A 57,416-nucleotide genomic window follows, 5' to 3' on the forward strand; every position below is an offset into this window, starting at 1 on the left:
GACAATATAAATGAGAAGAGATTAAAAGAAATTGGTGATGAAGGAGTATTAGCAATGATCTGTGACTCTACTAATGTTTTTAGTGCCGGCAAGTCTGGATCTGAACTTGATGTCAGAAAAAATATGTTAAATGTGATGTCAAGATTGAAAAAGAGAATTATAATTACTTCATTTGCATCAAATGTAGCAAGAATGGAGACAGCATTTTATTGTGCTGAGCAAACAGGAAGACAAATTTCACTAGTTGGAAGATCGATGCATCGTATTTACAAAGCTGCACGTCAATGTGGATATTTAAAAAATACAATTGAACCAATTGACCCTCGTGAAGCTAAAAATTTCTCAAGAGAAAAAATAGTTTATCTTTGTACAGGTAGCCAAGGAGAACCAATGGGAGCGATGATGAGAATTTCTAGTTATGTACACCCTGATGTTTTTATTGAAAAAGGTGATGCAGTAATATTTTCATCAAAAATTATACCTGGAAATGAAAAAAAACTTTATAAATTGCACAATCAACTTGTTAAAGATGGTATAGAAGTGATATCTGAAGAAACTGAATTTGTTCATGTTTCTGGTCATCCAAATAGAGAAGATTTAAAAGAAATGTATCAATGGGTAAAACCTAAATGTGTAATACCTGTACATGGTGAACATAGGCACATGATAGAACACATAAATTTTGCAAAAGAAATGCAAGTTCCATATCCTGTACAAGTAGAAAACGGTGATATAGTTAAGTTATATCCTGGTAATCAGCCTGAAGTTTACGACAAGGCTCCAAGTGGTCGATTATATTTAGATGGTAATGTAAGTGTTGATCCAGATTCACAGTCAATAAAAGATAGAAAAAATTTGAGTGCTAATGGATATCTTGAAGTAACTTTAATGATAACCCCTAAAGGAAATATTCATAACAATCCTGTGCTTTCTTTTCGTGGTTTGCCAGTAGATGATAGAGAAGAATTTGTTTATGGGTTAGAAGAAGAAATAGAAAAAACTTCTAGAACTTTTAAAATTGGAAGCAAGCAACAAGAACATAATTTAATTGATGCATTGAAAATTGCCTGTAGAAAATTTTCTAAGGAAAGAACGGGTAAAAAACCTTTCACTAATATTAATTTAGTGAGAATTTAATGAGTGTAACTGGTTTAGCAATTATCTATGTAATTATATGGTGGATAGTTTTCTTTGCTATACTTCCTATTGATGTAAACAGAGCAAAAACAGTAAAAATTGATGGTGAAGATCCAGGGTCACCTGAAAATCCAAAAATGTTGAAAAAATTCTTATATTGCACTGGTATAACTACTGTAATTTTTATCATTATTTATTTACTAATAAAATTTGAATATTTAAATTTAAGAAATATGATCAGTTAAGATGCTTTTATCAAATTCATTTATTCCGATATTAAAAAATAATCCTTCTGAAGCAAAAATTAAATCTCATCAATTAATGTTGAGAGTTGGTATGATAAAGCAAGCTTCCGCAGGAATATACTCATGGTTACCTTTAGGCTTTAAGGTAATGAAAAAAATAGAACAAATTGTTAGAGAAGAGCAAAACAAAATTGGAGCTCAAGAAATATTAATGCCAACAATTCAATCTAGTGAGATATGGAAAGAAAGTGGTCGATATGATGATTATGGTGAGGAGATGCTTAGAATAACTGATCGTCAAAATAGAGAAATGCTTTATGGACCTACCAATGAAGAGCAAGTAACAGAAATTTTTAGATCTTCAATTAAATCTTATAAATCATTACCTCAACTTATGTACCACATACAATGGAAATTTAGAGACGAAATAAGACCTAGATTTGGAATAATGAGGGGGAGAGAGTTTTACATGAAAGATGCCTACTCATTCGATGTATCAGATGAAGAAGCTTTTTTTTCTTATAATAAATTTTTTCTTTCATATTTAAAAACTTTTAAAAGATTAGATCTAACTGCAATACCTATGGCTGCTGACACAGGCCCAATTGGAGGAAATTTATCTCATGAATTTATTATCCTAGCAGACACGGGAGAAAGTAAAATTTTTACTGATAAAAGAATTTTTGATTTAAATAGTGACGATACTCAATTAGAAAAATCTTCGTTACAAGAAATGAGAAAAAAATATGAGCAATTTTATGCTGTGACAGATGAAAAGTTTAACAAAGATGAATTTGAAAAAATAGTTTCTAAAGAAAATCAATTAATCACAAAAGGTATTGAGGTAGGCCATATATTTTATTTTGGAGACAAATATTCAAAACCTATGAATGCATCAGTAGATTTACCAGGTGGAAAAAAAGATTTTGTTAAAATGGGTTCTTATGGAATTGGTGTATCAAGGTTAGTTGGGGCAATAATAGAGGCAAAATATGATGAAAAAAATGAAATCATGAAATGGCCATTGTCTGTTGCTCCATATGATATTGCTTTGATACCGATGATAAATAAAAACGATAATTCAGCACTTGTTAAAGCCAATAATATTAACAGTGAGTTATTAAAAAATAATATTGATGCTCTTATTGATGATACTGATGAAAATTTTTCATCCAAAATTAAAAAAACGAATTTAATTGGGGCTCCGTATCAAATTATCATTGGAAAGAAGAGTGATGGTGATTTATTAGAGTTCAAAGAAAAAGGTGGTGAAACTCAAAACTTACCTTTAAGCAAAATTATAGAAATTATAAATAAACAAAAAAATTCAATTTGATTTCTACTTTAGAAAAAGAAATTACTTTAAGATTTTTAAAAGCTAGAAAAAAGGATGGCTTTTTAAATGTTATTTCAATATTTTCTTTCATCGGAATAAGTCTAGGTGTTGCTGTTCTAATTATTGTTATGTCGGTAATGAATGGTTTTAGAACTGAATTAATTAACAAAATTGTAGGATTTAATTCACATATTACTGTTAAACCTTATTCAAATTTAATAGATGAAGATAAAATAAATAATAAACTAAAGTTAATCTCTAAGAATATTATTTTTAGTAATTCAGGAGAGGCAATTATTCTAAAAAACAATAATACTAAAGGAATAGTGTTACGAGGCTATAAATACAATGATCTTTTAAATTTAGAGGTATTAACAAATGAAAAATTTAAAGGTGAATTAAATCAATTTGATAAAAATTTTATATCAATTGGAAGTGAACTGAGTTTTTCTCTAGATCTTGAAATAGGAGATGAATTGACTTTAATGTCACCGTCTGGTGTTCAAACAATAATTGGCAGTATGCCAAAACAAAAAACTTTTATAGTTAATTCAATTTTTAACAGTGGTTTAGCAGAGTTTGATAACAATATTGCATTTATTGAACTTAATATTTTAGAAGAGTTCTTTGGATATGATCCCAACGAAAGAAATTTAGAAATTTATCTGAAAAATCCAAATAATATTGAATCCCAAAAATTAATAGTAAAACAAGTTTTTGATGATGAGTTTGTTTTTAGTTGGGCAGATATGAATAGTTCATTATTTTCAGCTTTAAAAGTTGAAAGGAATGTTATGTTTATTATTTTGTCATTAATAATAATTGTTGCTGCATTTAATATTATTTCAGGATTAACTATTTTAGTGAAAAACAAAACAAGGGATATTGCTATCTTAAAATCAATAGGAGTATTAAATAAATCAATAATTAAAATATTTTTTTTAGTTGGAGTAATAATAGGTACTTCCGCAACAATTTTTGGTTTTTTTTTAGGTGTAACTTTTTCTATTTACATTGAAAATTTTAGACAATTTTTAAGTTCAGTTTTCAATATAAGTTTATTTCCTGAAGAAATATATTTTTTAAGCAAAATGCCTTCTGAAATTAATCTGACATCAATTATTCTAATTTCAGTTTGCTCAATAATTATAACTATTTTAGTATCAATTTTTCCAGCTTTTAAAGCAGCTAGATTAGATCCAATCAAATCTTTAAAATATGAGTAAGTATTTAGAATTAAAAAGTATATCTAAAAGCTTTGAGACTGAAAAAAAGATTAAAGTCTTAAAAGGTTTGTCACAAAATTTTGAAAAAGGTAAAATTTATTCGCTCATGGGCCCATCTGGCTCAGGAAAATCAACTTTGTTAAATTTAATTTCCTTAATAGACAGACCTTCATCAGGTCAAATTATTTTTAATCAAAATCAAATTAATTTTAATGACACAGAAGAAAATGATATTTTTAGGTCAAAAAAAATTGGTATTGTTTATCAACAAAATAATCTTCTTCCAGATTTCACTGCTTTAGAAAATATTTACTTAGCATCACTTGCTAACAATAATGATAAAGAATTAGCAAGTACAAAGGCTAAAAAATTATTAAAAAAAATTGGTCTTTCAAATAGATCAAATCATTTTCCTTCTCAACTTTCAGGTGGTGAGGCTCAAAGAGTGGCTATAGCTAGAGCTATCGTAAATGATCCTGAAATAATCTTAGCGGATGAGCCAACAGGTAGTTTGGATATGAATACAGCAAAAGAAGTTTTTAAACTTTTATATAATCAAAAAAAATCAGATAGATTAATAATATTTGCAACTCACAATAGATTTTTTGCTAATAAGGCAGATTGCCTATTGGAGATGAGAGATGGTATTATAAAATCATCTAATGTCTGAGTCATTAAATCAAAACTTTAATCATCTAAAAGTCCATACACAATATTCTATATGTGAAGGCGCGGCCAAGATTGATGATTTACAAGAATATTGCAAATCAAACAAAATTAAATGTTTAGGAATAAGTGACACTTCTAATTTATGTGGAGCTTTAGAGTTTGCAGAAAAAATTTCTAAATCAGGAACTCAGCCAATAATAGGCACTCAAATAAATTTTAAGCTAAATGATACAATCGGATTGTTACCTTTATTTGCTTTGAACGAAACAGGCTATAAAAATATTATTGAATTGTCCTCCAATTCATATTTAGAAAATGATGAATTAAGTGACCCTCATGTAAATTTTGATGAATTATTAAAAAGTTCTGATGGTGTTTCAGTTTTTTCAGGTACTGTTTTAGGTCTTTTTGGAAAATTATTTGATAAAGGAAAATTTACGGAAATAAACGAAATTTATTCAAAAATTAAAGAAGTTTTTGGAGATAGGTTTTATTTAGAAATTCAACGACACAACGACACTAATGAAAATGGGTTTGAAAAATTTAATCTAAAAAAGTCTATAGAACTAGAAATACCAATAATTGCTACTAACGAAGTTTTTTATTTATCAAAAGATATGCATGAAGCACATGATGCTTTGATTTGTATTGGTAACAAAACCTATATTAATGAAAAAAATAGATTAAAATTAAGCGATCAACATTATTTAAAAACTAACTCTGAAATGACAGAGTTATTTGCTGATATACCAGAGGCATTAGAAAACAATTATAACTTTCCTTTAAGATGTAATTTTAGACCATTATTCTCTAATCCTATATTGCCAAACATTAGTACTGATAAAGATGGTAATGCAGATGATCTTTTAACTAAATATTCTTTAGAAGGACTGCGAGATAAATTTTTAAAAGTTTTTAATGTTAAAGATAGCGAACTTGAAAATGATAAAAATTTTCTTCTTTATAAAGAACGACTAGATCATGAACTTTCAATAATTATCAAAATGAAATATTCGAGTTATTTTTTAATTGTATCTGATTATATAAAATGGGCTAAAGAAAATGATATACCAGTTGGTCCTGGTAGAGGTTCAGGTGCTGGATCATTGGTTGCTTGGTGTATATCAATTACTGATGTTGACCCAATTAAGTTTAATTTAATTTTTGAGAGATTTTTAAATCCAGACCGAATTTCTATGCCTGATTTTGATATAGATTTTTGTGAGGATAAAAGAGACCTTGTTTTTGAATACTTAACAAAAAAATACAAAGATAGTGTAGCTCACATAATTACATTTGGTAAACTTAAAGCAAGGATGGTGATCAGAGACGTTGGTAGAGTTATGGGATTACCTTATGGGTTTATTGACAGCATATCAAAAATGATACCTTTTGATCCTTCCAGACCTCAAAATCTAACCCAATGTATAGCTGGAGAACCAAGATTACAAAAACTAATTAATGAAGATACTAGAGTAAAAAAATTAACAGAATTATCATTAAAATTAGAAGGTCTTAATAGAAACGTCGCTACTCATGCAGCAGGAGTTGTGATTGCAGATAAAAAATTAACAGAAGTAGTTCCTTTATATAAAGATACTTCTGCAGATTTACTTTTACCTTCAACACAATTTGATATGTATTCAGCTGAAAATGCTGGTTTAATTAAATTTGATTTTTTAGGGTTAAAGACATTAACAGTAATAAATAACACTCAAAAATTAGTTAGAAAAAAAGATAAAAAATTTAATATTGAAGAAATAGATTTTGATGATCAAAAAGTTTTTGATCTATTATCATCTGGTAAAACAGTAGGCTTATTTCAAATTGAAAGTGCTGGAATGAGAGAAGCTTTGCTTCATATGAAGCCGAATCATATTGAAGATATTATTGCACTAGTAGCATTATATAGACCAGGCCCAATGAGTAATATACCAACCTATAACGACTGTAAACATGGAAAGCAAAAACCTGATTACTTACACCCATTATTGGAAGATATTTTAAAACCCACATATGGGGTAATTATTTATCAAGAGCAAGTAATGCAGATTGCTCAAAAACTCTCAGGATTTACTGCGGGTCAAGCCGATCTTTTAAGAAGAGCAATGGGAAAAAAGAAGAGAGCAGAACTAGAGAAACAAAAACAAGGTTTTATTGCTGGAGCAGTTAAAAACGGTATTGCCAAAGATGTTGCAGCTGGAATATTTTTAAAAATCGAACCTTTTGCAGAATATGGTTTTAACAAAAGTCATGCTGCAGCTTATGCAATAATTTCTTATCAAACTGCATACTTAAAAACTTATTATCCTAAAGAATTTATTGCTGCATCAATGACTATGGATATTTCTAATCAAAATAAATTAAGTGAGTTTTATGAAGAATTAAAAAGACTTAATGTTGAAACAATTAGACCTGATATTAATGAATGTTTTGCTGATTTTAGAACTATTGATGGAAAATTTTATTATGCCTTAGGTGGAATTAAAGCTGTAGGTTATGAGGCAATTTCTAATATTGTTGAAGAAAGAGAGTTAAATGGAAAATTTAAATCTATTAACGACTTTATAAATAGAGTTAATCCCAAAGATATAAATAAATTACAATTAGAGGGATTAGTAAAAGCAGGAGCTTTTGATAATTTAAACTCAAATAGACAAGCAATCTTTACCTCAATACCTAATTTAATTTTAAAAAATAAAAATATTTCTGAAAATAAGCTAGCCAATCAAATAGATTTATTTTCTGATAACATTGAAACAGAGGAAGACATTATCGTTAAAATAGAAGATTGGAAATTTGAAGAGCGATTATCAAAAGAATTTGAAGCAGTAGGATTTTTTATATCTGATCACCCATTAAATCAATTTACAGAAATTTTTGAAGACTATAAAATTAATGATTATGCAAAATTTATATCAGATGATAATTCAGAAAATGTTAATGTAGCTGCAACATTACTTAAAGTTCAAGAGAGAAAAACTGCTAAAGGAAATGCGTATGCTGTTTTAAAGTTAACAGATTTAAAGAGTGTTTTTGAAATATTTATTTTTTCAGATTTGTTAGAATTAAATAGAGAAATCCTAAAAGAAGGCAACTCATTAATTTTGACTTTGGTTAAGAATATTTCTAATGATGAAAATCGTTTTAAAAGAATTAATGTTCAAAAAATAGCTTCTTTAAAAGATTTATTTAATAGTCCAATTAATGAAATATCCTTTAACGTTAAATCTATTAAACAAATCCAAGAGATTTCAAAATTCTTAAATCAAGAGGGTAAAACCCAAGTAAAATTTAATCTCTCAACAGAAGATCAAATTTTAAATTTTCAATTAAAAAAACCAATGAATCTTGATAGAAAATCTTTAAATCTTTTAAGAAAACAGCAAATTCAAGCAGAAATTAGTTAAATAAAACTTGTCAATTTTAACAAATATTTGTAAATAACCATTAAATTAAATTAACACGCACACAGTTGTTGGTTTTATACCTCCGGTCCTTAATTGGAAATTACTGTGGTGGCTTAACCGGGAATAAATATGAAAATACCTAACGTTACAATTCAACAATTATTAGAAGCTGGTGTTCATCTTGGACACAAAACTTTGAGATGGAATCCAAAAATGAAGAAATACATTTTTGGAAAAAGAGACTCAATTCATATTATAGACTTAACTCAAACACTTGAATTAACTAAAGTAGCTTTAGAAAAAGTATATAATACAATAGCAAATAATGGAAAAATTTTATTTGTTTCAACTAAAAAACAAGCATCAGAAGCTATTGCAGAAGTTGCTAAAGATACAGATCAGTATTTTGTAAACTATAGATGGTTAGGTGGGATGCTAACTAATTGGGGAACAATATCTAATTCAATTAAAAAATTAAAAAAGTTAGAAATTGATTTAGCTGCAGAAAATAGAGGTTTTACTAAAAAAGAACTTCTTAAGATGAGTGTAAAAAAAGACAAACTTCAAAGATCATTGGGCGGAATTGCAGAAATGAAAAAAGTTCCAGAATTAGTTTTTGTAATTGATACTAATTATGAGTCATTAGCTATTGCTGAGTCATCAAAATTAGGTATTCCTATAATTGCTATTCTAGATAGTAATTCTAACCCAGATCATATTGATTATCCAATTCCAGGTAATGATGATGCAAGAAGAGCTATAGATCTATACTGCAACTTAATTAAAGAAACGATCAATAATGCAAAAAGTTCAATTCAATCCTCTGAGCCTAAACAAGAAAAAACTAAAGCAGATAATAATGATGAGAAAAACAAAACAATTCAAGAAATTGATAGAGAAAAATTAGAAAAAAAATTCTCTAACGAAGATAAAGGAAAGTTAAATTAAAATGAGTGATATAGAAAAAGTAAAAAAATTAAGAGAAGCAACAGGTGCTGGGTTTAAAGATTGTAATTTAGCAATCAAAGAGTCTGGTGGTGATTTAGATAAAGCAATTGAAATTCTTAGGGTTAAAGGAATATCAAAAGCTTCAAAAAAAATGTCAAGAGATGCTAAAGAGGGTGTTGTCGTAGTCTCAGGTGATGATAATAAAACTTCCGTAATAGAAGTAAATTGTGAAACTGACTTTGTTGCAAAAAATGATGACTTTATTAGCTTTGTTAAAGAATTAAGTGAATTAAACAACCATCACAGCTCTAATCAAGATGAATTAAAAAAAGCTGTTATGAAAAATGGGCAAAGTGTAGATGATAATTTGGTAGCGCTAATTGCTAAAATTGGTGAAAAAATCACTATAGGAAAGTCAAAAACTATCGAAAACACAAGTGGTATAAATAATCACTACTTACATACAGTTGTAAAAGATAATGTAGCGAAATTGGCAGTATTAGTATCTCTTGATACAAGTGAAAAATCGGATACAGTTAAATCATTTGGTAAACAACTTTCTATGCATATTGCAGCTTCAAATCCATTAGCATTAGAATCAAATTTAATAGATCAATCAGTAATTGATAAAGAACAGGAGTTAGTCGCTGAAGAATTGAAGAACTCAGGTAAACCTGAGGAAATAGCTAAAAAAATAAGCTTGGGTAAAATGAATAAGTTTAAGGAAGAAAATGCACTTTTAACTCAAGCTTGGGTGATGGAGCCTAAGAAAAAAGTTCAAGATATTGTTAAAGAACTATCTATAGCTGATCTAAAAATTAAGGAATTCTTTAGAATAAAAATAGGAGAATAAATGTTTGATGAAAAATCATATGGTGTAAAAATGGATAAAGCCATAGATGTATTTTCTAAAGAATTATCCTCTTTAAGAACAGGTAGAGCTAATGCAGCTATGTTAGACCTTGTTAAAGTAGATGTTTACGGTCAACAAATGCCAATCAATCAAATTGGCAGCATAACCACACCTGAACCTAGAATGATTAATATTCAAGTATGGGATGCAAATAACGTCCCTCTTTTAGATGCTGCGATAAAAAAATCTGATTTAGGACTTAATCCTCAAATAGATGGCCAATTAATTAGACTTCCGGTGCCAGAATTGAATGAAGAGAGAAGATCTGAGTTAAAAAAATTAATAAAATCAATCGGTGAAAAATGTAAAGTTTCAATTAGAAATATTAGAAGAGAAGCTAATGAAGATTTAAAAAAAATGTTAAAATCAAAAGAAATTGGTGAAGATGATGAAAAATCAAAAGAAAAAATAATTCAATCTATAACTGACGATCATATAAAATCTGTTGATGAAAAAGTTTCTTTAAAAGAAAAAGAAATAATGACAATATGAACCCACTAGATCATGTAGCCATTATAATGGATGGCAACGGTAGATGGGGTCTTAAGAATAAAAAATCTAGAAATGCAGGCCATAAAGCGGGTCTAAATGTTGTTGAAAAAATAATCCAGGAAACAATCAAGCATGAAATAAAATATATAACTCTTTACACCTTCTCAACTGAAAACTGGAAAAGACCTAAGAAAGAAATATTATATTTATTTAAATTGTTAGAGAATTTTTTAACATTAAAATTATTAAAAATTCATGAACAAAATATAAAAATAAAAGTTCTAGGTAAAAAAAGTTTCTCTAAGAGACTTAACTCTCAATTAAAAAAGGCTGAAAAATTAACATCTAAAAATACCAAATTACAAATTAATCTTGCACTTAATTATGGTTCAAAAACTGAAATATTAAATGCAATAAAGAGACTGAAAAAAAGTAATAAAAAAATTAATTTAGAAAATTTTAATAATTTTTTATTTACAAAAAATATTCCAGACCCTGATTTATTAATTAGAACAGGTAATACTATGAGACTAAGTAATTTTTTACTATGGCAATTAGCCTATTCAGAAATTTTTTTTATTAAGAAACTATGGCCTGATTTTAATACAAAAGATTATGTTAAAGTAATTAATAAATTTAAAAATATAAAAAGGAATTTTGGAAAAATTTAATGAAAAGTGAATTTTTAAGAAGATTATTTAGCTCTATTTTACTAATACCTATAATAATATTTATAATCATGAAAGGATCAATTTATTTTAATTTTTTTTTAATTATATGCTTTATGTTAGCCTGTTTTGAATGGTATAAAATGTCAAAAAAAAAATTATATCAATATATTGGTATTCTTTTTTTAATTTTTTCATTCAGTTCTGTTTTTCTTTTAAGGAATAATTTGAATGATGAATATGATTTTTTCTTATTTGTAATTTTCATTTGTATATCAACCGATGTTGGTGGTTATGTAATTGGAAAATTATTCAAAGGACCAAAATTAACAAAATTAAGCCCAAACAAAACCTATTCTGGAGCTATTGGTAGTTATTTATTTTCATTTTTATTTCTTTATGTTTCAGTTATTTTGAATTTTTTTGATTTTCTAAATAACAATTCATTGTTTAATATTAGTTTATTTATTTTATTTATCTCATCTATAAGTCAAATTGGTGATATCACGGTTTCATATTTTAAAAGAAAATCAAAAATTAAAAATTCAGGTAAAATTATTCCTGGACATGGAGGAATTTTGGACAGAATTGATGGTATGATTTTTGTTTTTCCATTTTCCTATGTAATTCAAATTTTATCAATTATCAAATTATGAAAATAGCAGTTCTCGGATCAACAGGTTCTATAGGTAATTCCTTACTGAACATTATTAATAAAAACCCAAAAAAAATAAATATAATTCTTCTAACGGCAAATAAAAATCATAAAAAATTATTTAAATATGCCAAAAAATTCAATGTTAAAAATTTAATAATAACCAACCCTCAAAGTTATAAAATTTTAAAAAGCAAAACCAAAAATTTAAAAATAAATGTTTTTAATAATTATGAATGTTTAAATAAAATTTTTAAAAGTAAAGTTGATTATGTAATGAGTTCAATTGTTGGTTTGAGCGGACTTGAACCAACATTAAAAATTATTAAGTTTACAAAAAAAATTGCTATTGCGAATAAAGAATCTATAATTTGTGGATGGAACTTAATTAAAAAAGAGTTAATAAAATATAATACTGAGTTTATCCCAGTTGACTCTGAGCATTTTTCAATTTGGTATGGCTTAAAAAACTCTGAAAAAAATAAATTAGAGTGTATTTATTTAACCGCTTCTGGTGGATCAATACAAAAAACTCCTATAGAAAAAATTAATAAACTTAAAATAAAAGATTTATTGAGTCACCCTAATTGGAGTATGGGGCAAAAAATAACTATAGATTCAGCCACTATGATGAACAAATTATTTGAAATAATTGAAGCTAGAAATATATTTAACATTGAATATAAAAATATTATTGTAGTTATTCATCCATCTTCTTACATACATGCTATTTTAAAATATAACGATGGTATGATTAAAATAATTGCTCACGATACAACAATGGAAATTCCTATTTTTAATTCTATTTTTGGTGACAAAAATAAAAAATTTAATTCAAAAAAGATCAATTATAAAATTATGAATAATTTAAATTTTAAAAAAGTTGATAAAAAAAAATATCCTGCAATTAAATTACTTAAAAATTTACCAACAAAATTTTCTTTATTTGACACTATCATTGTTTCTGCAAATGATTTTCTTGTTGAAATGTTTTTAAATAAAATAATTTCATTTAATGATATATATAAAAAAATAAAATATGTTATTAATCTAGAAGAACTGCAAAAATTTCGAAATCTCAAACCAAAAAATGTAAATGAAATAATTAATTTAAATCGATATGTTCATTTCAAACTTAGAGAAAAATGTGTATAAACTTGAAAATGAAAAAAATTAGTATCAGGAGCTATTTGTTGAGTATATTTTTATACTTAATCTTTGTTACAAATAGCTTTAGTCAAAATTTAGAAAAAGTTAATATTATTGGAAATCAAAGAATTGCGGATGAAACTATATTGATGTTTTCAGATGTATCTATAAATCAAGAAATTGATGAAATAGATCTAAACAAAATTATTAAAAATCTATATGAAACGAGTTATTTTAAATTAATTAACACTAAAATAGACAATAGAATTTTAATTATTGAGGTTGTCGAAAACCCTATTATTGGGAACATTAATTATGAAGGTGTCAAAGCTCAAAAAATAATAGATTTCATAAAAGATAACAGTAAATTGAAAAGAAGATCATCTTATACAGAATTTAATTTATTAAGAGACAAAGAAATTATCCAAAATAGTTTAAGAACTTTAGGTTATTATTTTTCAAATATTGATGCAATTGTAGAGGATAAAGGAAATAATATTGTTGATATTACCTATACTATTGAAATAGGAAAAAAAGCAAAAATAAAAAAAATCAAATTCACAGGAAATAAAATTTATAAAAACTCAGAATTAAAAAGAATTATTGTTAGTGAAGAATATAAACCATGGAAATTTATTTCTGGTAAAAAATATCTTAATGAAGATTTAATTAAGCTTGACAACAGGTTATTAAAAAATTTTTTCCTAAATAACGGTTTTTATAATATTAGTATAAATTCATCATATGCTAAATTGTTATCTGATAATGAATTTGAGCTAGTTTTTAATATAAATCCAGGTGAAAAATTTTATTTTAATGATTTGAAATTAAAATTACCTATTGATTTTAATGATAAAAATTATAGCGAAATATACGATTTATTTTCAAAGATAAAGGGGAAACCATATTCTATAAATATTATTGAAAATATACTAGATGAAATTGACAAGGTTTCGATTGGTGAACAATTTGTATCAACAAAAGCATCTGTTATTGAGAATATTAATGATAATAATATAAATTTAGATTTTATAATTGAAGAAACAAAAAAAATCATTGTTGAAAAAATCAATATTTATGGAAACTTTGTAACTAATGAAAATGTTATCAGGAATCAATTTGAATTAGATGAAGGTGACCCTTTTAATGACATATTATTAAATAAAACTACAAATAACCTAAAAAGTTTAAATTTTTTTAATGAAGTAAGTGCTAAAGTTTCTGAAGGAAAAGAAAAAAATTCAAAAATTATAAATATTGAACTAAAAGAAAAGCCCACAGGAGAAATAACAGCTGGAGCAGGATTTGGAACTTCTGGTGGGTCTATAGGTTTTGGTGTTAGAGAAAATAATTATTTAGGTAAAGGGATTAGATTAGATGCAAATCTGACATTAAGAGAAGATTCTGTTAAAGGTCTATTTTCTGTAAATAATCCAAATTTTAAAAATTCAGATAAATCTGTATATACAACTATACAATCTAGTGAGCTAAATAAATTAACTGATTTTGGATATAAGTCGAATAAAACTGGTTTAAAATTTGGAACTAAATTTGAATATTTGAGTGATTTAGAGCTAGGTTTTGGATTAAGTTCGTTTTATGAGAAAATAGAGACTGATTCATCTGCATCTGCAAGACAAAAGAAACAAGAAGGAGATTATTTTGATAATCATCTAAGTTTAATTTTTGATTATGACAAACGAGATCAAAAGTTTAAAACCACTGATGGTATTAAATCTTATTTATCGATTGATACACCAATAATAAGTGAGACAAATAGTTTTTCTAATACATTTATACTTGATAATTATAGCAAGTTATTTTCTTCAAATATAATAAAATCCTCGTTTTATTTTGGAAGCTCAAATTCTCTAACTGGAGAGGACATTAAATTGTCTGAAAGGATTAATTTACCCTCCAATAGATTGAGAGGTTTTGAGTATGGGAAAGTAGGTCCAAAAGATGGTAATGATTTTATAGGAGGAAATTTTGTTTCATCATTAAATTTTTCTTCCACATTACCGCAAATTCTTAAAAATGTAGAAAATACTGATTTTTTAATATTTATGGATGTAGGAAACGTATGGGGTGTTGATTATAATTCTTCTCTAGATAAAAATGATAATATTAGGAGTTCAATAGGTATTGGATTAGATTGGTTTAGTGTTGTTGGTCCAATGAATTTTACTTTAGCACAACCAATCAGTAAAAATTCAAGTGATGTAACTGAAACTTTCAGATTTAATTTAGGCACTACTTTTTAATGTTATTAAAAGGAATAATTTTTATTTTTTTTATAATTTTAACCAATGCACAAGCAAGTGAAAAAATTGCATACATTGATGTTGATTTTATATTAAATAATTCTTTAAAAGGAAAATTAATTATAAAAAAACTAAATGAACTTAATAATAAAAATTTAAAGGAATTAAAAAATAAAGAAAATCAATTAGATGAAGAGAAAAATGAAATTAATAGTCAACAAAATATTCTTTCAGAAAAAGAACTGAATAAAAAAATTAAAAATTTTAAAACTAAAGTTAAAATATTTCAAAAAGATAAAGATTTGATGTTTAGTAATATCGAAGATGTTAAGAAAGAAGAACTTGAAAATTTTATAAAAAATATTTCTCCAATTATTGAAAAATACATGACTGAAAATTCAATTTCTATCCTTATAGATAAAAAAAGTGTGTTTATTGCAGATCCAAAATATGACATAACAAATGCAATTTTAAAAATAACTGATATAAAATTTAACAATGATTAAATTGAACAAAAATCAAATTAGAAATCTTTTGCCTCACAGAGAGCCTATGCTTTTGATTGATGAATTGTTTGATATTAAAAAATTGCATTCTGCAACTGCATTAGTAAAAGTTAAAAATGATAGTTTTTTTGTCCAAGGACATTTTCCAGATAATCCAGTTATGCCCGGAGTATTGATAGTAGAGTCTTTTGGTCAAGCAGCTGCTGCATTAACTGCTCATGGTTTAGATAAGACTACTTATGAGAATAAACTTGTTTTTTTAATGGGTGTTGAGAAAGCAAGGTTTAGAAACCCAGTTATCCCAGACTGCGATTTAATTTTAAAAATTGAAGCAATTAGATCACATGGTAGAGTTTGGAAATATAAAGGTGAAGCTTTTGTTAATAATGTAAAAATGGCAGATGCTATATGGTCTGCAACTATCGTTGATAAGAAATAAATAGCAATAATTATTGATAACTTTAGTGGAATTGCTCTGTTAAAAGCAATTATGATGAAACCATTTTTCAAGAGTAGAGGACCTTTTTTTATATCAGAAATCTTAAAATCTTTAAAAGTTGGGACTTGTAATTTAAAAAAGGATGTCCAGGTAAAAGATATAAAAGATCTTTCCAGCTCAAACATCTCAGAGATTACCTTTTTTCATTCCAAAAAATATGTTGAATTTGCAAAAATTACAAAAGCGTCTTTTTGTATAACTACAGAGTCTTTGAAAAAAGAACTTCCATCATCATGTATTCCCTTAGTTGTTGAAAATGTATTGGTATCAGTATCAAAAATAACTTCCATGTTTTATCCTGATGCTATAAATGATGATTTCGATGACAGTGCTATTGATATTAATCAAACAAATTTTAAGGATAAAGTAATTTTTGGTAAAAACGTTTTAATTGGAAAAGATGTATCATTAGGTGCAAATTGCAAGATAGGCCATAACACAATAATTGAAAAAAATGTTTCTATTGGAGACAATTGTTCAATAGGTTCCAATACAATCATAAGAAACTCACTAATAAGCAATAACGTTAAGATTTTAGATAACTGTGTGATTGGAAAGCATGGTTTTGGTTTCTTTCCAAATAAATATAAGAATTTAAGATATCCACATATTGGTATTGTAATTATTGAGGAAAATTGTGAAATTGGATGTGGCTCTACTATTGATAGAGGTTCGATGTCAAATACAGTTATTGGTAAAAACACTTATTTAGATAACCAAATACACATAGCTCATAATGTTAAAATAGGAGAAAATTCTATTATTGCAGGCCAAGTAGGAATTGCTGGTAGCTCAATTGTTGGTTCAAACGTAAAAATAGGAGGCCAAGCAGGAATTTCAGGACATATTAAAGTTGGTAATAATGTAGAAATTGGAGGTGGATCTGGTGTAATAAGAAATATTCCAGACAACACAAAAGTAATTGGTTATCCAGCAAAAAACATTAGAGAGTTTTTAAGAGATAATAAATGATAGACAAAACTGCAATAGTTGATTCAAATGCTAGAGTCTCTAAAAATGTAATTATAGGACCTTATTCTGTAATTGGCCCTAATGTGGAAATTGGAGAAGGTACAGTTGTACAATCACATGTAAATATAACAGGTAAAACAATAATAGGTAAAAATAATTACATTTATCCATTTGCATCTATAGGAAATGATCCACAAGATTTGAAATTTAAAGGTGAAAAAACTTTATTAGAGATAGGCGACAACAATAAAATAAGAGAATACGTTACAATTAATCCAGGTACAGAAGGTGGCGGAGGAAAAACTAAAGTAGGTAATAATTGTTTATTTATGGTTTCTTCCCACATTGCGCATGATTGCATAGTTGGTGATAACGTTATTTTAGCAAATAATGTTCCATTGGGAGGTCACGCTCATGTAGATGATAATGCTATAATAGGCGGTAATTCAGCTGTTCAGCAATTTACTAGAATTGGTAAATTTGCGATGATAGGTGGTATGTGCGGTGTAGTAAGAGATGTGATACCATATGGTATAGCACATGGAAACAGAAGTATATTACAAGGATTAAATCTAATTGGTTTGAGGAGAAAAAATATTCCAAATAAAGAAATATTATCTCTTAGTGAGGCTTATAAAATAATATTTAAAAATGAGAATTTAACAGAGAATTTAAGTAGTTTATCAGATGAATTTAGAAAAAATAAATTAGTTTCAGAAGTAGTTAATTTTATAGAAAAAGATAAAAAAAGACCAATTTGTACTCCTTTTTCAAAATAAAATGATTGGATTATTTTTAGGTGATACAGATTTTCCTGAAATTGTTTTAAATAAAATTAAAAAATTAAAAAAGAAATATTTTATTATTGATTTTTCTAAAAATAATAAATTTAAAAAGGACAAAAACTGTTACAGAATAAGTATTGGAAAATTTGGAAAAATAATAAACTTAATTAAAGAGAAAAATTCTAAAAAAGTTTTATTTGCAGGTAAAATTGCAAAACCTAATTTTTCATCTCTTAGATTAGATTTTAAAGGTATATACTACATGCCAAGTGTAATTAGAGCATCCAAAATTGGTGATGCTGCAATCATCAAATCAATCATTAATATTCTTTCAAATGAGGGTATAAAAGTAATTAGTTCCACTTTTTTTAATCCAGATTTATCCCTTAAAAAAGGAAATTATACAAAAACTATACCTAATAAAAATGATAACAACTCGATTGAAAAAGCAAAAAATTACTTTAATAAAAATAATAGTTTAGACCATATACAGGCTTTAGTTGTCAAAGATGAAAAAATAATTGCAAAAGAGGGAAGGCAAGGGACAAAAAAAATGCTTTCAAAACTAAAGAAAAATTCACAAGGTATATTAATAAAATTACCTAAAGATAAACAAGATTTAAGAATGGATTTACCAACTGTTGGATTGCAAACTTTAAAAGATTTAAAAAAATGTGGATTAAAGGGTCTAGTTTTAAAATCTAAAAAAAATATTTTTCTTGATAAAAAGGAAATAATAAATTTTGCCAATAAAAATAAAATTTTTATTAAAGTTATATGAAAAAAATCTTTGTATTAACCGGCGAACCATCAGGAGACAAACTTGCATCAACTTTAATTTCAAGATTAAAACTAGAAAACTCTGAAATTGAATATTTATCCGTTGGCGGTACTCACTTAAAGAAACTAGGAATTAATTCCATATATGATTTGAAGGAAATTACATACTTAGGATTTACAAGTGTATTGCTTAATATTTTTAGAATTAATTCAAAAATAAACAAAACTGTAGAAGAAATAGTAAAATTTAATCCCGATATATTGCTAAGTGTAGATAGTCCTGATTTTACTTTGCGAGTAGCAGAAAAGGTTAAAAAAATAAACAGCAACATCAAAACAATTCATTATGTAGCACCTCAAGTATGGGTTTGGCGAAAGAATAGAGTTAAAAAAATTAAAAAATTTATTGATCACATTCTTTTGTTGTTTGAATTTGAAAAAAAATACTTTGATGAAGAAAATATAAATAATACTTTTGTTGGTCATCCTCTAATAGAAATAAATCAAAATAATAAAACTATTATTGATAATATTTTACCTAAAAATAAAAAAATAATATCTATATTTCCTGGTAGCAGAAATTCTGAAACTAATGTTTTGTTACCTATATTATTGGATTTTATTAAATTAATGAACAAAAAGTATAATGAATATTTTTTTTATATTCATGCAACAGAAGAAAATAAAAGTTTAATTTTAGAACATGTAAAAAAATATAACTTTGACAATATAGATATTGTATCTGATGAGAATATTAAATCTGAAATTTTGTCTAAATCTATTTTTGCTGTTTCAAAATCTGGCACTGTTTCATTGCAAATTTGTAATTTTAATGTTCCATCAATTATTATTTATAAACTTAGTTTTGTTAATTTTATGATTTTTAAAATGTTAGTTAATGTAAAATTTGCAAATATTATAAATATCATCAATGATCGTGAGGTAATTCCTGAATTACTTCAAAAAGAATGTAATGCAGATGAAATATATAGGTCTGTTATTTATTTTCTTAAAAACCCCGAGTTGATGAAAAAACAAGTAAGTGAGTGCACCAAAACTTTAGAGGGCATTAGGTCTAAAACTTCATCTACTGGTGAGGCAAGTTCTGTTTTAATCAAGTATCTTTCTTAATCTTTTCTCAACTTCTATTTTACCTAAAGATATAACAATATCATATAAGCCTGGTCCAAACTTAGATCCAGTTAGGGCTACTCTTAATGGTTGACCTACACCTTTGAAATTTGTTTCATGTTTTTTTATCAAGTTATTGACTATTGGTTCTAAATTATCTCTAGTTAAACTTTCTAAGTTTTTAGTTTCATCTTGAAATTCATTAATTATTTTTTTGGATTTATCGTCAATAAGTTTTAAATCATTTTCATTAAAATTAACTTCATCGTTAATAATATATTTTGCATTATTAAATATTTCTTCCAGTGTTTTTGCTTTATTTTTTAAAAATACTAAAGATGATTTTATTTTTGTTGCCTTTTCTGTATCAATTTTATCCTTATATTCTTCACAATATCTTAAAAGATGATCGTAAAGATCATTTTCATCAATATTTTTGATATAGTGCTCATTCATTGATAAAATACGGCTCATATCTAATTTCGATGGTGATTTTCCTATACCTTCTAAGTTAAAAAATTTGATACTTTCCTCCAAAGTAAATATTTCTTTGTCTTTATATGACCATCCTAGTCTTAGTAAATAATTTCTTAATGCGTCAGGCATAATTCCAATTTTTGAATAGTCATCCAATGTTGAAGCATTATCTCTCTTGGATAATTTTTTACCGTCTATTGTGTGAATTAAAGGAATATGGGCAAACAGTGGCACTTCCCATTTCATTGCTTCATAAATTTGTATTTGTTTAAAGGTATTTATTTTATGGTCATCACCCCTAATTATATGCGTCATTCCCATTTCATGATCATCTACAGTTGCTGACAAATTATAAGTTGGAGTTCCATCATTTCTTAATATTACAAAATCTTCTATTGTACTGTTTTCAATTTCAACATCGCCCTGAACTAAATCTTTAAGAATTGAACTTCCTTCAATTTTACTTTTAAATCTAATTACAGGTTTAATTTCTTTAGGAGCATCTTTTTCTTCTGCATCCCTCCATTTTCTGTCGTAAATATAAGGTATTTTCTTTTGTCTAGCTCTTTTTTTTTGCTCTTCTATTTCTTCAGGTGAACAGTAACATTTATAGGCATACCCATTTTTTAATAATTCATGTGCAATTTTTACATGTTCAGCAATTTTACTTGATTGAATATATTCTTCACCATCATGTTTTATCCCTAACCAATTTAAGGATTTAATTATTTGTATTTTGTGTTCTTCTTTCGATCTTTCTTTGTCAGTATCTTCAATCCTTAAATGAAAAGTGCCTTTTTGATTTTTTGAATATAACCAATTAAACAAGGCAGTTCTAACACCGCCAATATGAAGAGCCCCAGTAGGAGAGGGAGCAAATCGAGTTGCTACTTTTGACATCAGAGATGTTTAGACTATTTTTTTAGAAGTTTCTATATAAAGATACTAAAACACCCTGAACTTTTACTCTATCAGGGCCAAATATTTTGGTTTCATAGTTTCTATTTGCACTTTCCAATGCAACAACTTTACCTTTTTTACGAATTCTTTTTAACATTGCTTCGTGTTCGTCAATTAATGCGACTACAATTTTTCCATTATCTGCTGTATCTGTTCTTTTAATAATAACTGTATCTCCTTCGTGGATTCCAGCTTCAATCATTGAATCTCCTTGAACTTTCAATCCAAAATAATCTCCATTTTTTTCTAAATTATTTGGTAATGGTATTCTTGAAACTTCATTTTGTATTGCTTCTACAGGAGTACCTGCTGCAATTTTTCCTAATACTGGTACTTCCATTTCATCTGTATTGTTAACTTCTTCATCTAAACCACCTTTGATAACGCTTGGTGAAAAACTATTGTAAATATCATTTGCTGAAGCCGTTTCAGGTAATTTTACAACCTCTAAAGCTCTTGCTTTATGAGCCAATCTTTTAATAAAACCTCTTTCTTCTAAGGCGCTAATCAATCTATGAATACCTGACTTTGATTTTAAGTTTAAAGATTGTTTCATCTCTTCGTAAGAAGGAGACACGCCGGAACTTCTCAACTTCTTGTTGATAAATAAAAGCAGGTTTTTTTGTTTTTTTGTTAGCATAAGAACAAATATCGTACAAGTAATGTTCTATAAAAGTTCTTTTAATTTAACAATACTAAAAAAAGTAAGCAAAATAGCCCTTAAATTGATTACAAAACTGAAAAAATTGAATTTTCATCCAATTTTTTTAAAAGTGATTCACCAATTAAAAAAGTATTAATTGAAGTCTTGCTCTTTAATTCTAATAATTCCTCTTTAGATTTAATTCCACTCTCAGAAATTAGAGGTCCTTTATGGTTTTTTAAAACATTATAAATATCATAGGTTGTATTTATATCAGTTTTAAGTGTTTTTAAGTTCCTATTATTTATTCCAATTAGTGCATCTTTAAAATTTAATGCCTTTTGAGCCTCTTCAACAGTATGTACTTCTATTATTACCGACATATCTAATTTTAATGCCTCTTGATACAAATTGTTTGCAAGATCATCTGAGACACCAGCTAAAATAATCAGAATTGCATCTGCACCATAACTTTTGGCAAGTGGCACTTGAAAAGTATCAATAAAAAAATCTTTACATAATATCGGTAAATTAACCTTATCTTTTATTTTACTTATATGGATTAAATTTCCTAAAAAATAATCTTCTTCAGTTAAAACTGATAAACAAGTAGCATTATTTTTTAAATAAATATTAGCAATTTCTACTGGATTGTAATCTTGAATTATAACACCTGCAGAAGGACTTGCTTTTTTTATTTCAGCAATAATTGAAGTTTTATTTTCTTTTAAATTGTTTTGAATTTTATCTTTAAAATTTATGTATGATTTATTTTTTTTTATTAATTCATCTAACTTTTTAAGATCTATTGATTTTTTTAGATTATCAATTTTTTCGATTTTCTTTTTAATTATATTTTCTAAAACGTTTTCAGACATTTTGTAATTGTTCCAAATATGAAAAAGTTTTACCAGAAAGAATGGATTGTCTTGCGTGATTATAGGCCTCTTTAAAATCAACAAACTTTTCTGCAACAATTAAACCAGCCGCAGCATTTAAACAAACTGCTTTTGAAAAATCATTATCTTTACCTTTAAATATTTCAATCATTTTATCTGCATTAAATTTTGCATCATTACCAATTAAATTCTTAAATTTTTCTGCATTCACACCAATTGAATTAGGATCAACCAAGATTTCAGATATTTCTCCATTCTTCAATTGTATTATATTTGTTTTTGCATAAGGAGATATTTCATCCAATCCATCTTCACTGTTTACTATCCACGCAAATTTTATGTTTAAATTTTTTAATCCCTCCGCAAAAATTCTTAACAATTTTTTATCAAATACTCCCACAACCTGTCTTTCTACTAGAGCAGGATTACTTAAAGGACCAATCATGTTGAAAATAGTTCTTTTACCAATTTTCTTTCTTACAGGACCTACAAATCTCATGGCACTGTGATATTTTGGTGCGAACATAAAACCAAAATTTTTATTGCTTATTTCTTGCTCTATTTCTCTCGGCTCTAAATCAATTTTAATATTAAGAGCTTCCAAAACGTCTCCAGAGCCACATTTTGAAGATACCGCTTTATTGCCGTGCTTTGCAACCTTTATACCCATACTAGCTAAAAGTAATGCAGATGCAGTTGATATATTAACAGTGTTCATACCGTCACCACCTGTACCACATGTATCTATGCAATCATGAACGTTTACTCTTTTAGATTTTTCTCTAAGCACATAAACACCCCCAGCAATTTCATCTGCAACTTCTCCTTTTTCAGACAGAAGCGTTAAAAAATTATAGATTTGATCCTCATCAGCTTTACCAGTCATTAAAATTTCGAATGCTGACTTGCTTTCTTCAAAGGTTAAATTTTCTTTATTTTTCAGTTTTTCTAAAATCTTTTCCATAAAATTAATAATTTATAAAACTTTTTAAAATTTTTATTCCTGTCTTAGTTTTAATACTTTCTGGATGGAATTGTACACCATGAATATTAAATTGCTTATGTTGGATAGCCATAATTATTCCATCATCAGTTTCTGCTGTAATCTCTAAATCTTTCGATAGGGTTTTTTTATCAATAATTAAGCTATGATATCTTGTAGCCTCAAAGGTACGAGGTAGATTTTTTAAGATCCCAATTTTTTGTGATTTAATTTTGCTAGTTTTTCCGTGCATTAATTTTTTTGCTTGAATAATTTTAGATCCAAAAACTTGACCTATAATTTGATGTCCAAGACAAACACCTAAAAAGGGCAATTTTTTATGTAATGATTTTAAAATGCTTATGCAATTTCCAGATTGATTTGGATTTCCAGGTCCAGGTGAAATAACAATTTTATCATATTTTTTTCTTATTATTTCTTTTGAGTTAATTTTATCATTTCTTATGACTTCAACTTTTACACCTAATGAAGAAATGTAATGATAAAGATTAAATGTAAAACTATCATAATTATCTATTAATAATATTTTCATTATCTTAAAGCATTTATTAAGGCTTTCGCCTTGTTTACTGTTTCATCATATTCGTTTATAGGCTTACTATCAGCAACAATACCTGCACCAGCTTGTACATAGAATTTTTTATTTTTTGCTACAGCTGTTCTTAAAGCAATACAAGTATCAAATTCTCCATTAGCAGAAAAATATCCAATTCCACCAGCGTAAACTTTTCTTCTCGATGTTTCTAATTCATCTATGATTTCCATTGCTCTTATTTTAGGAGCACCAGAAACAGTACCAGCAGGAAATCCTGCTAGCAATGATTTAAATTTTGAAAACTTTTTATTATACTCACCAACTACATTAGAAACTATATGCATTACATGAGAGTACCTCTCAATTATGAAACTCTCAGTTACCTTTACAGTATTTATTTTTGACACTTTACCAGCATCATTTCTTCCCAGATCTAAAAGCATTAAATGTTCAGAAAGTTCTTTTTTGTCTTTAAGAAGGTCTTTTTCATAATAAAGATCTTCTTTTTTATTTTTTCCTCTTGGTCTAGTACCTGCTATTGGTCTAACTGTAATTTTATTATCTCTTAGTCTTACTAAAATTTCTGGACTTGCCCCAATAATTTGGAAGTCATTAAAGTTGAAGTAAAACATAAAAGGAGAGGGGTTAGTTACTCTAAGTTTTTTATAAATTTCTAAAGGTTTTTTTGTTAATTTTGCTTCAAATCTTTGACTTAAAACAACTTGAAAAATATCACCAAGTTTAATGTATTTCTTAGCTTTATTAACCATTGCAAGAAATTTATTTTTGGATGTGTTTGATTTAACTTTAATTTTTTTTTCTTTTAATACTCTTTTTGTATCAATATTTTTGATCGATGATTGAATTAATAGTTTAAATAGATCAGTTTTTATAGTGTCATACTTTTTTTGATAATTTTTAATTTTTTCATCATTAAAAACATTACTTATAAAAAATATTTCTTTTTTTAAATTATCATGAATTACCAAGGTTTTTGGTCTCATTAATCTTACATCAGGTAAATTAAGATCATTTTTACATGAGTTAGGAATTTTTTCTATGTACCTAATAGAGTCGTATGAAAAATAACCTGAAATTAGCGAACAAATCTTAGGTAAATTCTTAGGTGTATCAAATTTAAAATTTTCAATAATTTTTTCTATTAACTCTTCTGGTTTATCTTTAAGAATGATTTTTTTATTTTCAGTGATTAAATATGACTTTTGGTTGTTGAACTCCCATATCTTGTCAGGATCTTTACCAAAAATTGTGTATCTACCTTTAATTTTTCCTTTTTCAACAGACTCAAATATAAAACTATTTTTTTCTTCTAAAAAATTATCAATTAAATTTATTACTTCATCATCAGAATTTACTTTTTTAGAAGTGTATATAATCTGATTTTTTTTGCTTCTATGTCGAAACTTAAAATCTTTGAAGCTTCGATTAATTATCATTTGAAATAGTTTTTAATTCTATCAATAGTTTTTTGATTCAATTGAACCTGATATTTATTATTCAACAGGGTATCGTAAGATTGTAAAATACTTTTTCTATTGCTTGTATTTTGTGAATTTACAAATCCTTTATATTCCTCACCTTGTTTATTTATAGTATTTTTATTTGCATCTTTTATTTTGACTAAAAATATTTGATTGTTAGTATTGTTTACTAAAGCAAAAGAATTTTGAGGTAATGAGTAGAGCATTTTAATTGAATTTACTTCAAACAGCCTATCATCACTAATTGAATTAATTGATCCAGTTTGGATTTTACCTGAACTTAACTCTATAAACTTACTTTCATTAAATCCATCATTCTGTATTTCTTCAATTATTTTTCTATTGTAATCAAATTTACCTTTTTGATAAATAAGCTCGAGAATTTCACTTTTTACTATCTCATCATTTAGATCTGGTGAACGATCATATTCATTCTCTATATTATAAAGAATATAATTATCTCCACTTTCAAATATATCTAATTTGCTTGATTTTTTTGAGTAAATTAACTTTTCGTTCGTACTAGTGTTTTCATCTGGAGCAAATTCATTAATATTATTTACATCCACATTTAAGTTTTCGATTATCGAACTAAAACTTTCATTTTGAGAAATTTTATTTTCTATTGCATCAATTTCGTTAAAAAAATCTTGATTAAATTCATCAATTCCAATTAAATTTTTTGGATTTAAAACCACATATTTGAAGTCAATATATTCTCTTTTTAATTGATCTTTATTTTCTTCAATAAATGTGTTGATTTCATCTGATGTATAATCATCTTTAATCTTATATAAATTTTCCATATCGAAGTATTCAATAGATAATGATTTATTGTTTTCTTCAAATTTACTTTCTATTAGAAATTCAGGGGTAACAGTACCTGCGCCGATAAAATCAAATAAATGTTTCTGTAAACCTTGATTTTTTAATTTCAACTCAAACAAAGGAGCAGACATATTATTTGAAAGTAAAAATTTTTCGTATTTAATTCTTTCAAAAGAACCATTCTCGTCTTTAAAATTTTTATTGTCTTTTAAATATTTTAAAATTGTCTTTTCGTTTATAGAAAGTTTAAAATCTTTAATCTCTAGATCAATTAAAGTTGTTGAAATAAGTCCTGATAGCAATTCTTCTATAATGTTGTTGTCTAAATTATTTCTTATTGCTTCTTGTGAAATTCCACTTTGATTAACATAGTCCATGAAATCTTGAGTGGTAACGTTAGTTTTATTTATTTTAGCAATATTATTTTGATTGTTAGTACTAAAGCCACCGCCAAATCCACCAAAGCCAAAAGCTATTATGATGATTATTATTAGAACCAATCCACCAAATTGTTTCCAACCTAAGTTTTTTAATTTTTCAACCATAACGTTATAAATTTATTGATCTGTAAAAAACAAATCTATAGATTAAAAAGTCAATTATGACAAATAAATATATGTATTTTATAGCTAATTGGAAAATGTTTGGAGATTTAAAAACTATAAATTCATTAGATAAAGTTATTAAATTCTCAAAAAGTCATAAAAAAAATAAGTTCAAACTAATTTATTGTCCTCCAAATACTCTAATACGTCCAATTTCAAAAAGACTTAGTAAAACAAATATTGAAGTTGGTGCACAAAATTCTCATCAAAATTTAGATTATGGCGCTTTTACAGGTCAGGTTAATGCAAGTATGCTTAAAAGTGTTGGAGCAAAATATGTGATCTTGGGTCATTCCGAAAACAGAATGGCTGGAGAAAATGACAATCTAATTAATCTTAAAATAAAAAATTCAATTAAATCTGGTTTAAAAATTATTTTTTGTATTGGTGAAACTCAAAAACAAAAAAGAGATAAAAAGACTAATCAAGTTTTAAATAGTCAATTAAAGAAAGGATTAAAATCTATCAAAAAAATTAATAATATAATTATTGCATACGAACCAGTATGGTCAATTGGAACTGGTTTAATTCCTTCATCAGAGGAACTGTCTAAATCAATTAAATTTATAAAAAGTAAATTTGGAAAAAAATCTCCAAAAGTTTTATATGGAGGCTCTGTTAACAGTAAAAATATTGATCAATTAAAAATAATTCCTGACATAGATGGTTTTTTAATAGGTGGAGCATCACAAAATCCAAAGAAATTTATTGATATAATTAAAAAAACCATTAATTAGTCCCCAATGGAAACATTATTACTTGTAATTAACATCATACTTGCATTTATTTTAGTTGTGCTTGTGCTACTTCAAAAATCAGAGGGTGGCGCCTTAGGTATTGGTGTTTCACAAGAAAATTTCATGCTATCGAGATCAGCTGGTAGTTTTATTACCAAAGCAACTGCAATAGTTGCAACTTTATTTATCATTTGCAGCTTAGCGCTGACGATAATCTCAAGAGCAGAATTAACGCCCACAGGATCAGTTTTAGACACAGTTGAAGAAAAAACTGAAGATACTCCATCAATTCCTGAAAATAATTAATTAATACTTTCTATTTCTTTTTTTATTAGCTATAAGATAATTCCATGGCGCGATATATATTTGTCACTGGCGGCGTGGTTTCATCTCTTGGAAAAGGTCTATCATCAGCATCATTAGCTTACCTATTACAGTCACGTGGTTATAAAGTTAGGCTTAGAAAATTAGATCCTTATCTAAATGTAGATCCTGGAACAATGAGTCCATTCCAGCATGGAGAGGTTTTTGTAACAGATGATGGTGCTGAAACAGATTTAGATTTAGGTCACTATGAAAGATTTTCAGGAGTTACTGCAAAGAAAACAGATAATATTACTACAGGAAAAATTTATAGCGATGTTCTGAGGAAAGAAAGAAAAGGAGAATATCTTGGAAAGACAGTACAAGTTATTCCACATATAACCGATAGAATTAAAGAATTTATTAAATACGACACCTCAAAAGAAGATTTTGTAATTTGCGAAATAGGTGGAATTGTAGGTGATATTGAAAGTTTACCATTTGTTGAGGCTATAAGACAATTTTCAAATGATATTGGGAAAAAAAATGCTTTATTCATTCATTTAACTTTAGTTCCATATTTAAAAGCATCAGATGAAATAAAAACTAAACCAACACAACATTCTGTTAAAGAATTGAGAAGTATTGGTATTCAACCTGATATAATTATTTGTAGATCGGAAAGACCAATACCTTTAGAGCATAGAAAAAAAATATCTCTATTTTGCAATGTTGATATTAAAAATGTAATTGAAACTGTTGATGTAAAAACAATTTATGAAGCACCAATTAGTTTTGCTAAAGAAAAGTTAGATGTTCAAGTTTTAGATTACTTTAAAATAAAATCAAAAAAATCAAATAACTTAAATCCTTGGAAGAAAATTACCAAAATTACACTTAATACAAAAAAACAAGTTAATATTGCGATAATAGGTAAATATGTAGAATTAAAAGATGCATATAAATCATTAGATGAAGCCTTAACTCATGGAGGAATTACAAACAACTTGAAGGTAAATTTAGTTAGAATTGATTCAGAAAAATTAAAAGTTTCTGAAATTAAAAATAAACTTAAAAATGTTTCAGGTATTTTAATACCAGGAGGTTTTGGAAAAAGAGGAACTGAGGGAAAAATCGAAGCTATTAAATATGCCAGAATTAACAAAATACCATTTCTAGGTATTTGTTACGGTATGCAAATGGCAATAATAGAATTTGCTAGAAATAAATTAAAAATTAAAAAAGCAACTTCTTCAGAGTTTGATAGAGGTGGTGTTCATATAATTGGTTTAATGAATGAGTGGGAAAAAAGTGGAAAAAAAGTTAAAGGTACAGATAAAAATTTAGGTGGAACAATGAGACTTGGTTCTTATGATGCTATTTTAAAAGATAAGTCTAAAATTAGAGATATCTATAAATCAAGATTAATCAAAGAAAGACACAGACATAGATATGAAGTGGATATTTCATTTAAGGAAAAATTTGAGAAAAATGGACTAATATTTTCTGGTTTATCACCAGATAATAAACTTCCTGAGATAATTGAACTTAAAAGTCATCCTTGGTTTATTGGAGTTCAGTTCCATCCTGAATTTAAATCTAGACCTTTATCTCCTCATCCTTTATTCTCTTCATTTATCAAAGCAGCAAAAAATCATAAATGAGCAGTATTACAGTCAATTGTGGGAACATAGAAATTTCAAACGATAAAAAAATTTGTATTATTGCTGGTCCATGTCAGCTTGAAACAGAACAGCATGCAATGGACATGGCTGGAAAAATAAAAGAAATAACTTCCAAATTTGGTCTAGGTTTTATTTATAAAACTTCTTTTGATAAAGCTAATCGAACAAGTTTGAAAGGTAAGAGAGGTGCTGGTTTGGAAGCTTCATTACCTATATTTGACAAAATTAAAAAAGAATTAAATGTTCCAATTTTAACTGATATTCATAATTCAGAGCAATGTTCAGTAGTTGCTGATCATGTTGATGTTTTACAAATTCCAGCTTTTCTTTGTAGACAAACTGATCTTTTAATTGCTGCTGCAAAAACAAATAAAATTATAAATGTTAAAAAAGGTCAATTTTTAGCTCCTTGGGATATGGTAAACGTCACGAAAAAAATATCAGACTCTGGAAACTCAAATATTCTTGTGACTGAAAGAGGCGCAAGTTTTGGATACAACACTTTGGTTTCAGACATGAGATCTTTGCCTATTATGGCTAAGAACGGTTATCCGGTTATTTTTGATGCAACACATTCAGTCCAACAACCTGGAGGACAAGGAGAGTCTTCCGGAGGTCAAAGAGAATTTGTTGAGTATCTTGCAAGAGCCGCTGTTGCTGTTGGGGTTTCTGGTGTATTTATAGAAACTCATCAAGATCCTGATAATGCACCATCTGATGGACCTAATATGGTTCCTCTAGATAAATTAGAAAATTTACTAAAACAGTTAACCGAAATTGACAAGCTTATTAAGTGAGTAAAATAATAAAAGTTAAAGCACGACAAGTTTTCGATAGTCGGGGAAATCCAACTGTAGAAGCAGAGGTCTATACAAATAATTTAAGTGCATCTGCCATATGCCCATCAGGTGCTTCAACTGGAACATACGAAGCTTTTGAAAAAAGAGACGAAAACAATAAGAAGTATTTAGGAAAAAGTGTTTTAAAGGCTGTTGAATTAGTAAATTCAAAAATTTCAAAAAAATTAAAAGGTCAAAACGTTCATAATCAAGAAAGAATTGATGCTTTATTAATTAATTTAGATGGTACGAGACAAAAAACCAATTTAGGTGCAAATGCTATGCTTGCAGTATCAATGGCTGCAAAAAAACTTTCTGCAAAAGTAAATAAACTACCTTTGTATAAAACATTTTTTTTAAAAAATAATTTTCAATTACCTTATCCATTAATGAATATTATTAACGGTGGAGCTCATGCCAACAATGGTCTTAGAATTCAAGAATTTATGATACGACCAGATAGAGCAAAAAGTTTCTCAGAAGCAATGAGGATTTGTTTTGTTGTAATTAAAAACCTAAGTAATTTAATAAAAAACAAAGGTTATTCCACATCTGTTGGTGATGAAGGTGGTTTTGCACCTATGATTAGTAGTAATAACCAGGCTCTAGATTTGATAGTTTCAGCAATTAAGAAATCTGGATTTGTTAATGGTAAAGATGTTTCAATTTGTTTGGATGTAGCTGCAAATGAATTATTAAAAAAAAATAAATATTCAATCCATTCAAAAAGTTTTGTTTCTGTTGAAAAGTCAATCAAAGAATACAAAAAAATTATTAAGAAATATAAAATTAAATCTATAGAAGATCCTTTTGCAGAAAATGATTGGTTAGCTTGGAATAAATTAATGCGTTCTGTCAAAAACGTTCAGATTGTGGGAGATGATCTTTATGTTACAAATCTTGAGAGATTAAAAAAAGGATTTTTAAATATTTCATCTAATTCAATATTAATTAAACTTAATCAGATAGGTACTGTTTCTGAAACGCTAGATGTTATTAAATTTGCTCAAACTATCGGCTATAAAACAATAATTTCTCATAGATCTGGAGATAGTGAAGATACATTCATTGCTGATTTGGCGGTTGGAACAAATTCTAATCAAATCAAAACAGGATCTTTAGCACGTTCAGAAAGAGTTGCTAAATATAATCAATTAATTCGGATTGAAGAAGAACTTGGAAATAAGGCAAGAATGAATAAAATCAACTAATGTTGAGATTAATAAAAAAAAATTATTTTTTATTAACATCAATTTTTTTAATATTTTATTTTATTTTTAATTTAGTTTCTGGAGAAAGAGGGCTTTTTTCATATTTTGAAAAAAAAGAACTTTTGTCTGACTTGAAAAAAGAAGAGACATTATTAATTAAGAAAATAGAGGATATAGATCACAAAAATTCTCTGTTAAGTACCAATCTAGATTTAGATTATGTGGAAATATTAATTAGAGAAAGATTTTTATTTGGTAAAAAAGGTGAGACAATTTATTTAATTAAAAAAGATGAAAAGTAGACATCCCGAAAAAGAAAATAAGCCGATAAACCCAATTAAAAAAAAACCAGATTGGATTAGATCAAAGCTTACTAATAGCAAAGAATTTTTTTTAACAAAAACAATAGTTAATAACAATAACCTGGTAACTGTTTGTCAGGAAGCAAACTGTCCAAATATTACTGAGTGTTGGAGCAAGAGACACGCAACTTTTATGATAATGGGCGATACTTGTACAAGAGCATGTTCTTTCTGTGATGTTAAAACTGGCGTTCCAGGAAATTTAGATCCATTGGAACCAGTTAAAATTGCAGAGGCTGTAAAAAAGTTAAATTTAAAACATGTTGTAATAACTTCAGTTGACAGAGATGATTTAGACGACGGAGGTTCTGAACATTTTTATAACGTGATTAATCAAACAAGAAAATCAAATGCAAATACAACTATAGAAGTATTAACACCAGATTTTTTAAGAAAAGGGGAAGCTTATAAAAAAGTTATTGAAGCTAAACCAGATGTTTTTAATCATAATATTGAAACTGTACCCAGTCTTTATTTAAAAGTAAGACCAGGATCTAGATATTTTGCATCCTTAGAACTTTTAAAAAATGCAAAGAAAATTGATAAAAATATTTTTACTAAATCTGGAATTATGGTCGGGTTAGGAGAAACAAGAGATGAAATATTGCAAGTTATGGATGATTTGAGAGCAGCTGATGTAGATTTTATAACTATCGGCCAGTACTTGCAGCCATCAACAAAACATTTTCCATTAGATAGATATTATACCCCAAAAGAATTTGATGACTTAGGAACTATAGCAAAAGCTAAGGGATTTTTATTAGTTTCCTCATCACCTTTAACAAGGTCTTCTTATCATGCTGATGAGGATTTTGCTAAGTTACAACAAAATAGAAAAAAAAGTAATTAATGCCTAAAGCATCAGTTACACGTCACATAGCACGTGATAAACAAACATTAATTGATTTTGTTTTAGATATTGAAAAGTACCCTGAGTTCATTCCATTTTGCATAGACTCAAAAGTTTATGAAACAAATGATGAGGGAAATGTAAAAAAAATAATTGCTGATCTGACCATTGGTAAAAGACCCTTTATAGATACTTATAAAAGTGATGTAAGATATGATAAAAAAAATGACTCTATTCATGTAACCAATATTGATGGCCCCTTAAAACATCTTGAAAATAATTGGAAATTTGTAGAAAAAGATAATTTAACAGAAGTTCAATTTGATGTTGACTTTGAAATTAAAAATAAGTTTTTGAATTTAATAATGGAAAAATCATTTCAATTTGGTTTAAACAAAATAGCTGATGCTTTTCAAAAAAGAGCTGAAAATCTTTAAGAAATAATTTTTGTAATTTTTTTCAATACCTCTCTTACAGTATTTTTTTGAATAATTGATCTGTTCCTAGATCCAAATTTATTCTCTAAAATTAATAAATATTTTCCTGTTTTAATCCCAATATAGACAAGACCAACTGGTTTTAATTTTGATCCTCCTCCGGGCCCAGCTATACCTGTAATTGATACATTAATTTTGCTTTTAGAAATTTTAGATAAATTCTTTACCATTTCCTCACAGCATTCTTTGCTTACAGCACCATATTTTTTAATAATATTTCTATTTACTTTTAAAATTTTGATTTTTGCTTCATTAGAGTAAGTAATTAAACCCATTTGAAAGTACTTAGATGAATTTGCTAGTTTAGTTAGATTGCTAGCCAACAAACCGCCTGTACAAGATTCAGCTACAGAAATTGTTAATTTTTTATCTATCAATTTTTTATGTATCTTTTTTAAATTCATCAAAATATGAAACTGACTAAATAGACTATAACCATTGAGTAAAGACCAGCCATTATATCATCCATAATTATACCAAAATAATTTTTATGATTTTTATCGAAATAGCTTACCGGAAATGGCTTTAAAATATCAAAAAATCTAAAAGATAATAAAGAAAAAATATAATAAAATTCAATAGCAATATTGATTTGATTGGTTTGATTTAAATAAAGCAGAAGTATCAAAGGCATCGATTGGCCCAAAACTTCATCAATTACAATTTGTCTAGGATCTTTATTTTCAAATTCACTCTCTGAGTCTTTGACTGCATAAAAAGAGTAAAAAAACAAAATAATAAAAAAAACTATTGAGAATTTTAAACTTGTATAGTCAAGAATTTCATAAGCTATATAAATAAAGATTGTTGTGACAATCGATGCAACAGTACCAGGCATTTTTGTTAAGTATCCGTACCCAAAAAAAGTTGAGATTAAAACATTAATTTTTTTCATTTTGATATCGAGCAAATTACTTCACAGGCAATTGCTTTTTCTTTTCCTATTAATCCAAGTTTTTCTGTCGTTTTACCTTTTAAATTAATTAAATCTTTATTTAAATCTAGAAGATTTGAAAGCGAATTTAATATTTTATCTCTGTATTTTGATATTTTTGGTTTTTCACATATCAAATTTATATCTAAATTATTGATATGATAATTATTTGAATTTAATAACTTTATAATTGGTTTTAGCATTTTTGGAGATCTAATGTTTTTAAACTTTCTACTGTTATCTGGAAAAAAAGTTCCAATATCCTTTTTTCTCATTGCTCCCAATATTGAGTCAATTATCGAATGAATAATTACATCACCATCAGAGTGTCCTTTTAACCCTGAGTGATAAGGTATCTTAATACCTCCTAAATAAAGTTTTTTACCTCTGATTAATCTATGAATATCAAACCCAATACCAAAGTAAGTTAATTTTTCCTTAATATCTTCTTTGAAAGTAATTTTAGTATTTAAATTTTCACCTTGAATGAATTTTACTTTAATATTGTTTTCAATAAATAATGTTGCTTCGTCTGTAACTATCTTTTTTTGCTTTATTGATAAATTATATAAATCTTTAAATTTAAAAGCCTGGGGGGTTTGAGTTAAAATTGAATTATCTCGATTTAAATTAAATATCAGATTCTTAATCTTATATTTTATTGAGTCTTTTGATTTAATTACAGGTATCACAGCCTTATGTTTTTTTAGTTTACCGATCAATTTTTTTAAAAGAAGTAAAGTAAAATTTGGTCTTGCTGCATCGTGTATAAGAACATTGGTAGGTTTGTATTTCTTAATAAACTTTAAAGCAATTAACGAGGAATCAGATCTTTCTTTCCCACCAATTATAATGGAGACATTTTTTGGAAATTTTTCTTTAATTTCATTTTTTTTGTTAACTACAATTATTATTTTTTTAAAAAGTTTTGACTTTAAAGCCTTATCAACAGAGTGTTGGAATAAAGGTTTGCCTTCATAAATATTGTATTGCTTGGGTTTTTTTGAATTAAACCTTTTGCTTTGTCCTGAAGCTAGTATTATAAAATAGTTACTCATATTTATAAAAATTTATACCCAAATGTCAGATTTTATTAAAAAAAATATTTATTTGATAATATTATTTATTATCACATTATCGATAGGTTTTTTAACGTTTTTAACTTTTATAGATAAAGGTTTTATTCAACTAACAGATAAAAATTTACAATATCTGCTGATACTAAATATTTTTTTACTAGCTGCTCTTTTTGTTTTTATTTTTTTTGAAATTAGAAGGGCAATAAGAACAGATGTTGATAAAGATGGTTTAAAATCTAATAAAAAATACATCACTGTTTTTGCTCTTTTCACTTTAATACCTTCAGTTTTAATTTCTATTTTTTCATTATTTTTATTTTCTTTTGCCTTAGAAAAATATTTTGACAAAAAGGTTACCACAGTTGTTAATAATTCTTATGAACTTGCTAGAAACTATGTTGAAGAAATTAGAAACAAAATTCAATCCGATATTGTCCTAATTGCTTTTGATACCAATAAAAGTAAAAATTTTCTAAATGATAATCCTAATGAATACAAAAGATTCTTAGATACGCAGAAATTAATCAGAGGTGTTGATGAAATACATATTATAAATGTTGATAAAGAACTACTGTTTACATCTCTTAAAGATAATCAGCCATATACACCACCTGTTGATAGAGCATTAGCATTAGTGCTTGATGATGATAGACCATTGAAAATAATTAATGCTCCTGAAAATATGTCAGCAGCAATAATGAGATTACAAAATTTTGATAATAGATTTTTGTATGTTGTAAAATATCTTGATAAAGATATTTCAAGATACTTAAACGAGTCACAAGAAGCCATTAATTTTTATTACACAGTTGAAGAAAAGAGTACAGGCATTAAAATTTCTTTTGCAATTATTTATGTTATTGTTGTTAGTGTATTGTTGTTTGTATCTATATCTATAGCTATACGATTTTCTTCTAGATTTTTTAGATCTATTAATAATTTAATTAATGCTTCTGTCTCAATTGGAGAAGGAAAATTTGATACAAAAGTTCCAGAAGTAAAAACTGACAAAGATTTAGAAATATTAAACAAAAATTTTAACTTAATGATCGATAGACTTAGAAATCAACAAGAAAAATTAATTATTAATGAAAGACATGAAGCATGGAGTAACTTAGCAAGAAAATTAGCACACGAAATTAAGAACCCATTAACTCCAATTCAGTTGACAATAGACAGAATGAAATCAAAATATTCTAATCAAGTCAATGAAGACGATAAAAAAAATTTTGATGAAAATCTAAAGATAATAAATAATCAAATTAAACAAATAGGAAATTTAGTTAATGAGTTTTCTGATTTTGCCCGAATGCCAAAACCTATTTTAAAAGAAAATAATTTAATTCAAATTATTCAAGAGAATATCAAATTATTAAATGAACTGGATAATTCGATTAATATTTCTATCAACAGCAATAAAAAAGAAATTTTTTTAAATAGTGATAAAGAACAACTTGCAAGAGTTTTCTTTAACTTAATTAAAAATTCTATCGAAAGTATCCAACAAAGAGCAGAAAATGACAGTAATTTAGAGAAAAAAATCACGATTGAAGTTAATGAAGAAAATAACCATATAACAATTAATTTAATTGATAATGGTATCGGTTTTGGAATATTTGCAGCAAATATTAAAGATATTTTAAATCCATACTTTACTACTAAAAAAAATGGAACTGGATTGGGTCTTTCAATAGTAAGTAAAATTATAAACGACCATAATGGAAAAATTGAATTTATACCTTTAGACGAGGGTGCAAAAATTAAAATAGATTTTATTAAATAGAATGAGTTCTGAAATTTTAATTGTAGATGATAACGCCGATATAAGGAATATCATTAATGAGTTAATTTTGGATGCTGGTTATAAAACAAGACTTGCTGCTAATTACAATCAAGCATTATCCGAAATAGATAAAAAACTTCCAGATGTTGCGATACTTGATGTTAAATTGGATAAAGGTGATAATGATGGAATAGAATTGTTGTCACATATTAAATCAAAAGATAAAGATGTGCCTGTTATTATAATTTCAGGTCACGCTAACATTGAAATGGCAGTAAAATCCCTTCATGAAGGTGCTTTTGAATTTATTGAAAAACCTTTTGATCAAGAGAGATTACTTAATTTTGTTAGAAGAGCAGTTGAGAACTACAATCTTAAAAAACAAAATAAAGAATATGAAACAAAGTTGTTTTCATCATATGAATTAATTGGAAATAGTAAAAATATTTTAAATATCAATGATCAAATTAACAAAATTTCTATTACAGAAAGTAGAGTATTTATTAATGGTCCTTCAGGATCTGGAAAAGAATTAATTGCAAGAAAAATTCATAAATTATCAAAAAGAAATAAAAATCCTTTTGTAGTTTTGAATGGAGCTTTATTAGATTCAAATAAATATGAACTTGAATTATTTGGAGAAGAAAAAGACAACGGCTCTATATCTTATGGAGCGTTAGAAAAAGCCAATAAAGGTACTTTATTGATAGATCAAGTTTCAGAAATACCTTTGGATATACAGTCAAAAATTTTGAGAGTTTTAACAGATCAAAAGTTTAAAAGAGTTAATGGTTCAAATGATGTCACTGTAAATGTTAGACTAATATGCTCCTCTAGTAAGGATTTGAAGAAAGAAATTGAAATAGGAAATTTTAGAGAAGATTTATTTCATAGACTTAATGTTTTTGAAATAAATGTTGAACCATTGAGTCAACGTATTTCAGATATTCCACTTTTGATTAAATATTTTTCAAAAAAAATATCTGAAAATTACAATATTAAAGAATTAGAAATAGATGAAGACAATACTTATATCCTAAATCATGATTGGCACGGTAATGTAAGAGAATTAAGAAATTTAATTGAACGAATTGCAATTTTACAACCTGATACAAAGGAAAAAATTTCAAATATAATAAAAGAATCTTTAAAAAATATTAATTTCAATGAACAATTAGCTGAAAATAGCCTATCTGTGCCATTAAAAGAGGCTAGAGAAAAATTTGAAAAGGAGTATTTAACTATTCAATTGAAAAAATTTAATGGAAATATTTCAAAAACAGCTAATTTTGTTGGAATGGAAAGAAGTGCCTTACATAGAAAGTTAAAAGGCTTAGGAATTAAAGAATTTAATTAAATGAACATAATCATTTGTGGTGCAGGTAGAGTAGGCTTTACTATTGCTAAACAGCTTAGTGAACAAGGTCACTCTATTACTGTAATAGATCCTTCTAGCGAAGATATTCAAAAGATTGACGATGCACTTGATGTAAAAGCTATTGTTGGAAAAGGCAGCTATCCATCAATACTTGAAAAAGCAAATGCTCAAGAAGCAGACATGATTATTGCTGTAACTCGAAACGACGAAATTAATATGGTCATATGCCAAATTGCATTTTCTATTTTTAAAATACCAAAAAAGATTGCAAGAATAAGATCTCAGGATTATTTAAATCCCAAGTTTACAACAGTTTATAATAAAGAAAACTTACCAATAGATGTTATTATTTCACCTGAAATTGAAATTGCAAAATCTATTCAAAGAAAATTAGAAGCTCCTGGTGCTTTGGACAGTGTACCTTTTGCAGAAAATAAAATCAGATTACTAGAAATATTGATTAATGAAAATTGTAATTTGATCAATATTAAATTAAGCGATCTCACAAAAAAATACCCCAATCTCAAAGCAAATGTAATAGGTGTAATACGAGAGGATAAGTTTTTTATTCCAAAAAAAACTGATGAAATAAAGATAAATGATAAAATTTATGTAATTATAAACTCAACCCAAATGTCTGAAACATTAGAAGCATTTGGTCATACCGAAAAAGTGTCTAAAAAAATTCTTATAGTTGGTGGAGGTAATATTGGTTTTAATTTAGCTAAAAATATTGAAGAAAATTTAGATGCTGCAAGAGTAAAAATTATTGAAAAAAATAAAGATAGGGCTGAATTTCTTGCAAGTGAACTAAATAATACAATAGTAATAAATGGTGATGCTCTAGATGAAGAAGTTTTGTCAGAAGCAAATTTAGAAGAAGCAGAGACTGTTTTAGCTCTCACAAACGACGATGAAGATAATTTAATGGTGAGTGTTTTAGTTGAAAAATTCGCAAAAGATGAAAAAGAAATTGATGATAAACGAACAATGGCCTTAATTAATAAACCAAACTATTCATTATTACAGAATTCACTTAAAATTGATGATTTGATTGATCCTAGAATGAATACTGTATCAAGTATTTTAAAACATATTCACAAAGGTACTATTGAAACAGCTTATACAATAATGAATGGCGAATATGAGGTAATAGAAGCTGAGATTATTGAAACATCTGAATTAATCAATAAAGAATTAAAAAATTCAAATCTTCCTGAAGAAATTAGAATAGGTGCTGTACTTAGAGATGATAAAGTAATTATACCTAGATCAGACTTAGTATTTCAAAAAGATGATAAAGTTGTTTTTTTAGCCAAAAAAGACTCAATCTCTGTTGTTGAAAATATTTTTAGAATTAGCTCAATTTAATTAAATGCCAAAACTTCGGATAAAATATTTAAGTTTTTTCTTTCTATTGATTTCAGTTTTTTCATTTTTAAATATTATTTACTCTTATTATTTCAATTTATACTTAAACTTAAATACATATTACTTTAGCTTCGTAATTTCTGCTTTAGTTGGTTTTTTGTCTTACAAAATTGATAACTCAGAAAAAAAACCTACAATATTTGAAAAAATACTAACTGTGCTTTTGGGATATTTTATTATGCCATTGGTATTATCTATTCCATTTTATTTTAGTATTTACAACTTAACTTTTTTAAATGCTTTATTTGAAGCAGTTTCTGGTTTTACTTCAACTGGTTTTACAATCTTTGAAAACATAAAACATATTGATCAAGGATTAATAATTTGGAGATCATCAATTCAATGGGTAGGTGGATTATACTTTTTATTTTCTATAATTTTTTTGATTGATATTTATGATGAAAATTTAAAAAAATCTCTCACAAATTTTTTATCATTTAATACAACTGAAATTTTAAAACAGACAATTAAAATATTTATTTTATATTTAAGCTTAACTTTAGTTATTTTTATAATTCTTAATATATTTGGAATAAGATCGTTTAATTCATTAAATCTAGCAATGACTATAATTTCGTCAGGTGGGTTCTTACCTGTGAATGATCTTTCAAATATACTTATCCAAAATTCACAGATAATAATTTTTTCCTTATTAATGCTAGTTTCTTTTTTTAGTATTTTCTTTGTATATAATTTAATATTTTTAAGAAAAAATATCAATTTTTTCCATGAGGATATTCATTTATTTTTATACTTTGTAATAACAGTTGGAATATTTTTTATTTTTTTTAGTTACGATAATACTTTTTCAAATAGTTTTTTATCTTTAGTAAGTAGTATTTCCAACATTGGAATTTCATTAAATCTGGAACAAACTAATCTTCAATTTTTGTATTTGCTTTTGGTTATAATTGGAGGTTCATTTATTTCAACAAGCTCGGGGTTAAGATTTTTGAAAATTTACTCATTAACAAAATATTCATTAAATCAAATACTTTCATTTAGTAGACCAAAAAACGTATTTATGAATAAGCTAGTATTTTCTAAAATTAATTTTGCAACCCAAGATATAAATAAATATTTTCTTACAATTGTTATTTTTATAATTTCACTTTTTTCGTTAACAATTTTTTTATCTTTGAGTGATATAAATTTTGAATATTCATTTAAACTGGCAGTATTGACATTAATGAATACAGTAAATTCCTCAGCATATGGAATAAGTGATTTTGATTTTCAAAATTTGCATTTTATTACTAAATATATTCTTATTTTCTTTATGATTATTGGTCGAATTGAATTGTTATCTTTATTATTGATAGCTAAAAAATTTCTGTTTAAATATTAAATTTGTAATATATATGTAACTCAAATATTGCGCCCTTAGCTCAGCTGGATAGAGCATCGGTTTTCTAAACCGAGGGTCGTAGGTTCGAATCCTTCAGGGCGCGCCATTCCTTTGTCTTTTGACCATAATTTCCTCTTGAAGTAGTTTTTCTAAAATGGTTTAATCCAGCGAATTCAAAACTAAGTTTTGAATTATTTGTTAACAAATAAAAATAACTAAAAAGGAAGAATAATGTTTAAATACTTAAAACAATTAACTTCTTTAGTAGCAATGGTTGCTGTGTTGTTTACTTTTACAACAGAAACTATGGCTGCTAAAAAATCAAAAACACTTAAAAACACTCAAAAGAAGGGTTTTGTAAGATGTGGAGTATCTCAAGGTCTTCCAGGATTTTCTAATGCTGATGCTGCAGGAAATTGGACTGGTATCGATGTTGATGTATGTAGAGCGGTAGCTGCTGCAGTACTAGGTGATGCAAACAAAGTTAAGTTTACACCATTAAGTGCTAAAGAAAGATTTACAGCTTTAACTTCTGGTGAGATTGATATCTTATCAAGAAACACAACTTGGACTCTTTCTAGAGATGCTGATATCGGACTTACTTTCGTTGGAGTAAACTTCTACGATGGTCAAGGTTTCATGGTTAGAAAAAGTTCTGGAATTACTTCAACAAGCCAATTCAAAGATGGTATCTCAGCTTGTACAAACATTGGTACAACAACTGAGTTGAACATGAGAGACTTCTTTAACTCTAAAGGAATTTCTTATGAACCAGTTGCTTTCGAAAAAGCTGACGAAGTTGTAGCTGCTTATGATGCTGGTAGATGTGATACTTACACTACTGATAAATCAGGTCTTGCTGCACAAAGAACTAAAATGACTAACCCAGATGATCACATTGTATTACCTGAAACTGTTTCTAAAGAGCCTTTAGGACCAGTTGTTAGACAAGGTGACTCAGTATGGGAAGATATCGTTAGATGGTCTTTAAATGCTATGATCGAAGCTGAGGAGTATGGAATTACTTCAGCTAATGCAGATTCTATGAAAACTTCAGACAATCCAGCTGTTAAAAGATTAGTTGGTGCTGAAGGTGAATTAGGTGCTGCTTTTGGTCTAGATAATGAGTGGAGCTTAAGAATTATCAAGCAAGTTGGTAACTATGGTGAAAGCTACAAAAGAAATATAGCTGACACTGGAATTTTACCAGACAGAGGTCCAAATGAATTATGGACTAAAGGTGGAATTCTTTACGTACCACCTGCAAGATAATTGCATATTTAACTAATTAAAAAGGGCTAGATTTTTCTAGCCCTTTTTTTTATAAGCTCTTAAATGAACTTCAAATTACAAAAAATAGTTCCCCAGTTAGTTACGGTTTTAGCAGTCATACTAGTTTTTGGTTTCTTTAGTTATAACGCCCAAGTCAATATGGAAAATAGAGGTATTGATTTTGGATATGGTTTTTTATCTCAAGAATCATCATTTGATGTTCAATTTTCTTTAATTGAATATGACGGATCACATTCTTATTTTAGAGCTTACTTAGTTGGATTATTAAATACTATTTTAGTTTCTGTTATTGGAATAATATTTGCAACTATTCTTGGAGTTATAGTTGGTGTTGCAAGACTTTCACCAAACTATCTTATTAATAAATTTGCAGCATTCTATGTGGAATTTTTCAGAAATATTCCATTACTTTTACAAATATTTTTTTGGTATTTTGCTGCTTTAAGAGCATTGCCATTACCTCAAGATGCTGATGCAATGTTTGGTGTCTTCTTTTTAACAATCAAAGGCTTTTATGTTCCAGCTTTTGTTTGGGAAAACTTTAATGTTTTCTTTTATTCAATAGTTGCAGCAATAATTGCTATTGTAGTTATAAGAATTCATGCAAGAAAAGTTCAAGAAAACGAAGGTAAACAGTTACCAGTTTTATGGATATCTATAGGATTAATTTTTATATTACCTTTATTAAGTTTTGTTATTGGCGGGGTAAGTCTCTCGTTTGAAATTCCAAAATTAAAACAACTTGCAACTACATCATTTATTTACGAAGGTGGTGTAAGTTTACCTCCTGAATTAATAGCATTAACTTTATCTTTAGCATTATATACAGCAACTTTTATTGCAGAGTGTGTTAGAGCTGGAATTCAAGGAGTTGGAAAGGGCCAAAAAGAGGCTGCTGCATCGATTGGTTTAAATCCAAATCAAGTTTTAAAATTAGTAGTAATGCCTCAAGCTTTAAGAATTATAATACCACCAACTACAAACCAATATTTAAATTTAACTAAAAATTCATCATTAGCTGCCGCAATTGCTTATCCAGATTTAGTTTTAGTATTTGCAGGTACTGCATTAATGCAAACAGGAAAGGCAATTGAGATCGTTTCTATTACTATGCTTACTTACTTAAGTTTAAGTATCTCAATTTCTATACTAATGAATTGGTACAATAAAAGAATTGCTATTAAGGAAAAATAAATGTCAAAAATAAACTTTTTAAGACCTGATAAAAATAATTTGAATACGTTTTTGTATTTAGGTTCTTTGTTATTTTTTATTAGTGTTTTAGATGTATTTTTGAATTCATTTTTTAATGTTAACATAACAGGATTCCTACCAACGTTGTTAAGTTTTGTTGTTCCTTTAGTGATTGGATTTATAGGTCTTCACTTTATTAGAATTGAGCATAGTGGTTACAAATTTTTAGATAGTCTAAACAAAAATATCAATACCAATGGTTTTAATGCTGTTCTTTCATTATTAATTATTTTTGTAATAATCAAAGCAACGCCACCAATTCTAAGTTGGTTTTTTGTTGATGCTAGTTTTGCAGGAGATAGTAAAGATGTTTGTTCAGGAACAGGTGCATGTTGGACATATATCAAAGTTTGGTTCAATAGATTTATGTATGGAATGTATCCAAATTCTGAGCAGTGGAGAATAAATTTATCTTTTATTTCTTTAGCATTACTTGGTTCTGTTGGTTATTTTGCAACAGAGAAATTTAAAAAGTATTTAACTTTATACTATGTAGTTATTTATCCTTTTATTGCATTTTTGTTTATATTCTTTTTTATATCTGGTGGACCTGTATTTTTCGATTTTTCTTACGGAATAATTGCTGCAGTTATTTCAGTCATTCTTGGATTTTTTATTCCAAGTAGATTTAAGTTTTACTATTTTTTAATTGTTCCATTAACTATTTATATAGCTCTGAAATACTTTGTTTTTTATGAAGAGTTAATTGAACTAGGTAAACTTGACGGGTTAAATTGGGTTGAAACAGGAGCGTGGGGTGGATTGTCTCTAACATTTATTATCTCGTTCTTCTGCTTAATCTTCTGTTTTCCTATAGGAATGGCTTTTGCTTTGGGAAGAAGATCAGATTTACCTTTGATTAGATATATATCTGTAGGATTTATTGAGTTTTGGAGAGGTGTGCCTCTAATTACAGTTCTTTTTATGTCTGCTGTAATGTTTCCAATGTTTTTACCGGAAGACTTTTTCATAGATAAATTAGTTAGAGCCATTATTGCAATTTCATTATTTGAAGCTGCATATGTTGCGGAAGTAATAAGAGGGGGCTTACAAGCTTTACCAAGGGGCCAATACGAGGCAGCAAAATCATTAGGTATGGGATATTGGAAGATGCATATATTTGTAATTTTACCTCAAGCACTTAAATTAGTAATTCCAGGTATTGCTAATACTTTTTTAGCATTAGTAAAAGATACACCTTTAATATTTGTTGTTGGTTTATTAGAGATCGTTGGAATGTTAAATTTAGCAAAAACTAATCCAGAATGGTTAGGATTTGCAATGGAAGGCTATGTATTTGCAGCAATAATTTTCTGGATTATTTGTTATGCAATGAGTAAGTATAGCTATAATCTAGAACAAAAATATAAAACAGAGCGATAATTATGTCTGAAAGTATTATTCAAATTAAAAATGTTAATAAGTGGTTTGGAGATTTCCAAGTATTAAAAGACATAAATTTAGAAGTTAAACCAAAAGAAAAAATTGTAGTTTGTGGACCATCTGGTTCTGGTAAATCAACCTTAATTAGATGCATAAACAGATTAGAAGAGCATCAGCAAGGAGATATTATTGTTGATGGTAATACATTAACTGAAGATACAAAAAATATTGAACAAATTAGAGCTGAAGTTGGAATGGTATTCCAGCAATTTAACTTATTCCCACATTTATCTATTGTAGATAACTGCACACTTGCTCCAATTTGGGTAAAAAAAATGCCTAAAAAAGAAGCTGAAGAATTAGCACTAAAACATTTAGAAAGAGTTCAAATTCTTGACCAAGCTCAAAAATTTCCAGGTCAATTATCTGGTGGACAGCAACAAAGGGTCGCAATCGCTAGAGCACTATGCATGGAGCCAAAAATTATGTTATTTGACGAACCAACATCAGCCCTTGACCCTGAAATGATTAAGGAAGTTCTTGATGTGATGGTTGATTTAGCTAATCAAGGTATGACAATGATCGTGGTTACTCACGAGATGGGATTTGCCAAAGAAGTTGCAGATAAAATGATCTTTATGGACGAAGGTATGATAGTAGAAAAAGCTGACACAAAAGAGTTTTTTGCTAATCCAAAGAGTGATCGTACTAAGCTTTTCTTAAGTCAAATTTTGTAAAGTTTTTTATATACTTCAATCTCAACAATTACTTGACAGGTTTTTAGTTTTTAAGGTTTTTCTATTAAAATAAATAAATTTTTCTATTGCAGTAGTTGAAATAAATTTGTTCAATAGACTTTTAAAATTTAATTAAGAGGGGTCTTAATGGAAGATAATTTCAACAAACACTTAGGGAACAAACTTAAGTTAAGAAGATTGGCTTTAGGTTTAACCCAAACAAAAGTAGCAAAAGCAATTAACGTAACATTTCAACAAATTCAAAAATATGAAAAAGGAACCAATGGAGTAAGTTCAATTAGGTTACTTCAACTTTCAAATTATTTAAAAGTACCAATAAATTATTTCTTCGAAGATTTTTCAGAATATTTAGTTAATTTAGAAAAATCACAAGAAGGACATATGAATGTTAATTATAATTTTTTAGCAAAAGTTTATTCAGAACTTAATGCTGATCAAAAATTAAAATTTAACAAAACATTACAAATTTTAGGATCAAATATTTCTAAAGCAGTTTAGTCATAACCAATTAGGACCCCTTTGGTTAATTACTTATTCTTAATATTTTTAGATTAATCTTTTTTTTGGCTCCTCGGGCAGGACTCGAACCTGCGACCAATTGATTAACAGTCAACTGCTCTACCAACTGAGCTACCGAGGAATGTAAAAATCACAACTTACTTTTTTTTAAAACTAAAACAAGATTTTTTTTGGAGGCAACGCCCGGAATCGAACCGGGATACAAGGATTTGCAATCCTCTGCGTAACCATTCCGCCACGTTGCCATCTTGTTTTAGACGAATAGCTTCAGGCCTTTTTATATTAAATTTTTTATATTAGTCTATTAAATAACGATCCAAATTGATTATTGTTAAATAAGATTATTAAATTATAAACTTTAAAATCAATGAGTAACGATAAATATATCCATTCTGAAGTTGAAAATAAGATTTATTCATATTGGGAAAAAAACGAATTATTTAAACCAAAAGAAAATTCTAAAAAATTTTCAATAGTAATTCCTCCACCCAATGTAACTGGAAGTCTTCATATGGGTCATGCATTAAATAATTCTATTCAGGATTTATTAATTCGTTATCACCGGATGAATAATTATGAAACTTTATGGCAACCAGGAACTGACCATGCTGGTATTGCAACACAAGCTTTAGTAGAGAAAAAACTAACCTCAGAAAAGATAGATAAGAATGAGATTGGTAGAGATAAATTTATTGAAAAGGTTTGGGAGTGGAAAGAGCAATATGGCGACATAATAATCAATCAATTAAAAAAACTTGGTTGTTCTTGTGATTGGTCAAGAAATGCATTCACAATGGATGATAATTTATCCAAATCAGTCATCAAAGTTTTTGTAGAACTTTATAATAAAGGTTTAATTTACAAAGATAAGAAGTTAGTAAACTGGGATACTGTTCTTAAGACAGCTATTTCAGATTTAGAGGTAGATCAAAGAGAAGTAAATTCAAAAATTTACTATATTAAATATCCTATAGATGGAACTAGTGAATTTATAACTATAGCAACCACAAGACCTGAAACAATGCTAGGTGACACTGCTATAGCTGTAAATCCTAAAGACGATCGGTTTAAATCTTTCGTTGGTAAAACAGTAACAATTCCAATTGTTGGTAGAAAAATAAAAATTATAGAAGATGATTATGCTGATCCTGAACAGGGTACAGGTGCATTAAAAATAACCCCTGCACATGACTTTAATGATTATGATGTCGGTCAAAGAAACAATCTTGAAATTATAAATATTTTTACTGAAGAAGGTAAGATAAATGAAAATGCTCCTAAGCATTACGTAGGTCTTGATAGATTTGAAGCTAGAAAAAGAATTTTAAAGGAACTTAAAGAAAAAGAATTTTTTGTGAAAGAAGAAAATATTAAAAATAAAGTTCCATATGGTGATAGATCTAATTCTATAATTGAACCTTTTCTTACAGAACAATGGTTTGCTGATGCTAGTAAACTGTCTGTTAAAGCTAAAGAAGTTGTTAATTCAAAAAAAACAAATTTCTTTCCTGAAAATTGGTCTAAGACATATTTTCAATGGATGAACAATATTGAACCTTGGTGTATTTCCAGGCAATTGTGGTGGGGGCATCAAATACCTGCATGGTACGGACCAGATAATAAAATTTTTGTTGCTATAAATGAACAAGAAGCAAAATCTCAAGCAAAAGAATTTTATAAAAAAGAAGTAGAACTAAATAGAGATCCTGATGTTTTGGATACTTGGTTTTCATCTGGTTTATGGCCTTTTGCTACTTTGGGGTGGCCAGAAGAAGATGATTATTTAAAGAAATTTTATCCAACTTCAGTATTGGTAACTGGTTTTGATATTATCTTTTTCTGGGTTGCAAGAATGATTATGTTTGGAACAGAATTTTTAGATAAAGAACCGTTTAAAGATATATATGTTCATGCACTTGTAAGAGATGAAAAAGGACAGAAAATGTCTAAATCAAAAGGAAACGTAATTGACCCTCTAGATTTAATTGAAAAATATAGTGCTGATGCGTTGAGATTTACTTTACTATCAATGGCTTCACCTGGGACAGATGTAAAATTATCGGAAGATAGAGTTAAAGGTTATAGAAATTTTCTAAATAAATTGTGGAATGCTAACAACTTTTTAATAACAAATGAATGCGATTTTAAAGATATTGATGATCTGCCTAATTTAAACGTAAATATTAATAAATGGATATATTCAGAGTTAATAGAAGCAAAGAATAAAATTCAAAAAAATCTTGAAGATTATAGATTTGATGAAGCTGCAAAAAATGCATATCAGTTTGCTTGGCATTCATATTGTGATTGGTATCTAGAGTTATCTAAAACTATTCTTTTTTCAGATGATAATGATGCAAAAGCAGAAGTTAAAAAAGTATCATCTTATGTATTTAAACAAATATTAATCTTACTTCATCCATTTATTCCGTTTGTAACCGAGGAAATATGGCTTAAAGACCAATTTGATAAAAATAGTACTGATTATTTGATGCATAAAAATTGGGTAACAGGAGAAGTTAATAAAGATAATAGTACTGAGCAGGTAGAAAATATCATTAATATAATTTCAGAACTTAGATCCTTTAAAAATGAGCTAAATGTTAGCCCAGGATCATTTATTGACGTTTCAGTTAAAGGTATAAATGATAATCAAAAAGAATTTATCAAGAAAAATGAAGTTATCTTAAAAAAACTTGGAAGAATAAACAACATACTTGATAGTGATTTAGAAAAACCTGCTGCAACAATGGTTGTTTCAGGTGACTTATTCAAAATTTATTTTGATAAAGATGTAGATTTAAAATTAATCAAAGAAAACTTAACAAATAAACAAAGTAAATTAGAACAAGAAATGAATAAAATTTCTCAAAGATTAGAGAATAAAAGTTTTGTAGATCGTGCTCCAAAAGAGATTGTTGAACAAGAAAAAACTAATTATAATAATTTAAAGAATGATATTGAAAAAATATCAGTAACAATAAAGGGTATATAATGGTAAAATTTAATAAAAAGAAACTTCCAAGTAGACATACATCATTAGGACCAGATAGAGCACCGCATAGATCTTTTTACTATGCAATGGGTGAAACTGAAAAAGATGTAGCAAAACCCTTTGTTGGAGTAGTTTCAACTTGGAATGAAGCAGCACCTTGCAACATTGCTTTAATGAGACAAGCACAATCAGTTAAAAAAGGTGTTAGAGCTAATGGTGGAACACCAAGAGAGTTTTGTACAATTACAGTTACTGATGGAATTGCAATGGGACACGAAGGGATGAAATCTTCATTAATATCAAGAGAGGTTATTGCAGACTCGGCTGAACTTACTGTTAGAGGACATTGTTATGATGCATTAGTTGGTATTGCTGGTTGTGATAAATCTTTACCTGGTTTAATGATGTCAATGGTTAGACTTAATGTACCAAGTGTATTTATTTATGGAGGATCCATTCTTCCAGGTACTTACAAAGGAAAAGATGTAACTGTGGTAGATGTATTTGAAGCAGTTGGAAAACATTCATCTGGTCAAATGTCAGCAGCTGAACTTAGAAAATTAGAATTAGTTGCTTGTCCAAGTGCTGGTGCTTGTGGTGGTCAGTTTACTGCTAACACAATGGCATGTGTTTCAGAAGCAATTGGTTTAGCATTACCTTATTCAGCAGGAACACCTGCTCCTTATGAAGAAAGAGATAAGTATGCAAAAGAAAGTGGTAAAATGGTTATGAACCTTTTACAGAAAAAAATTAAACCAAGAGATATTGTAACAAGAAAAGCTTTAGAAAATGCTGCAACAGTTGTTGCTGCAACAGGGGGATCAACTAATGCTGGTCTTCATTTACCAGCTATTGCTAATGAAGCAGGTATTAAATTTGATTTAATGGATGTTGCAAAAATATTTAAAAGAACACCTTATCTTGCTGATTTAAAACCAGGTGGAAAATATGTTGCAAAAGATATGTGGTTAGCAGGTGGTGTTCCAATGTTATTAAAAACTTTATATGAAGGTGGATACATTCATGGAGACTGTATGACTGTTACAGGTAAAACCATGAAAGATAATTTAAAAAATGTTAAGTTTAATCCTAAACAAAAAGTAATGAGATCTTACAAAGATCCATTATCACCAACAGGTGGTGTTGTTGGGTTAAAAGGAAACTTAGCTCCAGAAGGAGCAATAGTTAAAGTTGCAGGACTTAAAAAATTACAATTTACTGGAAAAGCAAGATGCTTTGATAATGAAGAAAGCGCTATGAAAGCTGTTCAAAGTAGAAAGTATAATGATGGTGATGTAATTATTATACGATACGAAGGACCAGTTGGAGGTCCAGGTATGAGAGAAATGTTATCTACAACTGGGGCAATTTACGGCCAGGGAAAAGGGGAGAAAGTAGCCCTTATAACTGATGGAAGGTTCTCTGGTGCTACAAGAGGTTTTTGTGTGGGTCACGTAGGCCCTGAGGCCGCTCTAGGGGGTCCTATAGGTCTATTAAAGAATGGAGACATCATTGATATTGATGCCAAAAAAGGAACTATCAATGTAAGACTTTCTAAAAAGGAATTAGCTTCAAGAAGAAGAAAATGGAAAGCTAAAAAATCTGACTTTGGATCTGGTACTTTATGGAAATATGCTCAAACAGTTGGACCAGCATATTTAGGTGCTCCTACTCATCCAGGTAAGAAAAAGGAAGTTAAAGATTACTCCGAGATTTAATGAAAATAAGACCAGTTATTTTATGTGGTGGTGCTGGTACCCGTCTTTGGCCTAATTCCAAAAATCATCAAGCTAAACAGTTTATTGATTTTGGAAATTGGACTTTACTTGGAAAAACCTTAGAGAGAACAAAAGCATCCATTTACGATACACCTATTATAAGTACAAACAAAAAATATCTAAGTAAAGTTAAACAACATTTAAGAAAAAATAAAATCAATAAATATAAAATTGTTGTAGAGCCAGCAAAAAGAAACACAGCTCCAGCTATCTTAAGCACAGCTTTAATAAAAGATATTCCTGATAATCAGCCACTAATGTTTTTCACAGCTGATCATTTGATTGAGAAGATGAATATATTTAATAAGGCCATCAATAAAAATAAGTCCAATCTTAATGAAAATAATATTTTTGTATTTGGCATCAAACCAAAATCCCCGACAAGTGATTACGGTTATTTCTTAACTAAAAAAATTAAAGGTAACATTAATAAAGTAACTAGATTTATTGAAAAACCTAAAGAAGCAAAAGCAAAAGAAATCATTCGAAAAAATGGATATTGGAACTCAGGAATGTTTTATCTTAGAAAAGATTCAATCATTAATAACTTTAAAAAATACAGTCCAACTATATATAGAAATTGTGTAACGTCGGTTAATAAGGCAAAATATAAATCAAATACTTATCATTTAAATAAATCTTCATTTATAAAAGCAACTGCTAAATCTTTTGATTATGCAATCCTTGAAAAAACCAAAGAAATTAATGCAATCAAATTAGATATACCTTGGTCAGATCTTGGAAGTTGGAAAGAGATTTTAAAAATGTATGAAAAAAATAAAAACAATTACATTAAGAAGAAAAATGTTTATTACAGACCATGGGGTAGATACACAAACCTATTCGAAGGCAAAGAATTTTTAATTAAAGAACTTTATGTAAAACCAAAAGGCATTTTAAGTTTGCAAAAACATCATCACCGTGCTGAACATTGGTTGGTTACTCAAGGAAATGCTAAAATAACTCTAAACAAAGAGACAATTATTAAAAAACCTGGTGAGCATATATTTATACCACTAGAAGCTATTCATAGAGTTCAAAACCCTGGACAAAAACCAGTTAAAATTATGGAAGCTCAAGTTGGATCAATATTAAAGGAAACTGATATTGTAAGATTTCAAGATTTGTACGGAAGAGTTTCGAAAAAGTAATAATCTTGTAATAATTAGTTTATATTTTTGAAATATTTCAATTCTAAAAGTTTAGAACAAAATTTTAATAAGTTTCTAAATTATTCTTACCTCTTAATTTTAAAATTTTGTGAGTTAATCACTTTCCTCTTCTTAGAATTTAAGAAGAGGAAAGACGAATTGAACTTTAATTATTTACTGATGCTTGATTTTGATTAGTTTTTTTTTTAGCTAGTTTTTTAGCTTTTTTCTCAGCAATTTTTTTCTCTACACTTGCAACTTTTACACTGATCTTATCTAGTTTTTTTTCTTTTAAACTAATTTTATTTTTTAATTTATGAATTGATTTGCTTAATTTTTGTTTTTTCTTTTCAAAGTTTTTTAGTTTTTTTTTCATATCAACTCCTAATTATATTTAAATTGATTAAATTATTGCAAACTTTCAAAATGAAGTAAATAATAATTTCAGGCTGCTTTTAGTAAATTAAATTTTCTTTTAGAAGATTTGATAACTATATCTTTAAGCGAGCCAAAATTATCGCCATCTATTTGTATGGGTATGCTTTTATTAAAAGTTTTAAGTTTAACTTTGTTTGTATTTTTTGTGATTACTGAGGTTGATTTATTAAGATTGCCATTAAAAATAATTAAAAAAATATAGTATAAAAGTTTCATTCTACTTAAATCTTTAAAGATATATGTTGTAAATTTTTCTTCAAAAATATTTGTATCTGTTATTTTATGGTGTCCCGCATAATATCTACTATTCGAACATAATACCCAATCTGCTAACAATTCATCGTTATCAATATTTACTTTAATCTTAGTATTTTTCATAAAAATAAATTTTTCTAATCCTTTAATTCCAAATATTACTTTTCCTAATATTTTTTTAATTTTAGAATTTATAGATTGAACAATTTGAGCATCCCAACCTATGCCAGCCATGAGAATAAAATAATTGTCATTAATTTTAACAAGATTAGTTTTTTCTAAGTTATCCGACGTTAATGTTTGTAAAATTTTGTTTATATTTTTAGACATTCCAAGTTCTGCTTGTAAAATGTTTGCTGTACCAGCTGGTACATATCCAATTGCAAAATTTTCTTTTGGTTGAAAATTATTTTTGATTAGTTGATTGATGGCAAAACACACAGAGCCATCACCTCCAGCAACTACTAATCTATCGTAATCTTGCTTTACGATTTGTTTAAATAAATCTTCAGCTTCTTTTTCAGTAATGGTTTCAAAGAGATCAACATGATGAGATAATTTTAACTTGCTGCAAATTTTTTTTATAAAATTGGATTTTCTTCCTGAAGAAGCTTTTTTATTATAAATAAAGCAAAATTTCATTTTATTTCGTTATTTTTATTTTAATAAATCTTTAACATTACTATGGCACAACAATATCAATGATTCTAGTATTAATTGAGAATAATTATCTTAGATTGGAGCTGCATAGTGAAACCCATTTTACAATATAAAAGTATTTTTATTTCAGATGTTCACCTTGGAACAAAGGGATGCCAAGCGGAGAAATTGTTAGAATTTTTTAAGAATACAAGATCTGAAAAATTGTATTGCGTTGGAGACATTATAGATGTGTGGGCATTACAAAAAAACTTTTATTGGCCGCAAGCACACAACGACGTAATTCAAAAAATATTAAGAAAAGCTCGTCATGGAACAGAGGTGTTTTATGTTATTGGTAATCACGATGAAATATTTAGGAAGTTTATTCCTATGCATTTTGGGCAAATCAAAATGATAAACAGAGTAATTCATCAATCGGTTCAAAATAAAAAATATTTAGTTGTTCACGGCGATGCTTGGGATGGTGTTATGCGATATGCTAAATGGCTATCTAAGTTAGGTTCAGTAGCCTATGAAATGCTATTAAGACTTAACATAGTTATTAATTTCTTTAGAAAGATGAGAGGCAAGACTTATTGGTCCTTGGCTAAGTATTTAAAATATAAAGTTAAAAATGCTGTAAAATATATAGGTGAATATGAAAGAACAATTGCCCAGTACGGTAAGAAAAAGAAATTTGACGGAATAATTTGTGGTCATATTCATCATGCTACAAATGAAGATTTTGATGGAGTAAATTACTTAAATTGTGGTGATTGGGTTGAGTCTTGTACTGCACTTGCTGAAAATTATGATGGTACTTTTGAAATAATTTATTGGGACAAAATTAGAGAAGATTATGTAAATGTAGAAGATGATGAAGTGTTAACATCTAATACAGAAGAAAGTGATCAACTAAAAAAAGCATCTTAATGAAAATTTTAATTGTAACGGATGCTTATTATCCACAAGTTAACGGTGTTGTTAGAACTCTCCATGAAACTGGTGAAATATTAAAATCTCAAGGTCATCAAATTGAATATATAACACCTCAACAGTTCATGACTGTACCAATGCCAAAGTATAATGAAATTAGATTGTCTTTAAATGTTTGGCCAAGAGTAGCAAATTTAATTAAATCAATAAATCCAAATGCAATTCATATTGCAACAGAGGGTCCGTTAGGTTTTATGGCAAGAAGATATTGTATAAAACATAAATTAAAATTCACTACAAGCTTTCACACTAGATTTGATAAGTACATGAAACTTTATATGCCAATCATACCGGCTAAATGGTCGGAAAAATTTTTATGTAATTTTCATAATAAAGCAGAGAGAATTTTAGTAACAACAGAGTCGATGCGAAAAGAATTGATCGATTTAGGAATTGATAATAGCAAGATGGTAACTTGGACAAGAGGAGGTAATCATGGTGCTTTTAAAAATCCACAAAAAAGAGATTTACCTTATAAAAGACCAATTTGGATTTATGTAGGAAGAGTTGCGGTAGAAAAAAATATAAAAGCATTTTTAGATTTAGATTTAGAGGGAACTAAACTTATAATTGGAAAGGGGCCAGATCTTGAAAATTTAAAGAAGAAGTTTCCCAATGATACATTTTTAGGGGAAAGAACTAATGGCGAATTAGCTTCCCACTTTGCATCATCTGATGTTTTTGTATTTCCAAGCAAAACCGATACTTTTGGTATTGTTGTCTTAGAATCTTTGGCATGTGGAACTCCTGTTGCAGCTTATCCTGTACCGGGACCTAAAGACATTTTAGGTGGAACCAAAATTGATACTTTGGACAATGATTTAAAAGCTTCTGCTATGAAAGCTTTAAAAGTTAGTAGAGAAGATTGTTTAGAATTTGCGAAAAAATATAGCTGGGAAGAAACAGCAAAAATATTTTTTGATAATATTTCTCCTAATTAATACTTATTACAATATTTTTTAAATTTTCGGAAATCTCTTCATTAGTTAAATCTTTTGTTCTAAATTCATGAATAGGTTTATTGATTATAACTTTGAAAGTTCCATTTTTTTTGTTTAAGAGTTCACGAATAAATAAAGCTCTTCTTAAATTGTTATTTATAAATCCTGTAAACTGAAAAAACTTACTATTTTTTCCAAAAAATTTTACAGGTATTATTGTTGGATTACTTTTTTTTATAATAGAACCAATTAATGGTTTCCACTTTCTTTCCTTTGGGTTATCAAATATGAATTTAGATGTAGCAACTTCACCTGACGGAAATGTGATTAAACAACCACCGTTCATTATGTGATTTATAGAATTATTTTTGCTATTAATATTGAAGACAACATCTTTTTTATTAGTGCTAAATTTTAAAGGGTATAAATATTCTTTGATATGATCAATTTTTGTTAATTCATTATTTATAAGAATTTTGTAATCTTTCCTAATATTAGAGACTATAGAAGAAAGTATTAAACCGTCTAATATACCAAAAGGATGGTTTGCAACTAAGATAGTTGGTCCCATTGAAGGTATATTTTGAATTCCTTGAGCGTTATATTTAATATTTAAAATTTTAAGAGTTTCGTCCCAAAAATTTTTGTTATTAAAGTTATTATAATTTTCGGAGTATAGATTTTGTATATAAGAATATTTTGTAATTTTTTTTAATATTTCCACAATATTAGTAAGAGAATTTTTCTAAATACTTTGTATCAATCTTATTAAATTCTACAAAAACAAATATATCAATAGTTTTAAATTTAGGATCAATGATTGCACCATTTCCAATTTTAGCATTTAGCTTCAGGTATCCTTTAATTAATGTTGGAAGATTTTTAATTAATTTTAAAGATGGTTTGACTTTTTTATTGTAATCAATATTTATTGACATTTTTGGATTTGCTGTGACCTCAACTTCTTTATTCATTATAAAATTTTGTTGCAAATAGATTAGCTCATCTTCTATTTTTTTATAATCCGTGTGTAAGAAACTAGCTGTACCAAATAAACCCTGTATTTTATTTGATATTACGTATCTATGAATTTCTTTCCACATTGATTGTAGTACATTTTTATTTCTATGATCTTTGTGAATACATGATCTGCTTACTTCCAATAAATTGTTATATTTTGGTGATTTAATTAAATTGTCTAAATTATATTCTTCACTTGTACAAAATCCTACATTCCCACTATTTTCCTGCTTAAGTAACCTGTATGTACCGATAATATTGGTTTTACTAAATTTATTTTTTTTATATGAAACTATTATATGTTCACAATATTTATCAT

Annotated in this window: 55 protein-coding genes and 3 tRNA genes (1 of these 58 running past the window's edge); 42 read left to right on the plus strand and 16 right to left on the minus strand. The window is 27.4% G+C overall.

Features of this window, described 5'->3' with window-relative positions:
* The 19 genes from AMN99_RS04625 to lpxB all read left to right on the plus strand — a co-directional run.
* Positions 1-1,137: the 3' portion of a ribonuclease J gene (locus tag AMN99_RS04625; RefSeq protein WP_075506650.1), read on the plus strand. The gene continues 522 nt to the left of window position 1, outside the view; only the last 1,137 of its 1,659 coding nucleotides appear in the window; the start codon falls outside the window, past its left edge; it ends in the stop codon at positions 1,135-1,137.
* Positions 1,137-1,382 (plus strand): DUF1467 family protein, encoded by a 246-nt coding sequence (locus AMN99_RS04630; protein ID WP_075506651.1) that lies wholly within the window; start codon positions 1,137-1,139, stop codon positions 1,380-1,382. The genes AMN99_RS04625 and AMN99_RS04630 overlap by 1 nt, the downstream gene beginning before the upstream one ends.
* A 1-nt stretch (position 1,383) precedes the next feature.
* The gene (gene proS / locus AMN99_RS04635) at positions 1,384-2,718 is read left to right on the plus strand and encodes a proline--tRNA ligase (RefSeq protein ID WP_075506652.1); all 1,335 of its coding nucleotides are present in this window, start codon (positions 1,384-1,386) and stop codon (positions 2,716-2,718) included.
* Positions 2,715-3,944: a lipoprotein-releasing ABC transporter permease subunit gene (locus AMN99_RS04640; protein ID WP_075506653.1), complete on the plus strand. Its 1,230-nt coding sequence runs from the start codon at positions 2,715-2,717 to the stop codon at positions 3,942-3,944. The genes proS and AMN99_RS04640 overlap by 4 nt, the downstream gene beginning before the upstream one ends.
* Complete coding sequence (locus AMN99_RS04645; protein WP_075506654.1) at positions 3,937-4,614, plus strand: ABC transporter ATP-binding protein; 678 nt, start codon at positions 3,937-3,939, stop codon at positions 4,612-4,614. The genes AMN99_RS04640 and AMN99_RS04645 overlap by 8 nt, the downstream gene beginning before the upstream one ends.
* Entirely contained in the window at positions 4,607-8,023 is a 3,417-nt protein-coding gene (gene dnaE / locus AMN99_RS04650; RefSeq protein ID WP_075506655.1) for a DNA polymerase III subunit alpha, read from the plus strand. The genes AMN99_RS04645 and dnaE overlap by 8 nt, the downstream gene beginning before the upstream one ends.
* 129 nt (positions 8,024-8,152) lie before the next feature.
* Positions 8,153-8,971, plus strand: a complete 819-nt coding sequence (rpsB, locus tag AMN99_RS04655; protein WP_075506656.1) for a 30S ribosomal protein S2 — start codon at positions 8,153-8,155, stop codon at positions 8,969-8,971.
* 1 nt (position 8,972) lies between these two features.
* Positions 8,973-9,824, plus strand: coding sequence for a translation elongation factor Ts (tsf, locus tag AMN99_RS04660; RefSeq protein WP_075506657.1), 852 nt, complete (start codon positions 8,973-8,975; stop codon positions 9,822-9,824).
* Positions 9,825-10,376 (plus strand): ribosome recycling factor, encoded by a 552-nt coding sequence (frr, locus tag AMN99_RS04665; protein WP_075506658.1) that lies wholly within the window; start codon positions 9,825-9,827, stop codon positions 10,374-10,376.
* A complete protein-coding gene (gene uppS, locus AMN99_RS04670; RefSeq protein WP_075506659.1) occupies positions 10,373-11,047 on the plus strand; it encodes a polyprenyl diphosphate synthase in 675 nt (224 codons plus the stop codon). The genes frr and uppS overlap by 4 nt, the downstream gene beginning before the upstream one ends.
* Positions 11,047-11,700 carry a phosphatidate cytidylyltransferase gene (locus tag AMN99_RS04675; protein ID WP_075506660.1) on the plus strand — a complete coding sequence of 218 codons (654 nt, stop codon included), beginning with the start codon at positions 11,047-11,049 and terminating at the stop codon, positions 11,698-11,700. The genes uppS and AMN99_RS04675 overlap by 1 nt, the downstream gene beginning before the upstream one ends.
* Positions 11,697-12,854: a 1-deoxy-D-xylulose 5-phosphate reductoisomerase gene (locus tag AMN99_RS04680; RefSeq protein ID WP_075506661.1), complete on the plus strand. Its 1,158-nt coding sequence runs from the start codon at positions 11,697-11,699 to the stop codon at positions 12,852-12,854. The genes AMN99_RS04675 and AMN99_RS04680 overlap by 4 nt, the downstream gene beginning before the upstream one ends.
* Before the next feature lie 8 nt (positions 12,855-12,862).
* Positions 12,863-15,112: an outer membrane protein assembly factor BamA gene (bamA, locus tag AMN99_RS04685; protein WP_075506707.1), complete on the plus strand. Its 2,250-nt coding sequence runs from the start codon at positions 12,863-12,865 to the stop codon at positions 15,110-15,112.
* Positions 15,112-15,618 (plus strand): OmpH/Skp family outer membrane protein, encoded by a 507-nt coding sequence (locus tag AMN99_RS04690; protein WP_075506662.1) that lies wholly within the window; start codon positions 15,112-15,114, stop codon positions 15,616-15,618. The genes bamA and AMN99_RS04690 overlap by 1 nt, the downstream gene beginning before the upstream one ends.
* On the plus strand, positions 15,611-16,057 hold the full coding sequence (gene fabZ, locus AMN99_RS04695; protein ID WP_075506663.1) for a 3-hydroxyacyl-ACP dehydratase FabZ: 447 nt from the start codon (positions 15,611-15,613) through the stop codon (positions 16,055-16,057). The genes AMN99_RS04690 and fabZ overlap by 8 nt, the downstream gene beginning before the upstream one ends.
* A 51-nt stretch (positions 16,058-16,108) precedes the next feature.
* The gene (gene lpxD, locus AMN99_RS04700; protein ID WP_075506664.1) at positions 16,109-17,089 is read left to right on the plus strand and encodes a UDP-3-O-(3-hydroxymyristoyl)glucosamine N-acyltransferase; all 981 of its coding nucleotides are present in this window, start codon (positions 16,109-16,111) and stop codon (positions 17,087-17,089) included.
* Positions 17,086-17,868 carry an acyl-ACP--UDP-N-acetylglucosamine O-acyltransferase gene (gene lpxA, locus AMN99_RS04705; RefSeq protein WP_075506665.1) on the plus strand — a complete coding sequence of 261 codons (783 nt, stop codon included), beginning with the start codon at positions 17,086-17,088 and terminating at the stop codon, positions 17,866-17,868. Before lpxD ends, lpxA begins: the two co-directional genes overlap by 4 nt.
* A 1-nt stretch (position 17,869) precedes the next feature.
* Positions 17,870-18,655, plus strand: a complete 786-nt coding sequence (locus tag AMN99_RS04710; RefSeq protein ID WP_075506666.1) for an LpxI family protein — start codon at positions 17,870-17,872, stop codon at positions 18,653-18,655.
* On the plus strand, positions 18,652-19,785 hold the full coding sequence (gene lpxB, locus AMN99_RS04715; RefSeq protein ID WP_075506667.1) for a lipid-A-disaccharide synthase: 1,134 nt from the start codon (positions 18,652-18,654) through the stop codon (positions 19,783-19,785). The genes AMN99_RS04710 and lpxB overlap by 4 nt, the downstream gene beginning before the upstream one ends.
* Here lpxB and gltX read toward each other — a convergent pair.
* From gltX to AMN99_RS04750, 7 genes are all read right to left on the minus strand, one after another.
* Positions 19,765-21,162, minus strand: coding sequence for a glutamate--tRNA ligase (gene gltX / locus AMN99_RS04720; RefSeq protein ID WP_075506668.1), 1,398 nt, complete (start codon positions 21,160-21,162; stop codon positions 19,765-19,767). The two genes, lpxB and gltX, sit on opposite strands and share 21 nt — an antisense overlap.
* 22 nt (positions 21,163-21,184) lie before the next feature.
* Positions 21,185-21,862 (minus strand): transcriptional repressor LexA, encoded by a 678-nt coding sequence (lexA, locus tag AMN99_RS04725; RefSeq protein ID WP_075506669.1) that lies wholly within the window; start codon positions 21,860-21,862, stop codon positions 21,185-21,187.
* Positions 21,863-21,951: 89 nt separating this feature from the next.
* A complete protein-coding gene (locus AMN99_RS04730) occupies positions 21,952-22,743 on the minus strand; it encodes an indole-3-glycerol phosphate synthase TrpC (protein ID WP_075506670.1) in 792 nt (263 codons plus the stop codon).
* On the minus strand, positions 22,736-23,728 hold the full coding sequence (gene trpD / locus AMN99_RS04735; RefSeq protein WP_075506671.1) for an anthranilate phosphoribosyltransferase: 993 nt from the start codon (positions 23,726-23,728) through the stop codon (positions 22,736-22,738). Before trpD ends, AMN99_RS04730 begins: the two co-directional genes overlap by 8 nt.
* 4 nt (positions 23,729-23,732) lie before the next feature.
* Complete coding sequence (locus AMN99_RS04740; protein WP_075506672.1) at positions 23,733-24,299, minus strand: anthranilate synthase component II; 567 nt, start codon at positions 24,297-24,299, stop codon at positions 23,733-23,735.
* Entirely contained in the window at positions 24,299-25,756 is a 1,458-nt protein-coding gene (gene trpE, locus AMN99_RS04745) for an anthranilate synthase component I (protein ID WP_082255163.1), read from the minus strand. Before trpE ends, AMN99_RS04740 begins: the two co-directional genes overlap by 1 nt.
* On the minus strand, positions 25,756-27,177 hold the full coding sequence (locus tag AMN99_RS04750) for a SurA N-terminal domain-containing protein (RefSeq protein WP_075506674.1): 1,422 nt from the start codon (positions 27,175-27,177) through the stop codon (positions 25,756-25,758). Before AMN99_RS04750 ends, trpE begins: the two co-directional genes overlap by 1 nt.
* A gap of 56 nt (positions 27,178-27,233) precedes the next feature.
* Between AMN99_RS04750 and tpiA the strand changes: the two genes are divergently transcribed.
* The 8 genes from tpiA to AMN99_RS04790 are packed head-to-tail and all read left to right on the plus strand — an operon-like array spanning position 27,234 to position 33,661.
* Entirely contained in the window at positions 27,234-27,974 is a 741-nt protein-coding gene (tpiA, locus tag AMN99_RS04755) for a triose-phosphate isomerase (RefSeq protein WP_075506675.1), read from the plus strand.
* A gap of 6 nt (positions 27,975-27,980) precedes the next feature.
* Positions 27,981-28,280: a preprotein translocase subunit SecG gene (gene secG, locus AMN99_RS04760; RefSeq protein ID WP_075506676.1), complete on the plus strand. Its 300-nt coding sequence runs from the start codon at positions 27,981-27,983 to the stop codon at positions 28,278-28,280.
* 44 nt (positions 28,281-28,324) lie between these two features.
* Positions 28,325-29,941: a CTP synthase gene (locus AMN99_RS04765; RefSeq protein WP_075506677.1), complete on the plus strand. Its 1,617-nt coding sequence runs from the start codon at positions 28,325-28,327 to the stop codon at positions 29,939-29,941.
* Positions 29,938-30,759 carry a 3-deoxy-8-phosphooctulonate synthase gene (kdsA, locus tag AMN99_RS04770; protein ID WP_075506678.1) on the plus strand — a complete coding sequence of 274 codons (822 nt, stop codon included), beginning with the start codon at positions 29,938-29,940 and terminating at the stop codon, positions 30,757-30,759. The genes AMN99_RS04765 and kdsA overlap by 4 nt, the downstream gene beginning before the upstream one ends.
* Positions 30,756-32,012, plus strand: coding sequence for a phosphopyruvate hydratase (gene eno / locus AMN99_RS04775; RefSeq protein ID WP_075506679.1), 1,257 nt, complete (start codon positions 30,756-30,758; stop codon positions 32,010-32,012). Before kdsA ends, eno begins: the two co-directional genes overlap by 4 nt.
* A complete protein-coding gene (locus tag AMN99_RS04780; protein WP_075506680.1) occupies positions 32,012-32,314 on the plus strand; it encodes an FtsB family cell division protein in 303 nt (100 codons plus the stop codon). The genes eno and AMN99_RS04780 overlap by 1 nt, the downstream gene beginning before the upstream one ends.
* Complete coding sequence (gene lipA / locus AMN99_RS04785) at positions 32,304-33,224, plus strand: lipoyl synthase (protein WP_075506681.1); 921 nt, start codon at positions 32,304-32,306, stop codon at positions 33,222-33,224. Before AMN99_RS04780 ends, lipA begins: the two co-directional genes overlap by 11 nt.
* Positions 33,224-33,661 carry a type II toxin-antitoxin system RatA family toxin gene (locus tag AMN99_RS04790; protein ID WP_075506682.1) on the plus strand — a complete coding sequence of 146 codons (438 nt, stop codon included), beginning with the start codon at positions 33,224-33,226 and terminating at the stop codon, positions 33,659-33,661. Before lipA ends, AMN99_RS04790 begins: the two co-directional genes overlap by 1 nt.
* Here the strand turns inward: AMN99_RS04790 and AMN99_RS04795 are convergent.
* From AMN99_RS04795 to ispF, 3 genes are read right to left on the minus strand one after another with little or no spacing between them, the layout of a single operon-like run.
* Positions 33,658-34,125: a CinA family protein gene (locus AMN99_RS04795; RefSeq protein WP_075506683.1), complete on the minus strand. Its 468-nt coding sequence runs from the start codon at positions 34,123-34,125 to the stop codon at positions 33,658-33,660. The genes AMN99_RS04790 and AMN99_RS04795 overlap by 4 nt on opposite strands.
* Positions 34,125-34,616, minus strand: a complete 492-nt coding sequence (locus tag AMN99_RS04800) for a phosphatidylglycerophosphatase A family protein (RefSeq protein ID WP_075506684.1) — start codon at positions 34,614-34,616, stop codon at positions 34,125-34,127. The genes AMN99_RS04795 and AMN99_RS04800 overlap by 1 nt, the downstream gene beginning before the upstream one ends.
* Positions 34,613-35,713, minus strand: coding sequence for a 2-C-methyl-D-erythritol 2,4-cyclodiphosphate synthase (ispF, locus tag AMN99_RS04805; RefSeq protein WP_075506685.1), 1,101 nt, complete (start codon positions 35,711-35,713; stop codon positions 34,613-34,615). Before ispF ends, AMN99_RS04800 begins: the two co-directional genes overlap by 4 nt.
* Positions 35,714-35,735: 22 nt before the next feature.
* Between ispF and AMN99_RS04810 the strand changes: the two genes are divergently transcribed.
* The 10 genes from AMN99_RS04810 (at position 35,736) to AMN99_RS04855 (ending at position 46,860) form a co-directional block, all read left to right on the plus strand.
* Complete coding sequence (locus tag AMN99_RS04810) at positions 35,736-37,517, plus strand: sensor histidine kinase NtrY-like (protein WP_075506686.1); 1,782 nt, start codon at positions 35,736-35,738, stop codon at positions 37,515-37,517.
* Between the two features lies 1 nt (position 37,518).
* Positions 37,519-38,874, plus strand: a complete 1,356-nt coding sequence (locus AMN99_RS04815) for a sigma-54-dependent transcriptional regulator (protein WP_075506687.1) — start codon at positions 37,519-37,521, stop codon at positions 38,872-38,874.
* Positions 38,875-40,266 carry a Trk system potassium transporter TrkA gene (gene trkA / locus AMN99_RS04820; protein ID WP_075506688.1) on the plus strand — a complete coding sequence of 464 codons (1,392 nt, stop codon included), beginning with the start codon at positions 38,875-38,877 and terminating at the stop codon, positions 40,264-40,266.
* Positions 40,267-40,270: 4 nt separating this feature from the next.
* Positions 40,271-41,674 carry a TrkH family potassium uptake protein gene (locus AMN99_RS04825; protein WP_075506689.1) on the plus strand — a complete coding sequence of 468 codons (1,404 nt, stop codon included), beginning with the start codon at positions 40,271-40,273 and terminating at the stop codon, positions 41,672-41,674.
* Between the two features lie 29 nt (positions 41,675-41,703).
* Positions 41,704-41,780: transfer RNA gene (locus tag AMN99_RS04830), tRNA-Arg, on the plus strand.
* 125 nt (positions 41,781-41,905) lie between these two features.
* Positions 41,906-42,946, plus strand: coding sequence for an amino acid ABC transporter substrate-binding protein (locus tag AMN99_RS04835; RefSeq protein ID WP_075506690.1), 1,041 nt, complete (start codon positions 41,906-41,908; stop codon positions 42,944-42,946).
* Between the two features lie 63 nt (positions 42,947-43,009).
* Positions 43,010-44,161: an amino acid ABC transporter permease gene (locus AMN99_RS04840; RefSeq protein WP_075506691.1), complete on the plus strand. Its 1,152-nt coding sequence runs from the start codon at positions 43,010-43,012 to the stop codon at positions 44,159-44,161.
* Positions 44,162-45,604, plus strand: coding sequence for an amino acid ABC transporter permease (locus AMN99_RS04845; protein WP_075506692.1), 1,443 nt, complete (start codon positions 44,162-44,164; stop codon positions 45,602-45,604). It begins immediately after the preceding gene.
* A 2-nt stretch (positions 45,605-45,606) separates the two neighbouring features.
* Positions 45,607-46,341 carry an amino acid ABC transporter ATP-binding protein gene (locus AMN99_RS04850; protein WP_075506693.1) on the plus strand — a complete coding sequence of 245 codons (735 nt, stop codon included), beginning with the start codon at positions 45,607-45,609 and terminating at the stop codon, positions 46,339-46,341.
* Between the two features lie 147 nt (positions 46,342-46,488).
* On the plus strand, positions 46,489-46,860 hold the full coding sequence (locus AMN99_RS04855; protein ID WP_075506694.1) for a helix-turn-helix domain-containing protein: 372 nt from the start codon (positions 46,489-46,491) through the stop codon (positions 46,858-46,860).
* A gap of 66 nt (positions 46,861-46,926) precedes the next feature.
* On the opposite strand, the gene AMN99_RS04860 is transcribed toward AMN99_RS04855, so the two are convergent.
* Together AMN99_RS04860 and AMN99_RS04865 are read right to left on the minus strand one after the other, a co-directional pair.
* Positions 46,927-47,002, minus strand: a tRNA-Asn gene (locus tag AMN99_RS04860).
* 50 nt (positions 47,003-47,052) lie between these two features.
* Positions 47,053-47,126: transfer RNA gene (locus tag AMN99_RS04865), tRNA-Cys, on the minus strand.
* Positions 47,127-47,248: 122 nt separating this feature from the next.
* Between AMN99_RS04865 and AMN99_RS04870 the strand changes: the two genes are divergently transcribed.
* The 3 genes from AMN99_RS04870 to AMN99_RS04880 are packed head-to-tail and all read left to right on the plus strand — an operon-like array spanning position 47,249 to position 52,805.
* Complete coding sequence (locus tag AMN99_RS04870; protein WP_075506695.1) at positions 47,249-49,876, plus strand: valine--tRNA ligase; 2,628 nt, start codon at positions 47,249-47,251, stop codon at positions 49,874-49,876.
* Positions 49,876-51,594 carry a dihydroxy-acid dehydratase gene (gene ilvD / locus AMN99_RS04875; protein WP_075506696.1) on the plus strand — a complete coding sequence of 573 codons (1,719 nt, stop codon included), beginning with the start codon at positions 49,876-49,878 and terminating at the stop codon, positions 51,592-51,594. The genes AMN99_RS04870 and ilvD overlap by 1 nt, the downstream gene beginning before the upstream one ends.
* The gene (locus AMN99_RS04880) at positions 51,594-52,805 is read left to right on the plus strand and encodes a sugar phosphate nucleotidyltransferase (protein ID WP_075506697.1); all 1,212 of its coding nucleotides are present in this window, start codon (positions 51,594-51,596) and stop codon (positions 52,803-52,805) included. Before ilvD ends, AMN99_RS04880 begins: the two co-directional genes overlap by 1 nt.
* A 166-nt stretch (positions 52,806-52,971) precedes the next feature.
* Here the strand turns inward: AMN99_RS04880 and AMN99_RS04885 are convergent, their stop codons facing one another.
* Positions 52,972-53,181 (minus strand): hypothetical protein, encoded by a 210-nt coding sequence (locus AMN99_RS04885; RefSeq protein ID WP_075506698.1) that lies wholly within the window; start codon positions 53,179-53,181, stop codon positions 52,972-52,974.
* A 68-nt stretch (positions 53,182-53,249) separates the two neighbouring features.
* Positions 53,250-54,140 carry a diacylglycerol/lipid kinase family protein gene (locus tag AMN99_RS04890; protein WP_075506699.1) on the minus strand — a complete coding sequence of 297 codons (891 nt, stop codon included), beginning with the start codon at positions 54,138-54,140 and terminating at the stop codon, positions 53,250-53,252.
* 108 nt (positions 54,141-54,248) lie between these two features.
* Between AMN99_RS04890 and AMN99_RS04895 the strand changes: the two genes are divergently transcribed.
* Both AMN99_RS04895 and AMN99_RS04900 read left to right on the plus strand, forming a co-directional pair.
* Positions 54,249-55,073, plus strand: coding sequence for a UDP-2,3-diacylglucosamine diphosphatase (locus AMN99_RS04895; protein ID WP_256998118.1), 825 nt, complete (start codon positions 54,249-54,251; stop codon positions 55,071-55,073).
* The gene (locus AMN99_RS04900) at positions 55,073-56,077 is read left to right on the plus strand and encodes a glycosyltransferase family 4 protein (RefSeq protein WP_075506700.1); all 1,005 of its coding nucleotides are present in this window, start codon (positions 55,073-55,075) and stop codon (positions 56,075-56,077) included. Before AMN99_RS04895 ends, AMN99_RS04900 begins: the two co-directional genes overlap by 1 nt.
* Here the strand turns inward: AMN99_RS04900 and AMN99_RS04905 are convergent.
* Both AMN99_RS04905 and AMN99_RS04910 read right to left on the minus strand, forming a co-directional pair.
* Complete coding sequence (locus AMN99_RS04905) at positions 56,070-56,801, minus strand: 1-acyl-sn-glycerol-3-phosphate acyltransferase (RefSeq protein WP_075506701.1); 732 nt, start codon at positions 56,799-56,801, stop codon at positions 56,070-56,072. The genes AMN99_RS04900 and AMN99_RS04905 overlap by 8 nt on opposite strands.
* A gap of 4 nt (positions 56,802-56,805) precedes the next feature.
* Positions 56,806-57,416, minus strand: a 611-nt coding sequence (locus AMN99_RS04910) for a GNAT family N-acetyltransferase (RefSeq protein WP_075506702.1), incomplete at its 5' end; no start/stop codon positions are given.

It is taken from the genome of Candidatus Pelagibacter communis (genome assembly GCF_001180225.1).
In the GTDB taxonomy this organism is placed as follows: Bacteria; Pseudomonadota; Alphaproteobacteria; order Pelagibacterales; family Pelagibacteraceae; genus Pelagibacter; species Pelagibacter ubique_D.

Coding starts and splice junctions, on each gene's coding strand:
- AMN99_RS04630 (WP_075506651.1), top strand. CDS start 1,137: ATGAGTGTAACTGGTTTAGCAATTATCTATGTAATTATATGGTGGATA.
- proS (WP_075506652.1), top strand. CDS start 1,384: ATGCTTTTATCAAATTCATTTATTCCGATATTAAAAAATAATCCTTCT.
- AMN99_RS04645 (WP_075506654.1), top strand. CDS start 3,937: ATGAGTAAGTATTTAGAATTAAAAAGTATATCTAAAAGCTTTGAGACT.
- dnaE (WP_075506655.1), top strand. CDS start 4,607: ATGTCTGAGTCATTAAATCAAAACTTTAATCATCTAAAAGTCCATACA.
- rpsB (WP_075506656.1), top strand. CDS start 8,153: ATGAAAATACCTAACGTTACAATTCAACAATTATTAGAAGCTGGTGTT.
- tsf (WP_075506657.1), top strand. CDS start 8,973: ATGAGTGATATAGAAAAAGTAAAAAAATTAAGAGAAGCAACAGGTGCT.
- frr (WP_075506658.1), top strand. CDS start 9,825: ATGTTTGATGAAAAATCATATGGTGTAAAAATGGATAAAGCCATAGAT.
- uppS (WP_075506659.1), top strand. CDS start 10,373: ATGAACCCACTAGATCATGTAGCCATTATAATGGATGGCAACGGTAGA.
- AMN99_RS04675 (WP_075506660.1), top strand. CDS start 11,047: ATGAAAAGTGAATTTTTAAGAAGATTATTTAGCTCTATTTTACTAATA.
- AMN99_RS04680 (WP_075506661.1), top strand. CDS start 11,697: ATGAAAATAGCAGTTCTCGGATCAACAGGTTCTATAGGTAATTCCTTA.
- bamA (WP_075506707.1), top strand. CDS start 12,863: ATGAAAAAAATTAGTATCAGGAGCTATTTGTTGAGTATATTTTTATAC.
- AMN99_RS04690 (WP_075506662.1), top strand. CDS start 15,112: ATGTTATTAAAAGGAATAATTTTTATTTTTTTTATAATTTTAACCAAT.
- fabZ (WP_075506663.1), top strand. CDS start 15,611: ATGATTAAATTGAACAAAAATCAAATTAGAAATCTTTTGCCTCACAGA.
- lpxD (WP_075506664.1), top strand. CDS start 16,109: ATGATGAAACCATTTTTCAAGAGTAGAGGACCTTTTTTTATATCAGAA.
- lpxA (WP_075506665.1), top strand. CDS start 17,086: ATGATAGACAAAACTGCAATAGTTGATTCAAATGCTAGAGTCTCTAAA.
- AMN99_RS04710 (WP_075506666.1), top strand. CDS start 17,870: ATGATTGGATTATTTTTAGGTGATACAGATTTTCCTGAAATTGTTTTA.
- lpxB (WP_075506667.1), top strand. CDS start 18,652: ATGAAAAAAATCTTTGTATTAACCGGCGAACCATCAGGAGACAAACTT.
- gltX (WP_075506668.1), bottom strand. CDS start 21,162: ATGTCAAAAGTAGCAACTCGATTTGCTCCCTCTCCTACTGGGGCTCTT.
- lexA (WP_075506669.1), bottom strand. CDS start 21,862: ATGCTAACAAAAAAACAAAAAAACCTGCTTTTATTTATCAACAAGAAG.
- AMN99_RS04730 (WP_075506670.1), bottom strand. CDS start 22,743: ATGTCTGAAAACGTTTTAGAAAATATAATTAAAAAGAAAATCGAAAAA.
- trpD (WP_075506671.1), bottom strand. CDS start 23,728: ATGGAAAAGATTTTAGAAAAACTGAAAAATAAAGAAAATTTAACCTTT.
- AMN99_RS04740 (WP_075506672.1), bottom strand. CDS start 24,299: ATGAAAATATTATTAATAGATAATTATGATAGTTTTACATTTAATCTT.
- AMN99_RS04750 (WP_075506674.1), bottom strand. CDS start 27,177: ATGGTTGAAAAATTAAAAAACTTAGGTTGGAAACAATTTGGTGGATTG.
- tpiA (WP_075506675.1), top strand. CDS start 27,234: ATGACAAATAAATATATGTATTTTATAGCTAATTGGAAAATGTTTGGA.
- secG (WP_075506676.1), top strand. CDS start 27,981: ATGGAAACATTATTACTTGTAATTAACATCATACTTGCATTTATTTTA.
- AMN99_RS04765 (WP_075506677.1), top strand. CDS start 28,325: ATGGCGCGATATATATTTGTCACTGGCGGCGTGGTTTCATCTCTTGGA.
- kdsA (WP_075506678.1), top strand. CDS start 29,938: ATGAGCAGTATTACAGTCAATTGTGGGAACATAGAAATTTCAAACGAT.
- AMN99_RS04780 (WP_075506680.1), top strand. CDS start 32,012: ATGTTGAGATTAATAAAAAAAAATTATTTTTTATTAACATCAATTTTT.
- lipA (WP_075506681.1), top strand. CDS start 32,304: ATGAAAAGTAGACATCCCGAAAAAGAAAATAAGCCGATAAACCCAATT.
- AMN99_RS04790 (WP_075506682.1), top strand. CDS start 33,224: ATGCCTAAAGCATCAGTTACACGTCACATAGCACGTGATAAACAAACA.
- AMN99_RS04795 (WP_075506683.1), bottom strand. CDS start 34,125: ATGAATTTAAAAAAGATACATAAAAAATTGATAGATAAAAAATTAACA.
- AMN99_RS04800 (WP_075506684.1), bottom strand. CDS start 34,616: ATGAAAAAAATTAATGTTTTAATCTCAACTTTTTTTGGGTACGGATAC.
- ispF (WP_075506685.1), bottom strand. CDS start 35,713: ATGAGTAACTATTTTATAATACTAGCTTCAGGACAAAGCAAAAGGTTT.
- AMN99_RS04810 (WP_075506686.1), top strand. CDS start 35,736: ATGTCAGATTTTATTAAAAAAAATATTTATTTGATAATATTATTTATT.
- AMN99_RS04815 (WP_075506687.1), top strand. CDS start 37,519: ATGAGTTCTGAAATTTTAATTGTAGATGATAACGCCGATATAAGGAAT.
- trkA (WP_075506688.1), top strand. CDS start 38,875: ATGAACATAATCATTTGTGGTGCAGGTAGAGTAGGCTTTACTATTGCT.
- AMN99_RS04825 (WP_075506689.1), top strand. CDS start 40,271: ATGCCAAAACTTCGGATAAAATATTTAAGTTTTTTCTTTCTATTGATT.
- AMN99_RS04835 (WP_075506690.1), top strand. CDS start 41,906: ATGTTTAAATACTTAAAACAATTAACTTCTTTAGTAGCAATGGTTGCT.
- AMN99_RS04840 (WP_075506691.1), top strand. CDS start 43,010: ATGAACTTCAAATTACAAAAAATAGTTCCCCAGTTAGTTACGGTTTTA.
- AMN99_RS04845 (WP_075506692.1), top strand. CDS start 44,162: ATGTCAAAAATAAACTTTTTAAGACCTGATAAAAATAATTTGAATACG.
- AMN99_RS04850 (WP_075506693.1), top strand. CDS start 45,607: ATGTCTGAAAGTATTATTCAAATTAAAAATGTTAATAAGTGGTTTGGA.
- AMN99_RS04855 (WP_075506694.1), top strand. CDS start 46,489: ATGGAAGATAATTTCAACAAACACTTAGGGAACAAACTTAAGTTAAGA.
- AMN99_RS04870 (WP_075506695.1), top strand. CDS start 47,249: ATGAGTAACGATAAATATATCCATTCTGAAGTTGAAAATAAGATTTAT.
- ilvD (WP_075506696.1), top strand. CDS start 49,876: ATGGTAAAATTTAATAAAAAGAAACTTCCAAGTAGACATACATCATTA.
- AMN99_RS04880 (WP_075506697.1), top strand. CDS start 51,594: ATGAAAATAAGACCAGTTATTTTATGTGGTGGTGCTGGTACCCGTCTT.
- AMN99_RS04885 (WP_075506698.1), bottom strand. CDS start 53,181: ATGAAAAAAAAACTAAAAAACTTTGAAAAGAAAAAACAAAAATTAAGC.
- AMN99_RS04890 (WP_075506699.1), bottom strand. CDS start 54,140: ATGAAATTTTGCTTTATTTATAATAAAAAAGCTTCTTCAGGAAGAAAA.
- AMN99_RS04900 (WP_075506700.1), top strand. CDS start 55,073: ATGAAAATTTTAATTGTAACGGATGCTTATTATCCACAAGTTAACGGT.